General features: G+C 73.3%; 50 protein-coding genes, 1 tRNA gene and 1 pseudogene (2 of these 52 running past the window's edge). 27 read left to right on the plus strand and 25 right to left on the minus strand.

Features of this window, described 5'->3' with window-relative positions; all coding sequences use genetic code 11:
* Window positions 1–259: the start of an MFS transporter gene (locus RM779_RS11720; RefSeq protein ID WP_311617615.1), read on the minus strand. It extends 914 nt beyond the left edge of the window; only the first 259 of its 1,173 coding nucleotides appear in the window; the start codon lies at window positions 257–259; the stop codon falls past the left edge of the window.
* Window positions 260–338: 79 nt separating this feature from the next.
* Here RM779_RS11720 and RM779_RS11725 point away from each other — a divergent pair, with 79 nt between their 5' ends.
* Window positions 339–881, plus strand: a complete 543-nt coding sequence (locus tag RM779_RS11725; RefSeq protein ID WP_311617616.1) for a CGNR zinc finger domain-containing protein — start codon at window positions 339–341, stop codon at window positions 879–881.
* Between the two features lie 103 nt (window positions 882–984).
* Window positions 985–2,691: a SpoIIE family protein phosphatase gene (locus RM779_RS11730; protein ID WP_311617617.1), complete on the plus strand. Its 1,707-nt coding sequence runs from the start codon at window positions 985–987 to the stop codon at window positions 2,689–2,691.
* A 6-nt stretch (window positions 2,692–2,697) separates the two neighbouring features.
* Here RM779_RS11730 and RM779_RS11735 read toward each other — a convergent pair whose 3' ends face one another.
* Together RM779_RS11735 and map are read right to left on the minus strand one after the other, a co-directional pair.
* Window positions 2,698–3,102 carry a VOC family protein gene (locus RM779_RS11735; protein ID WP_394813274.1) on the minus strand — a complete coding sequence of 135 codons (405 nt, stop codon included), beginning with the start codon at window positions 3,100–3,102 and terminating at the stop codon, window positions 2,698–2,700.
* Between the two features lie 85 nt (window positions 3,103–3,187).
* Window positions 3,188–3,955 (minus strand): type I methionyl aminopeptidase, encoded by a 768-nt coding sequence (gene map, locus RM779_RS11740; RefSeq protein WP_311617618.1) that lies wholly within the window; start codon window positions 3,953–3,955, stop codon window positions 3,188–3,190.
* A gap of 92 nt (window positions 3,956–4,047) precedes the next feature.
* Here map and RM779_RS11745 point away from each other — a divergent pair, with 92 nt between their 5' ends.
* On the plus strand, window positions 4,048–4,308 hold the full coding sequence (locus RM779_RS11745; protein WP_311617619.1) for a helix-turn-helix domain-containing protein: 261 nt from the start codon (window positions 4,048–4,050) through the stop codon (window positions 4,306–4,308).
* 49 nt (window positions 4,309–4,357) lie between these two features.
* On the opposite strand, the gene erm is transcribed toward RM779_RS11745, so the two are convergent.
* Together erm and RM779_RS11755 are read right to left on the minus strand one after the other, a co-directional pair.
* On the minus strand, window positions 4,358–5,134 hold the full coding sequence (gene erm / locus RM779_RS11750) for an ErmE/ErmH/ErmO/ErmR family 23S rRNA (adenine(2058)-N(6))-methyltransferase (RefSeq protein ID WP_311617620.1): 777 nt from the start codon (window positions 5,132–5,134) through the stop codon (window positions 4,358–4,360).
* Between the two features lie 157 nt (window positions 5,135–5,291).
* Window positions 5,292–5,420, minus strand: coding sequence for a hypothetical protein (locus RM779_RS11755; RefSeq protein ID WP_290443784.1), 129 nt, complete (start codon window positions 5,418–5,420; stop codon window positions 5,292–5,294).
* Between the two features lie 144 nt (window positions 5,421–5,564).
* On the opposite strand from RM779_RS11755, the gene RM779_RS11760 reads away from it, so the two are divergent.
* Both RM779_RS11760 and RM779_RS11765 read left to right on the plus strand, forming a co-directional pair.
* Window positions 5,565–9,275: an ABC transporter ATP-binding protein gene (locus RM779_RS11760; protein ID WP_311617621.1), complete on the plus strand. Its 3,711-nt coding sequence runs from the start codon at window positions 5,565–5,567 to the stop codon at window positions 9,273–9,275.
* A gap of 44 nt (window positions 9,276–9,319) precedes the next feature.
* Complete coding sequence (locus RM779_RS11765) at window positions 9,320–9,610, plus strand: hypothetical protein (protein ID WP_311617622.1); 291 nt, start codon at window positions 9,320–9,322, stop codon at window positions 9,608–9,610.
* Window positions 9,611–9,659: 49 nt separating this feature from the next.
* Here the strand turns inward: RM779_RS11765 and RM779_RS11770 are convergent, their stop codons facing one another.
* The 4 genes from RM779_RS11770 to RM779_RS11785 all read right to left on the minus strand — a co-directional run bounded on the left by RM779_RS11770 (window position 9,660) and on the right by RM779_RS11785 (window position 13,221).
* Window positions 9,660–9,866: a hypothetical protein gene (locus RM779_RS11770; RefSeq protein WP_311617623.1), complete on the minus strand. Its 207-nt coding sequence runs from the start codon at window positions 9,864–9,866 to the stop codon at window positions 9,660–9,662.
* Between the two features lie 16 nt (window positions 9,867–9,882).
* Window positions 9,883–10,362: an NUDIX domain-containing protein gene (locus tag RM779_RS11775; RefSeq protein ID WP_311617624.1), complete on the minus strand. Its 480-nt coding sequence runs from the start codon at window positions 10,360–10,362 to the stop codon at window positions 9,883–9,885.
* A 50-nt stretch (window positions 10,363–10,412) separates the two neighbouring features.
* Window positions 10,413–12,575: an ATP-binding SpoIIE family protein phosphatase gene (locus RM779_RS11780; protein WP_311617625.1), complete on the minus strand. Its 2,163-nt coding sequence runs from the start codon at window positions 12,573–12,575 to the stop codon at window positions 10,413–10,415.
* Between the two features lie 91 nt (window positions 12,576–12,666).
* Window positions 12,667–13,221, minus strand: a complete 555-nt coding sequence (locus tag RM779_RS11785; RefSeq protein ID WP_311617626.1) for a sugar O-acetyltransferase — start codon at window positions 13,219–13,221, stop codon at window positions 12,667–12,669.
* Between the two features lie 53 nt (window positions 13,222–13,274).
* Between RM779_RS11785 and RM779_RS11790 the strand changes: the two genes are divergently transcribed.
* The gene (locus RM779_RS11790) at window positions 13,275–13,865 is read left to right on the plus strand and encodes a helix-turn-helix domain-containing protein (protein WP_311617627.1); all 591 of its coding nucleotides are present in this window, start codon (window positions 13,275–13,277) and stop codon (window positions 13,863–13,865) included.
* Complete coding sequence (locus RM779_RS11795) at window positions 13,862–14,422, plus strand: GNAT family N-acetyltransferase (RefSeq protein WP_311617628.1); 561 nt, start codon at window positions 13,862–13,864, stop codon at window positions 14,420–14,422. Before RM779_RS11790 ends, RM779_RS11795 begins: the two co-directional genes overlap by 4 nt.
* A 327-nt stretch (window positions 14,423–14,749) precedes the next feature.
* Here RM779_RS11795 and RM779_RS11800 read toward each other — a convergent pair whose 3' ends face one another.
* Entirely contained in the window at window positions 14,750–15,796 is a 1,047-nt protein-coding gene (locus tag RM779_RS11800) for a LacI family DNA-binding transcriptional regulator (RefSeq protein ID WP_311617629.1), read from the minus strand.
* An 89-nt stretch (window positions 15,797–15,885) separates the two neighbouring features.
* On the opposite strand from RM779_RS11800, the gene RM779_RS11805 reads away from it, so the two are divergent.
* From RM779_RS11805 to RM779_RS11815, 3 genes are all read left to right on the plus strand, one after another.
* On the plus strand, window positions 15,886–17,049 hold the full coding sequence (locus RM779_RS11805) for a Gfo/Idh/MocA family protein (protein WP_077059070.1): 1,164 nt from the start codon (window positions 15,886–15,888) through the stop codon (window positions 17,047–17,049).
* A gap of 112 nt (window positions 17,050–17,161) precedes the next feature.
* Window positions 17,162–18,316 (plus strand): dihydrodipicolinate synthase family protein, encoded by a 1,155-nt coding sequence (locus RM779_RS11810; RefSeq protein WP_311617693.1) that lies wholly within the window; start codon window positions 17,162–17,164, stop codon window positions 18,314–18,316.
* A 29-nt stretch (window positions 18,317–18,345) separates the two neighbouring features.
* The gene (locus tag RM779_RS11815) at window positions 18,346–19,155 is read left to right on the plus strand and encodes a sugar phosphate isomerase/epimerase family protein (protein WP_311617694.1); all 810 of its coding nucleotides are present in this window, start codon (window positions 18,346–18,348) and stop codon (window positions 19,153–19,155) included.
* A 427-nt stretch (window positions 19,156–19,582) separates the two neighbouring features.
* Here the strand turns inward: RM779_RS11815 and RM779_RS11820 are convergent, their stop codons facing one another.
* Window positions 19,583–20,833, minus strand: a complete 1,251-nt coding sequence (locus RM779_RS11820) for a HesA/MoeB/ThiF family protein (protein WP_311617630.1) — start codon at window positions 20,831–20,833, stop codon at window positions 19,583–19,585.
* A 210-nt stretch (window positions 20,834–21,043) separates the two neighbouring features.
* Here RM779_RS11820 and RM779_RS11825 point away from each other — a divergent pair, with 210 nt between their 5' ends.
* Window positions 21,044–22,444 carry a M14 family zinc carboxypeptidase gene (locus RM779_RS11825; protein ID WP_311617631.1) on the plus strand — a complete coding sequence of 467 codons (1,401 nt, stop codon included), beginning with the start codon at window positions 21,044–21,046 and terminating at the stop codon, window positions 22,442–22,444.
* Complete coding sequence (locus tag RM779_RS11830) at window positions 22,441–22,950, plus strand: DUF3830 family protein (protein ID WP_311617632.1); 510 nt, start codon at window positions 22,441–22,443, stop codon at window positions 22,948–22,950. The genes RM779_RS11825 and RM779_RS11830 overlap by 4 nt, the downstream gene beginning before the upstream one ends.
* A gap of 52 nt (window positions 22,951–23,002) precedes the next feature.
* Here the strand turns inward: RM779_RS11830 and RM779_RS11835 are convergent, their stop codons facing one another.
* Window positions 23,003–24,502 (minus strand): amidase, encoded by a 1,500-nt coding sequence (locus RM779_RS11835; protein WP_311617633.1) that lies wholly within the window; start codon window positions 24,500–24,502, stop codon window positions 23,003–23,005.
* A complete protein-coding gene (locus RM779_RS11840; RefSeq protein WP_311617634.1) occupies window positions 24,502–25,470 on the minus strand; it encodes a D-2-hydroxyacid dehydrogenase in 969 nt (322 codons plus the stop codon). Before RM779_RS11840 ends, RM779_RS11835 begins: the two co-directional genes overlap by 1 nt.
* A 150-nt stretch (window positions 25,471–25,620) precedes the next feature.
* Between RM779_RS11840 and RM779_RS11845 the strand changes: the two genes are divergently transcribed.
* Both RM779_RS11845 and RM779_RS11850 read left to right on the plus strand, forming a co-directional pair.
* Window positions 25,621–26,451 (plus strand): maleate cis-trans isomerase family protein, encoded by an 831-nt coding sequence (locus tag RM779_RS11845; RefSeq protein ID WP_311617635.1) that lies wholly within the window; start codon window positions 25,621–25,623, stop codon window positions 26,449–26,451.
* A 7-nt stretch (window positions 26,452–26,458) separates the two neighbouring features.
* A complete protein-coding gene (locus tag RM779_RS11850) occupies window positions 26,459–27,190 on the plus strand; it encodes a maleate cis-trans isomerase family protein (RefSeq protein WP_311617636.1) in 732 nt (243 codons plus the stop codon).
* Window positions 27,191–27,349: 159 nt separating this feature from the next.
* Here RM779_RS11850 and RM779_RS11855 read toward each other — a convergent pair whose 3' ends face one another.
* Both RM779_RS11855 and RM779_RS11860 read right to left on the minus strand, forming a co-directional pair.
* Window positions 27,350–27,703, minus strand: coding sequence for a hypothetical protein (locus RM779_RS11855; protein WP_311617637.1), 354 nt, complete (start codon window positions 27,701–27,703; stop codon window positions 27,350–27,352).
* Window positions 27,704–27,783: 80 nt separating this feature from the next.
* Window positions 27,784–29,538, minus strand: a complete 1,755-nt coding sequence (locus tag RM779_RS11860) for a putative bifunctional diguanylate cyclase/phosphodiesterase (RefSeq protein WP_394813275.1) — start codon at window positions 29,536–29,538, stop codon at window positions 27,784–27,786.
* Between the two features lie 328 nt (window positions 29,539–29,866).
* Here RM779_RS11860 and RM779_RS11865 point away from each other — a divergent pair, with 328 nt between their 5' ends.
* Window positions 29,867–31,081 (plus strand): M6 family metalloprotease domain-containing protein, encoded by a 1,215-nt coding sequence (locus RM779_RS11865; protein ID WP_311617638.1) that lies wholly within the window; start codon window positions 29,867–29,869, stop codon window positions 31,079–31,081.
* A 266-nt stretch (window positions 31,082–31,347) separates the two neighbouring features.
* Here RM779_RS11865 and RM779_RS11870 read toward each other — a convergent pair.
* From RM779_RS11870 to RM779_RS11880, 3 genes are all read right to left on the minus strand, one after another.
* Window positions 31,348–31,421, minus strand: a tRNA-Lys gene (locus tag RM779_RS11870).
* Window positions 31,422–31,471: 50 nt separating this feature from the next.
* Window positions 31,472–31,831: a hypothetical protein gene (locus RM779_RS11875; RefSeq protein ID WP_311617639.1), complete on the minus strand. Its 360-nt coding sequence runs from the start codon at window positions 31,829–31,831 to the stop codon at window positions 31,472–31,474.
* A gap of 33 nt (window positions 31,832–31,864) precedes the next feature.
* The gene (locus tag RM779_RS11880) at window positions 31,865–32,776 is read right to left on the minus strand and encodes a phosphatase PAP2 family protein (RefSeq protein ID WP_311617640.1); all 912 of its coding nucleotides are present in this window, start codon (window positions 32,774–32,776) and stop codon (window positions 31,865–31,867) included.
* Between the two features lie 154 nt (window positions 32,777–32,930).
* Here RM779_RS11880 and RM779_RS11885 point away from each other — a divergent pair, with 154 nt between their 5' ends.
* Complete coding sequence (locus tag RM779_RS11885) at window positions 32,931–33,545, plus strand: histidine phosphatase family protein (protein ID WP_311617641.1); 615 nt, start codon at window positions 32,931–32,933, stop codon at window positions 33,543–33,545.
* On the opposite strand, the gene RM779_RS11890 is transcribed toward RM779_RS11885, so the two are convergent.
* A complete protein-coding gene (locus RM779_RS11890; RefSeq protein ID WP_311617642.1) occupies window positions 33,542–34,939 on the minus strand; it encodes an ATP-binding protein in 1,398 nt (465 codons plus the stop codon). The two genes, RM779_RS11885 and RM779_RS11890, sit on opposite strands and share 4 nt — an antisense overlap.
* A gap of 170 nt (window positions 34,940–35,109) precedes the next feature.
* On the opposite strand from RM779_RS11890, the gene RM779_RS11895 reads away from it, so the two are divergent.
* The 3 genes from RM779_RS11895 (at window position 35,110) to RM779_RS11905 (ending at window position 37,914) form a co-directional block, all read left to right on the plus strand.
* Complete coding sequence (locus tag RM779_RS11895) at window positions 35,110–35,469, plus strand: hypothetical protein (protein ID WP_311617696.1); 360 nt, start codon at window positions 35,110–35,112, stop codon at window positions 35,467–35,469.
* A 106-nt stretch (window positions 35,470–35,575) separates the two neighbouring features.
* Complete coding sequence (locus RM779_RS11900; RefSeq protein WP_394813282.1) at window positions 35,576–36,361, plus strand: spermidine synthase; 786 nt, start codon at window positions 35,576–35,578, stop codon at window positions 36,359–36,361.
* 185 nt (window positions 36,362–36,546) lie between these two features.
* Entirely contained in the window at window positions 36,547–37,914 is a 1,368-nt protein-coding gene (locus tag RM779_RS11905) for an erythromycin esterase family protein (protein WP_311617644.1), read from the plus strand.
* Between the two features lie 148 nt (window positions 37,915–38,062).
* Here the strand turns inward: RM779_RS11905 and RM779_RS11910 are convergent, their stop codons facing one another.
* Genes RM779_RS11910 through RM779_RS11925 form a run of 4 tightly spaced genes read right to left on the minus strand, consistent with a single transcriptional unit; the run spans window position 38,063 to window position 42,856 of the window.
* Window positions 38,063–39,478 (minus strand): GH1 family beta-glucosidase, encoded by a 1,416-nt coding sequence (locus RM779_RS11910; RefSeq protein WP_311617645.1) that lies wholly within the window; start codon window positions 39,476–39,478, stop codon window positions 38,063–38,065.
* A gap of 57 nt (window positions 39,479–39,535) precedes the next feature.
* Entirely contained in the window at window positions 39,536–40,459 is a 924-nt protein-coding gene (locus RM779_RS11915) for a carbohydrate ABC transporter permease (protein WP_394813276.1), read from the minus strand.
* Window positions 40,456–41,490 carry a carbohydrate ABC transporter permease gene (locus RM779_RS11920; RefSeq protein WP_311617647.1) on the minus strand — a complete coding sequence of 345 codons (1,035 nt, stop codon included), beginning with the start codon at window positions 41,488–41,490 and terminating at the stop codon, window positions 40,456–40,458. Before RM779_RS11920 ends, RM779_RS11915 begins: the two co-directional genes overlap by 4 nt.
* 13 nt (window positions 41,491–41,503) lie before the next feature.
* Window positions 41,504–42,856, minus strand: a complete 1,353-nt coding sequence (locus RM779_RS11925) for an ABC transporter substrate-binding protein (RefSeq protein WP_311617648.1) — start codon at window positions 42,854–42,856, stop codon at window positions 41,504–41,506.
* A gap of 215 nt (window positions 42,857–43,071) precedes the next feature.
* Between RM779_RS11925 and RM779_RS11930 the strand changes: the two genes are divergently transcribed.
* The 6 genes from RM779_RS11930 (at window position 43,072) to RM779_RS11955 (ending at window position 49,692) form a co-directional block, all read left to right on the plus strand.
* Window positions 43,072–44,109, plus strand: coding sequence for a LacI family DNA-binding transcriptional regulator (locus RM779_RS11930; protein ID WP_311617649.1), 1,038 nt, complete (start codon window positions 43,072–43,074; stop codon window positions 44,107–44,109).
* Between the two features lie 417 nt (window positions 44,110–44,526).
* Entirely contained in the window at window positions 44,527–45,189 is a 663-nt protein-coding gene (locus RM779_RS11935; protein WP_311617650.1) for a DUF6879 family protein, read from the plus strand.
* A gap of 326 nt (window positions 45,190–45,515) precedes the next feature.
* Entirely contained in the window at window positions 45,516–46,544 is a 1,029-nt protein-coding gene (locus tag RM779_RS11940) for a WD40 repeat domain-containing protein (protein WP_311617651.1), read from the plus strand.
* 24 nt (window positions 46,545–46,568) lie between these two features.
* On the plus strand, window positions 46,569–48,989 hold the full coding sequence (locus RM779_RS11945) for a WD40 repeat domain-containing protein (RefSeq protein WP_311617652.1): 2,421 nt from the start codon (window positions 46,569–46,571) through the stop codon (window positions 48,987–48,989).
* A 164-nt stretch (window positions 48,990–49,153) separates the two neighbouring features.
* Window positions 49,154–49,426 (plus strand): type II toxin-antitoxin system Phd/YefM family antitoxin, encoded by a 273-nt coding sequence (locus RM779_RS11950; RefSeq protein WP_311617653.1) that lies wholly within the window; start codon window positions 49,154–49,156, stop codon window positions 49,424–49,426.
* Window positions 49,423–49,692 carry a type II toxin-antitoxin system RelE family toxin gene (locus tag RM779_RS11955; RefSeq protein WP_311617654.1) on the plus strand — a complete coding sequence of 90 codons (270 nt, stop codon included), beginning with the start codon at window positions 49,423–49,425 and terminating at the stop codon, window positions 49,690–49,692. The genes RM779_RS11950 and RM779_RS11955 overlap by 4 nt, the downstream gene beginning before the upstream one ends.
* Before the next feature lie 477 nt (window positions 49,693–50,169).
* On the opposite strand, the gene RM779_RS11960 is transcribed toward RM779_RS11955, so the two are convergent.
* Window positions 50,170–51,555 (minus strand): glycoside hydrolase family 6 protein, encoded by a 1,386-nt coding sequence (locus RM779_RS11960; protein ID WP_311617655.1) that lies wholly within the window; start codon window positions 51,553–51,555, stop codon window positions 50,170–50,172.
* Window positions 51,556–52,229: 674 nt separating this feature from the next.
* On the opposite strand from RM779_RS11960, the pseudogene RM779_RS11965 reads away from it, so the two are divergent.
* A pseudogene (locus tag RM779_RS11965) lies at window positions 52,230–54,173 on the plus strand (glycoside hydrolase family 48 protein); the annotation flags it as partial.
* 82 nt (window positions 54,174–54,255) lie between these two features.
* Here the strand turns inward: RM779_RS11965 and RM779_RS11970 are convergent.
* Complete coding sequence (locus tag RM779_RS11970; protein WP_311617657.1) at window positions 54,256–55,140, minus strand: alpha/beta fold hydrolase; 885 nt, start codon at window positions 55,138–55,140, stop codon at window positions 54,256–54,258.
* A 240-nt stretch (window positions 55,141–55,380) separates the two neighbouring features.
* Between RM779_RS11970 and RM779_RS11975 the strand changes: the two genes are divergently transcribed.
* Window positions 55,381–56,255, plus strand: the 5' portion of a protein-coding gene (locus RM779_RS11975; RefSeq protein ID WP_311617658.1) for a phosphotransferase enzyme family protein. Its footprint extends 52 nt past the window's final position; the window shows 875 of its 927 coding nt (coding positions 1–875); the start codon lies at window positions 55,381–55,383; its stop codon lies off the right edge, out of view.

Raw genomic sequence — 56,255 nt, forward strand, 5'->3', positions numbered from 1 at the left:
CGAGGGCGAGGGCGAGGCCCGCGAGGGCCGCGGCGAAGCAGGCCAGCGCGCCGCAGTAGAACAGGCGCGGCCGGGTGGCGCGCGCGGCGAGGCCGCCGACCAGCGGCGCGGCGAGCACGTGCGGGGCCATCCAGGCGGTGAGGGTGAACGCGCCCTGCGCGGCGGAGTCCGCGCGCTGGAGGGCGAGGAGCACGGCGGCGACGGCCATGCCCTCGTCCGCGAGCCGGGCGAAGAAGGCCGTGATCAGGTAGCGCCGCACCCGCCGCCCCTTCCCTGCGCACGCCCCACCGGGCTGTAACGTGTTGGAGGTGTAACACGTTACAACCTCAGGAGGGCCCATGCCCGAGGCACCGCACGGATTCCGGCCGGCCGAGCGCCTGCTCGACGTGGCCAACGCCGTGCGCCAGGACCCCGAGCTGTCCCGCGCGGCGCTGCGCGCGCTGCTCGTCCGGCACGGGGAGCGGGCGGCGGACCTCTCCGAGGCGGCGGCGGCCGAGCTGCGGGCCGCCGCGGCCCGCATCGCGGGCGTGCTGGCCGAGCGCGACGCCGACCGTGCCGCGCACGCCCTGAACGCGCTGCTCGCCGAGTGCGGCGCCAGGCCGCGGCTCAGCGCCCACGACGGCCACGGCTGGCATCTGCACGTGGACCGCGGGGACGACGCGGGCTGGGGCGAGTGGTTCCTCGCCGCGAGCGCCCTCGCGCTCGCGCAGATCCTCACCGAGTACGGCCGCGTGCCCTGGGGCGAGTGCGCCGCGGACGGCTGCCGCGTTCTCTACCTCGGTACCGGCCCCGGGCCCGCCCGCCGCTACTGTTCGGCGCCCTGCGCCTCCCGTTCCCGCGTCGCCGCACACCGGCGGCGCCTGCGGGAGCGGCGTTCCTGACCGCGCGGGCAGCCGCGTGGCGGTTGCGGAGTCTCCGTGGCTGCCGGTGAATGGAAAGGGGGCAGCAGGGCTACCAGCGGGCCGAGAGAAGGCGGCGACATCCATGGCCGATTCCGTGCCGGTGGAACCCGAGGACCTGTTGACCGCGTTCGACAGCCTCGAAGCCGGGGTGATCCTCACCGACCGGGACGGGCTGATCACGGCCGTCAACCCGCACGCGTTGCAGCTGATCGGTCTCCCGGGCCGCACGGTGGTCGGCAAGGATTTCCACGAGCTGCTGCACCGCAGGGAGGACGGAACGCTCGCCCCGCGCGAGGAGTGCCCGCTGGTGGCCGTGCTGGAGGAGACCCGGATGGTCCTGGTGACGACCGACAGCTTCCTGCGCGGGGACGGCAGCCTGCTGCCGGTCAGCTGGTCCGGCGCGCCGGTCGTCAGGGGCGGCGCGACCACCCAGGTGCTGACGCTGTTCGGCGAGAACGACGAGCAGCGGGAGAAGCGCAACCACCAGGCCGCGCACCTGGCGGCCATGGAGGACCTGGCGGAGCGGCTGTCCCTGGTGCAGGAGATCACGGACGTGCTGACGCAGACGCTGGAGGCCGAGGAGGCGCTGAACCGGCTCGGGCGGCTGGTCGTTCCTCGGCTGGGGGACTGGGTGACCGTGGACCTGCGCGAGGGCGAGGAGGGGGTGCGGCGGGTCGCCGTCGTGGGCCCGCAGGGGCGCGAGGGCGAGGCGGAGACCGGCCGGGACGACACCACCCTCATGCCCGAGTCCGCCAGCGCCGTGCTGTCGCGCGTGCTGCGCAGGAACGAGTCGCTGCTGATGACGCGCGAGGAGATCGAGGCGCCGCCGGAGAGCCCGCGGGCCGTCGTGCACAAGTTCCTGCACCTGCTGGGCGCCACGTCCGCGGCCGTGGTGCCGCTGAGCACGCCCCGGCAGGTCGTGGGCGCGCTGACCATCGCCCGCACCGATCCGGAACGCCCGTTCCGCCCGGACGAGCTGCCGCTGATCCGGGACATCGGGCGGCGGGCCGGCCTGGCCATCGACAACGCGCGCCTCTTCGAGCGGCAGCGGGACGTCGCGGCCATGATGCAGCAGCACCTGCTGCCCGCGCTGCCGGACATCGCCCCGCTGCGGCTGGCCGCCCGCTACCAGCCGGCGCCGCGCGGCTCGCAGGTCGGCGGGGACTGGTACGACGCGCTGGTGCTGCCGGACGGCGCCACCGCGCTCGCCGTCGGGGACGTCGTCGGCCACGACCTGTCGGCCGCGGCGGGCATGGCGCAGCTGCGGAACATGCTGCGGGTGCTGGCCTGGGACCGCGCCGAGCCGCCGAGCCTCATCGTCGGCCGCCTCGACGACGCGATGTCGGACATCACGGACGTGCAGATGGCCACGCTGCTGCTGGCCAGGATCGAGACGGTCGGGGACGTGGGCGGGCCGGGGGCGCGCTGGCGGATGCGCTGGGTGAGCGCGGGCCACCCGCCGCCGCTGCTGGTCACGGACGAGGGCCGGGCGCAGTATCTCGAACAGGGCCAGGACCTGCTGCTCGGTGCGCGGGCCGAGGTGCAGGTGGAACGCGCGGACGCCGTGGAGCCGCTGCCGCCGGGGTCGACCGTGCTGTTGTTCACCGACGGTCTGGTGGAGATGGCGGGCAGCGACCTGGACACCGGCATGAACCGGCTGCGCCGGCACGCCATCGCCCTGGCCGGCCGCCCGCCGGACGACTTCTGCGCGCAGCTCCTCGAACGCATGCCGCCCGGCGGCTCGGACGACATCGCGCTGCTGGCCCTGCGGGTGCCGGACGCGGGCTGACGCGGCTCAGCCGGTGACGAGCACGGAGAGGAAGTTGCCCGCCGGGTCGCGGAACCAGGCGATGGGCGGGCCGCCGTTGCCCCGGTGGACCCCCCGGGCGTCCGCGCCCTCGTAGTGGATGAACTCCACGCCGCGGGAGGCCAGTTCGTCGACGGCGGCCTCGATGTCCGGCACCGGGAAGTTGAGCAGCGTGCAGGTGGAGGGCTCGTGGTTGGGCTTGGGGTAGACCAGGACGTCCCGGTCCCCCGCGAGGTGCAGGATCAGCATGCCGTTCTCCTGGGAGAGGTCCAGGCCGAGCGTCTCGCCGTAGAACTGCGCGGCCCGGTCGGTGTCGTCGACGGAGAAGCCGCTGAACGCCTTGGTGTTCTTGAACATCGGGGTGCCTTCCGCTCGCGGGTGCAGCCGTGTCACCCGTTCCACTCCTGTCGACCCGTCCGCGGGCGGAAAGTCATCGGTGGCGCGGTGGCGCGTGCTCCGGCCGGGTGAGGCGGCCCGTTCACAGCATGGTGAGGATGCGCGGCCCCGCGTCGGTGATGGCGACCGTGTGCTCGAAGTGGGCGGCGCGGCTGCCGTCCTGGGTGCGCAGGGTCCAGCCGTCGGCCGCGCAGTAGTAGCCGTCGTGGCCGCCCGCCGTCAGCATCGGCTCCAGCGCGAGCACCAGGCCGTGCCGGAGGGGGAAGCCGCGGCCGGGCCGCCCCTCGTTGGCCACGTGCGGGTCCTCGTGCATGCGGCGCCCGATGCCGTGGCCGCCGAAGCCCTCGGGGATGCCGTAGCCCGCGGCGCGCCCGGCGCGGCCGATGGCGTGCGAGATGTCCCCGAGCCGCCCGCCCACGACGGCCGCGGCGATACCGGCCTCCAGGGCGCCGCGGGTCGCGGCGATGAGCCGGGCGTCCTCGGGCTCCGCGGCGCCGACGGTGAACGTCTCGGCCGCGTCGCCGGTCCAGCCGTCGAGGGTGGCGCCGCAGTCGATGCCGAGCAGGTCGCCCGCGCGCAGCCGGTAGTCGCCCGGGATGCCGTGGACTATGGCGTCGTTGACCGAGGTGCAGATCACGCCGGGGTAGGGCACGGGCGCGAACGAGGGCAGGTAGTGCAGGAACGGGGCGGTGGCGCCCGCGCTCTCGATGACGTCCCTGGCCGCCTCGTCCAGCTCGCGCAGCCGCACGCCGGGCGCCGCCGCCGCGCGTGCGGCGGCCAGCGCGCGGGCGACGACGCGGCCCGCTTCCCGCATGGCGTCCATCGCCGCGTCCGTCTTGATCTCCACCACGGTCTCTCGCCTCCGAAGGGTCGGCCGACGGCCGGCCCCGGCCGTGGTGGGCCGGGGTCGACCAATTCTTATACCGGTATTAGTATCACGGCATGGTCCGTACTCCACTCACCCCCGAGGAACGTGAACGCGGCTGCCGGCTCGGCGCGTTGCTGCGGCAGGCCCGCGGCGGGCACAGCATGGGCGAGATCGCGGCCCGCGCCGGGATCTCCGTCGAGACGCTGCGCAAGATCGAGACGGGACGCGCGCCCACCCCCGCGTTCTTCACGGTGGCCGCCCTCGCGAGCGCGCTCGGCCTGTCGCTCGACGAGGTGGTGACCGGCTGCGCGGTGAGCGAGCTGCCGGCCGCCTGAGCGCGTGCCCCGCGCCGGGCCCGCGGCGACGGACGCGGCACCTCGCGCCTCATCCGCCGCGCCCCCGGTGCAGCCGCGTGAACACCGACAGCCACTGCCGTGGCGTCACGCGGCCCACCGGCGCGTCGTTCGGTACCCCCGCGGCCCGCAGCGCTTCCCGCACCCGGGACGTGTCGTGGTGCCGCGACAGCGTCGCGCGCAGGGAGCCGCCGACCCCGGTGAAGCCCTCGGCGACCAGCGCGCGGTAGGCGGGCAGGTCGCGCCGGGGCACGAGGGGGGCGGGCCGGCGCACGATGCGCAGCACCGCGGAGTCCGTGCGCGGCACCGGCGTGAAGTGGTGGCGCCGGATGCGCGGGCCCAGGTGCCAGGAGTGTTCTGGCCAGCTCTGCACCGTCAGCAGCGGCCACGTGCCGAAGTCGCCGGTGCGTTTGCGGGCGAACTCCAGCTGGGTGACCAGCGTGGCCGAGGTCAGGCCCCTGGCCGTCAGGCACCACCGCACGATGTCCGTGGTGCGGGAGTACGGAATGTTGCCGACCACGGCGAACGGTGTGCGCGGCGGCTGCGCGCGCAGGAAGTCGCCCGGTACCACCCGGACGTTGCGTTCGGTGCGCAGCCGTCCGGGCAGCCGGGCCGCCAGGGCCGGGTCCAGCTCATAGGCGATGACCTGGCGCGTGGCGCGCGCCAGCGCGCGGGTGAGGGTGCCCTCGCCCGCGCCGGGCTCGACGACCAGGTCGCTCGGCCCCAGCTCGGCGGCGCGGACGATCTGGCCCAGCACGGCGGTGCTGTGCAGGAAATTCTGGGAGAGGGTTTTGCGGCGGGAAGCCACGGGCGTCGTCCTCGGGGCTGAGGACAGGCCGGGCGGCGGTCATCAGGGGAAACAGGGAACGCTGTGAACACTGTGCCGTCGGCCTGTCCGGTCGGGTGGGACCCGGACGGCCCTGGCTGCCGTGAGAAGACGCGAAAGGCTCTGGAGACGTGAAGGCTCAGACGCCGGGCGAGTCCTGGCGGACCAGGGCCGGGCGCCGAACGCGAGGGCGGCGGATGTGGAGCGGGCTCCAGTCGGCGGACCGCGCGTTGGCGCACAGTCCGTCGATGTACAGCGTTCCTGCCATGCGCCAGAGCCTATGCACACCGCCGCTGGACCGCCAAATCATTTAGCGGACAGCCGGAAAGTTCTTCATATTGTTGCGGTGGGATGAAAAACGCAGGCCCGAGGTGTTGAGCACTGCGGTCATCAGGGAACGGGAGGCGCTGCGGTGACGGCACGGGATGGTGGATGGATACGGCGGCTGACCGCCTACTGCTGGCGGTACCGGCGCAATCTCCTGCTCTCGGTCGGCGCCTCGCTCGTCGGCATGGGCGTGATGGCGCTCATGCCGCTGCTCATCAAGGTCGTCATCGACGACGTCGTGATCGGCGAGGAGGGCGGCCTCGCCCTGTGGATCGGACTGCTGGCCGCCTCGGCCGTCGTCGTCTACGCGCTGACGTACGTCCGTCGCTACTACGGCGGCCGGCTCGGCATCGACGTGCAGCACGATCTGCGCACCGAGATGTTCCGCAGCATCACCCGACTGGACGGCCGGCGGCAGGACCAGCTCAGTACGGGGCAGGTCGTCGGCCGCGGTACCAGTGATCTCCAGCTGATCCAGGGCCTGCTGTTCATGATGCCGATGACCATCGGGAACCTGATGCTCTTCGCGGTCTCCCTGGTCGTCATGCTGACCCTCTCGCCGCCCCTGACCCTGATCGCGCTGGCCGTCGCGCCCGCGCTGTGGTTCGTCGCGCGGCGCAGCCGCACCCGGCTGTTCCCCGCCACCTGGGTCGCGCAGAACGAGGCGGGCACGGTCGCCGGCGTCGTCGACGGCGCCATCACGGGCGTGCGGGTCGTCAAGGGCTTCGGGCAGGAGGAGCAGGAGACCGGGAAGCTGCGCGCCGCGGGGCGGAAGCTGTTCGCGGCGCGGCTGCGGACCGTCCGCCTCTCCGCCAGGTACACCCCGCTCCTCCAGGCCGTTCCCTCGCTCGGCCAGGTCGCCATGCTGGCGCTCGGCGGCTGGATGGCGACCGAGGGCCGGATCACGCTGGGCACGTTCGTCGCGTTCTCCACCTACCTGGCCCAGCTCGTCGGGCCGGTGCGGATGCTCACCGTCATCCTCACCATGGGCCAGCAGGCGCGGGCCGGCGTCGAGCGCGTGCTCGAACTGATCGACACAGAACCGGAGATCCGCGAGGCGGAGAACGCGCACGAACTGCCCGCCGACGCGCCCGCGACCGTCGAGTTCGACGCCGTCAGCTTCGGCTACGGCGAGGGGCCGCCGGTGCTGAACAACCTGTCGCTGCGCATCGAACCGGGCGAGACCCTGGCCGTGGTGGGCCCGTCCGGCAGCGGCAAGTCGACGGTGTCGCTGCTGCTGCCGCGGTTCTACGACCCGGACGGCGGCGCCGTGCGGGTCGGCGGCGAGGACGTCCGGGACCTCACCTACGCGTCGCTGCGCGCCGCCATCGGCCTGGTGCCCGAGGACAGCTTCCTCTTCTCCGACACCATCCGCGCCAACCTGGCCTACGGCCACCTGGAGGCGAACGAGGAGCAGATCAGGGCCGCCGCGCGCGCCGCGCAGGCCGACGGCTTCATCTCCGCGCTGCCCGAGGGCTACGACACGGTCGTCGGCGAACAGGGCCTCACGCTCTCCGGCGGCCAGCGGCAGCGCGTCTCGCTGGCCCGCGCGATCCTCACCGACCCCAGACTGCTGATTCTGGACGACGCCACCTCGGCCGTCGACGCCCGCGTCGAGCACGAGATCCACGACGCGCTGCGTTCGGTCATGTCCGGGCGGACGACGCTGCTTATCGCGCACCGGCAGTCCACCCTCCAGCTCGCCGACCGCATCGCCGTGCTGGACCGCGGGCGGCTGGTGGACACCGGCACGCACGAGGAACTGGTGGCCCGCTGCGACCTGTACCGGCGGCTGCTCGCCGACCCGGGCGAGCTCGGCGGCGTCGAACGCGACCCGGCGGGCCTTCAGGAGACCGAACCGGGAGGCGGGCCGGGGGCCGGGCCGGGAGCCGAACCGGCGGCCGACCCGTGGGCGCGGCCCGCGCGGACCGGATTTCAGGACGCGCCGGACGCGCCGGACGCGCAGGGCGCGACGCCCGAACTGCTGGCGCAGGTCGCCGCGCTGCCGCCGGCCGACGGGACCCCGGACATCGACGAGGAACGCGCCACCCGCCCCGAGGCGAGCTACGGGCTGCGCCGGCTGCTGGGCGGTCTCGGCCGGCCGCTGGTGCTGGCGCTGCTGCTCGTCGTCGCGGACGCGGCGGCCTCGCTGCTGCTGCCGGTGCTGATCCGGCACGGCATCGACGAGGGGGTGCAGCGGGCGGCGCTCGGCGCGGTGTGGACGGCTGCCGGGCTCGCGCTCGTCGTCGTCCTCGCCCAGTGGGCCGCGCAGTTCGGCGCCACCCGGGCGGTCGGCCGCACCGGCGAACGCGCCCTGTACTCGTTGCGCGTGAAGATCTTCAGCCACCTCCAGCGGCTCGGCCTCGACTACTACGAGCGGGAGCTGACCGGCCGGCTGATGACCCGGATGACGACGGACGTGGACGCGCTGACCACGTTCCTCCAGACCGGACTGACGCAGGCCCTGGTCGCGGTGCTGACGTTCTTCGGGATCATGGGCGTGCTGATCGTCCTCGACGGTCAGCTGGCGCTGGTGGTGCTGGCCACGCTGGTGCCGCTCGCCATCGGCACGGTCGTCTTCAGGCGGCACAGCGTGCGCGCCTACGAGCTGGCGCGCGAACGGGTCAGCGGCGTCAACGCCGACCTTCAGGAGTCGGTGGCCGGGCTGCGGATGGTGCAGGCGTTCCGGCGCGAACGCGACGGGTACGAACGGTTCACCGCCCGTTCGAATGGCTACCGGCAGGCACGTGTGCACGGGCAGTGGCTGATGTCGGTGTACTTCCCGTTCGTGCAGCTCCTGGCGACGCTCGCCACCGCGGGCGTGCTGATCGTCGGCGCGGGGCGCGTGGCGGACGGCACGCTCTCCGCGGGCGCGCTGGTGGCGTACCTGCTGTACATCGAGCTGTTCTTCGCGCCGGTGCAGCAGCTGTCGCAGGTCTTCGACGGCTACCAGCAGGCGCTGGTCTCGCTGCGCCGCATCCAGGAGCTGCTGCGCGAGCCCACCACGACGCCCGAGGCGGCGCGGCCGCTGCCGGTGGCGTCGCTGCGCGGCGAACTCCGCTTCGACGACGTGCACTTCGCCTACGCGGACGGCAAGGAGGCGCTGGCGGGCATCCGGCTGGCCATTCCGGCCGGGCAGACGGTGGCGTTCGTCGGCGAGACGGGCGCGGGCAAGTCGACGCTGGTCAAGCTCGTGGCCCGGTTCTACGACCCGACGGGCGGCGCGGTCCTGGTGGACGGCACCGACCTGCGGGACCTGGACCTGGCCGGGTACCGGCACCGGCTCGGCGTGGTGCCGCAGGAGCCGTACCTGTTCCAGGGCACGGTCCGGGACGCCATCGCCTACGGCCGCCCCGGCGCGACCGACGCGGAGGTGGAGGCGGCGGCGCGCGCGGTCGGCGCGCACGGCATGATCGCGGCGCTCGTGGGCGGTTACCACTACGAGGTGGGCGAACGCGGGCGGAACCTGTCGGCGGGGCAGCGGCAGTTGATCGCCCTGGCCCGCGCGGAGCTGGTGCGGCCGGACGTACTGCTGCTCGACGAGGCGACCGCCGCCCTCGACCTGGCGACGGAGGCGCTGGTCAACCGGGCGACTGACCGCCTCGCCGGCAGCCGGACCACGCTGGTCGTGGCCCACCGGCTGACGACCGCCGCGCGCGCCGACCGCGTCGTGGTCCTCGACCACGGGCGGGTCGCCGAGGACGGCACCCACGCCGAACTCCTCGCGGCCGGCGGCCGGTACGCGGAGCTGTGGCGCACCTACGCGGGGGAGCCCGCGCGGTCCGCGGGCGTTTGACGGGCGGGCGTTTGACGGGCGGGGCGCGGGCAACTCGACGTGTCATGTCCACTAGAAAAGTGAATCTTGGGCCGACGGCTGCGATCATCGCCGTGGTCGCGGACATCGCCGCGTGCGTCATCGGCCTCTGGGTCCTCATGCACCTGCTGGACGCCAACGAGCAGAACGGCCTGGTGGAGTTCCTGCACGACGCGTCCCGCTGGCTGGCCGCCTGGTCGCACGACCTGTTCACGTTCGACGAGGAATGGGCCCGGGTGGTGTGCGGCTACGGACTCGCCGCCGTGGTGTACCTCGTCGCCGGAAACGTCATCGCCAACCGCGTCCGGCGGTATTAGGCACATTGCCCCGCGGGCCCCTGGGTGTCAGCTGGGTGTCAGCTGGGCGTCAGCGGTTGCGCGGGTGGCTGCGGGCGGTGCGCTCGTTGCCGCGGCGGTAGTTGCCCGTCCACCGGGCCATCACCCGCTGCGGATCGTCCCCGTTCACCTCGGCGAGGAACCGCAGGGTACGCGCGCCGCGCAGCGTGGTGGCCCGGCGGCCGTGGTGCGTGATGTGCACGGAGCCGTCGGGATGCTCGCGGAAATCGAACCCCATCGCGCAACCGTACCGGTCAGGGGCGGACCAGCGCCGCCAGATAAGCGTCGACCGTCTGGAGCCTGCCGTGCGGCATCGGGTCCCGCAGGTTCCACCAGTGGACGCCGGCTATCTCCGGCGTCGGCTCGAACACGGCCCGTTCGTCCGCCTCGGCGTGGAACAGCGCGCCGCGCAGCACCGGCCGGTCCGGCAGCCACGTGCGCGCGAAGCCCGCGAAGTGCAGCCGCTCCGGCGCGACGTGCTGCCCCGACTCCTCGGCCAGCTCCCGCGCCGCGGCCTCGCGCGGCGTCTCGCCCGGGTCCAGCCTGCCGCCCGGCAGCTCCCAGCAGTCCCGGTCGCGCACGTGCACCAGGAGCAGCAGCCCCGCGTGCCACAGCGCCACGAGTCCGTAGCCGACCGGCTCCCGGTCGAACCGGGTGTCCTCCGGCAGGCGGTCGAACGCGAGCAGCCGCATACCCAGCGGTCCGGTGGCGAGCGGCGCGGCGGATTCGGTCATGCCGGAAGCGTAGGCGAAGCGCGGCGCGCCGCGGCCGGCCGGCCGCGGCGTCAGCCGGCGGCGAGCAGCCCTTCGGGCGAGGGCGAGGAGGACAGTTCGGCCCAGATCGTCTTGCCCTCGCGGCCGTGCCTGGTGCCCCAGCGCGCGGTCAGGTGGGCGACGATGAACAGACCCCGGCCGCTCTCGTCGAAGACCCGCGCCCGGCGCAGGTGCGGTGAGGTGCTGCTGTTGTCCGACACTTCGCAGATCAGGGCCGCGGGCTCGCGGATGAGGCGCAGCTGGATGGGTCCGTCCGCGTGCCTGATGGCGTTGGTCACCAGCTCGCTGACGACGAGTTCCATGGTGAACGTCGCCTCCTCGAGTCCCCAGGAGGTCAGCTGGCGTTCGGCCAGCTCGCGGGCGTGGGCGACGGCGGTCGGGTCGTCGGGGATGTGCCAGCTCGCGACGTGCGCGGCGTCCAGCGCGCGGGTGCGGGCGACGAGCAGGGCGATGTCGTCGGTGGGCCCCCCGTCGAGCATGGCCGCCAGGACGGCGTCGCAGGCCGCCTCGGCCGAGTGCGCCGGCTGGGACAGGGCCTGCCGAAGCGTCGCCTGCCCGCGTTCCATGTCGCGGTCGCGCGCGATCAGCCCGTTCGTGTAGAGGGCGAGGTAGCTGCCCTCCGGCAGCAGCACTTCGTGGGCCTCGAACGGCAGCCCGCCGAGCCCGAGCGGCTGGCCCGGCGGCGCGTCGATGAACTCCACGCGCCCGTCCGGCCGGACCAGCGCCGGCGCGGGGTGGCCGGCGCGCGCCATCGAGCAGGTGCGGGAGACCGGGTCGTACACGGCGTACAGGCAGGTGGCGCCGACCGCGCCGGCCGGGTTCTCCTGGGCCTCGCCCTCCTGCTCGCCGCCCTCGGTCTCCGAACGCAGCCGGATGACGACGTCGTCGAGGTGGGTGAGCAGTTCGTCGGGCGCCAGGTCGATGTCGGCGAGGGTGCGCACCGCGGAACGCAGCCGCCCCATGGTCGCCGAGGCGTACAGACCGTGCCCCACCACGTCGCCGACGACCAGCGCCACCCGGGCGCCGGACAGCTGGATGACGTCGAACCAGTCGCCGCCCACCCCGGCGCTCGAGTCCGCGGGCAGGTAACGGGTGGCCACCTCGACGGCCGCGACCTCGGGCAGCCGGCGCGGCAGGAGGCTCTGCTGGAGGGTGAGCGAGGCGCGGTGCTCGTGGGTGTACCGGCGGGCGTTGTCGACGCAGACGGCGGCCTGGGCGCCGATCTCCTCGGCGAGCAGCAGGTCGTCCGCGTCGAACGGGTCGGCCCGCAGGTGCCGGACGAAGACGGCCACGCCGAGGGTGGTGCCGCGGGCGCGCAGCGGCACCGCGATGCCGGAGCGGCCGGTGCCCGCGGTGGCCTGGGCGGCGTACCGCGGGTTCGCCGCCAGCCAGGTGCCGACGTCGGAGTCGTCCAGGATGCGGGCGCGCACGTCGGGGCCCTGGGCCAGGCGGTGGCCCGGGGCGCCGCCCTCGTACGCCTCCTTCCCGTCGGTCCTCTCCTGTTTCTCCTGTTCTGCCTGTTCTTCCTGCTGTTTCTGTTCTTCCTGCTGTCCGTCCGCGCCGTCCCCCGCGCCGTCCCCCGCGCCTTCGCCCGCCGGCTCCTCGTCCGCGACGGAGCGCTGCGCGACGCGGCGCAGCGGGTTGCCGTCCGGGGCGGCCGGCTCCTCGCCGCGCAGCACCGACTCGTACAGGTCCACCGTGACCAGGTCGGCGAAGCCGGGCACGGCGATCTCGGTGACCTCGCGCGCCGTGCGGCGCACGTCGAGCGTGCTGCCGACGTGGCGGCTGGCGACGCGGAGCAGCGTCAGCCGTTCGCGGGCGATCGTCAGCCGGCTGACGCGGGCCTCCCGGTTCAGCCGGATGCGGCAGATCACCAGGCCGAGCACGGTCGAGCAGGCGGCCGAGGAGACGATGACGCCCCGGGTGCCGCTGGAGAGCCCCGGGATGCTGCCGCCGTAGGCGATGATCACGGAGACGATGGTCAGCAGGCCCACCACCAGAGTGGCGCGCATGGTGAGCAGGGCGCTCGCGGCCATCGGCGCGAGTACCGAGTACGCGGACCAGCCGGTGAGGTTGTTGTGCCCCGACCAGATCTGGAGGGCCGTGAGCAGCGCGAGGTAGACGAGCAGCAGGGTGAACGCGCCGCCCTTGCCGCCGCGGCGGAGGGAAGTCACGTGGTGCACCTCCCGGCTTCAGTGGCCCTCCCGACCACCGTAGCCGCGGGGGTGGTCCCCCGCGACCGACGGCCGTACGGTGTGTGCGCGGCTAGACGCCCCGGGTGACGCGGGCGGGGTTGCCGACCGCGACGACGTTCGGCGGCAGATCCTTGGTGACGACGGCACCCGCGCCGACCACGGTGTTCTCGCCGATGGTGACCCCGGGGCAGACGATGACGCCGCCGCCGAGCCACACGTTGTCGCCGATGGTGATGGGGGCCGCGGCCTCCCACTTCTCGCGCCGCGGCTCCGGTTCGACCGGATGGGTCGGGGTGAGCAGCTGGACGTTCGGCCCGATCTGGACGTCCGCGCCGATGGTGATGCGGGCGACGTCGAGGAAGACGGCGCCGAAGTTCACGAACGTGCGCGGGCCGATCGTGATGTGGTGCCCGTAGTCGACGTGGAACGGGGGCCGCACCTCGGTGCCCTCGCCGACCTCCCCGAGCAGCGCGGCCAGCGCCGCCCGCCTGGTCTCGGGATCGGCGGTCGCGGTGGCGTTGAACCGTTCGGAGAGCTGCACGGCGCGCGCGGCGTCGGCCGCGATTTCGGGGTCGTCGGCGATGTACAGCTCACCGGCGAGCATGCGTTCCTTCTGGGTGGCCATGGCCGGACCCTAGACGATCCTCGCTGTCTCTGATGTGGGATAAGCTCCCGGATATGGGAAGCGCAGAGGTGGCGGCCGGTCCGCCGGACGGGTCGGTCGACGCCAGGCTGGCGGCGCGGCTCGGCGAGCTGCGCGGCGAGCGGGGCTGGTCGCTCGAAGAGCTGGCCGAGCGCAGCGGGGTGAGCCGTTCGACGCTCTCGCGCGTGGAGCGTGCCGAGCTGAGCCCCACCGCGGCCATGCTCGGCAAGCTGTGCACCGTCTACGAGCGCACGATGTCGCGCCTGCTCAGCGAGGTCGAGCGGGAGCCGCCCGGCCTGGTGCGCGCCGGTCGGCAGGAGGTGTGGGCCGACACCTCCGCCGGGTTCGTCCGGCGCTCGGTCTCGCCGCCGCACGCGGGGCTGCGCGGCGAGGTGATCGAGGGCGAGCTGCTGCCCGGCGCCGCCATCGCCTACGACGCGCCGCCCGTGCCCGGGCTCGAGCACCACGTGTGGGTGCTCGACGGCGCCGTCGAGATCACGGTGGGGGAGGAGACGCACGGGCTGCGGCGGGGCGACTGCGTGCGGTTCCGGCTCTGGGGCCCCTCGCGCTACCACTGCCCAGGACCGGCGGCCGTCCGGTACGCCGTTGTGGTGGTGCTGCCGTGAGCACCGTGAGCACCGTGATCGTCCGGCTGTCCGCTCCCGAGGAGTTGCTGGCGCACGCGGAGGAGTTCGCCGCCCTGCTGGCCGAGGTGGTCGCGGACGGCGCCTCGCTCGGCTTCGTGCGGCCCTTCGGCCGCGCGGACGCGGCGGCCTGGTGGGCGGCCCGCGCCCCCGCGCTCGCGGACGGCGGCCTGACGGTATGGGCGGCCCGGTCCGGCGGGCGGCTGGTCGGCACGGTCAGCCTGGCCCTCGCCCCCGAGCAGAACGGGCGGCATCGCGGCCACATAGCGAAGCTGATGGTGCACCCCGGGGCGCGCGGCCGGGGCACGGCCGCGGCGCTGCTGGCCACGGCCGAGCGGGCGGCGGCGGCCGCGGGAGTGACGCTGCTGCTCCTCGACACCGAGACGGGCAGCGCCGCGGAGTACCTGTACCGGTCCGCGGGCTGGACCAAGTACGGCGAGGTGCCGGACTACGCGTCCGATCCGGCAGGCACGTTGCAGCCGGCCAGCTTCTTCCACAAATTCCTGAGCCGCGATATCCACGGCACGGAGCCCCCCTGAACGTCGGCATGAGCCGACCGCCTCGCCCGTCCGCCGTCCAACCGTCCCGCCGGGGTCGTTCCCGCGGGGCCGTGGTGGGCGGCGCCCGGGCTGTTCGTCGGGGTCCGTTGCCCGTCGGCCGTGCCCGAGGGTTTCCGGGGCGTGGCCTCGGCCGTTCCGGGTTCGGGCCTGGGCCGTTCACCGGGGCGCGTATCCGGCTGACCGTGCCCGGCCGTGCCCGGCCGTTCTCGGCCGTCCGGCCGTTCGTCGGAAATCCCGTGTCCCGTCCCCACGCCCCCGCCCCGCCCCGCCCGGGCCGGGCTCCGACGGTCCCCGGGGCGTCCCGGTTCAGCGGCGGGGTGGTGCCGTGGAGTCACGGACCATCAGGTCGCCGCGGAACGTGGCGACGCCACCGGGGGGCGCGTCCTCGCGGCCGAGCGCGAGGCGCCCGGCACGGGCGCCGGCGGCGTGCAGCGGGAGGCGGACCGTGGTGAGCGCGGGCATCGCGTCCACCGCGAACGGCAGGTCGTCGAACCCGGTGACGGACACGTCCTGCGGGATGCGCAGGCCGCGGTCGCGCAGCGCCGCGCAGACGCCGAGGGCCACCGTGTCGTTGGCGGCCAGAATGGCCGTCAGGTCCGGGTCGCGGCGCAGCAGTTCCAGCGCGCCGTCGTAGCCGGAGGCGCGGTCGTAGGCGCCGTGCGCCGTCAGCCGTTCGGCGTCGTCGGCCAGGCCGGCGGCCGCCATGGCGGTGCGGTGGCCTTCGAGACGGTGGCGGGTGGTCGTCCTGGCGGCCGGGCCGGCGAGGTAGCCGAGGCGGCGGTGACCGAGGGTCAGCAGGTGGTCGGTCAGGCGCCGGGCGCCGCCCCGGTTGTCGAACGTCACGGTCAGCGGGTGCGGGCCGGCCGCGGCCGCGCCCAGCGGCGGCCGGCCGCACAGCACGACCTGGCTGCCCGCGGCGTCCAACCGCCGCAGCCGCGCGGCGAGCGCTTCCCCGTGCGCCGGGTCCTCCACCGCCCCGCCGGTGAGCACGACGGCCGCCGCCCGCTGCCGCTGGAGGAGCGTGAGGTAGGTCAGCTCGCGCTCCGGGGAGCCGCCGGTATTGCAGACGATGGCCAGCTTGCGCGTGGCGTGCCCGATCTCGGACTGCACCGCGCCGGCCATGATCCCGAAGAACGGGTCGGCGATGTCGTTGACCAGCACGCCGACGAGGTCGGATGTGGCGGCGGCCAGGGCGCTGGCCGGGCCGTTGACCACGTACTCCAGCTCTTCGACGGCCCGCAGCACCCGGTTCCTCGTGGCGCCCGCCACGGGGTAGTTGCCGTTGAGAACGCGGGAAACCGTTGCCGCGGACACCCCCGCGCGGGCGGCAACGTCCGCCAGCGTGACTGACATGCTCTGCTCCCACTTGTCCTAGCCGCTGGGGAGAGGTTAGCTTCTCCACGGGTAGAAAGCGCTTACTGCGTTTTCTAGGAGGGAACGGCATGACGACGAAGAAGACCGTCCGGATCGCCATGAACGGTGTCACCGGACGCATGGGCTACCGCCAGCACCTGGTCCGTTCGATCCTGGCCATCCGGGAACAGGGCGGCGTCGACCTCGGCGACGGCTCGGTGATCTGGCCCGAGCCGGTGCTGGTCGGGCGCCGCGAGCACGCGCTGCGCGAGATCGCGCGGCGGCACGGCCTCGACCCCGAGGCGGCGGTCACCACGGACCTCGACGCGGTGCTGGCCGACGACGGCATCGACATCTACTTCGACTCGCAGATCACTCTGACCCGCGAGGCGGCCATCAAGCAGGCCATCGCGGCGGGCAAGCACATCTACACGGAGAAGCCGACCGCGACCTCCCTGGAGGGCGCGCTGGCGCTGGCCCGGCAGGCCGCGGACGCGGGCGTCAAGCACGGGGTGGTGCAGGACAAGCTGTTCCTGCCGGGGCTCCAGAAGCTCAAGCGGCTGGTGGACGGCGGCTTCTTCGGGCGCATCCTGTCGGTGCGCGGCGAGTTCGGGTACTGGGTCTTCGAGGGGGACTGGCAGCCCGCCCAGCGTCCCTCCTGGAACTACAGGTCCGAGGAGGGCGGCGGCATCGTCGTCGACATGTTCCCGCACTGGGAGTACGTGCTGCACGAGCTGTTCGGGCGCGTGGAGACCGTGCAGGCGCTGGCCGCCACGCACATCCCGCAGCGTTGGAACGAGCAGGGCAAGCCCTACGAGGCCACCGCGGACGACGCCGCGTACGGCATCTTCCAGCTGGCCGGCGGCATCATCGCGCAGATCAACTCGTCCTGGTCGGTGCGGGTCAACCGGGACGAGCTGGTGGAGTTCCAGGTGGACGGCACCGAGGGCTCCGCGGTCGCCGGTCTGCGCAACTGCCGGGCGCAGCACCGTTCGGCCACGCCCAAGCCGGTGTGGAACCCGGACCTGCCGGCCACCGAGGTGTTCCGCGAGCAGTGGCAGGAGGTGCCGGACAACGGCGAGTTCGACAACGGCTTCAAGGCGCAGTGGGAGCTGTTCCTGCGGCACGTGGTGCTCGACGAGCCGTACACCTGGGACCTGCTGGCGGGCGCGCGGGGCGTGCAGCTCGCCGAGCTGGGGCTCGCGTCCTCGGCGGACGGTCGCCGCCTGACCGTTCCCGAGCTGAGCCTGTGATGACCGAGCCTGTGATGACCGAACCCGTGTGGACCGGGCCCGTGATGACCGAGCCCGTGCGTACCGAGCCCGTGATGACCGAGCCCGCGAGGAGGGCCAGAACGTGACCGAAGTGATCCGGCTGCCCGAACCCGGCGGCCAGTTGCGCGAATACCGGCCGCGCGCCGTGCCCGCGAGCCTCGCGCCGGGGGGCGCGCCGCTCACCTCCCGCATCGTCTTCTCGGCGGCGCACGTCGTCGCCGACCCGTTCGCCGACACGACGCCCGAAGGGCCGGCGGCCGTGGACTGGGACACCACCCTGGCGTTCCGCCGGCACCTCTGGGCCCACGGCCTCGGCGTGGCGGAGGCGATGGACACCGCGCAGCGCGGCATGGGCCTCGACTGGGCGGGGGCCGCGGAACTGATCCGCCGTTCCGGCGCGGAGGCGCGCGCGGCGGGCGGGCGCATCGCGTGCGGCGTCGGCACCGACCAGCTGACCGGCCCGGCGGACACCGCCGCGGTGCGCGCCGCGTACGAGGAGCAGCTCGCGGTGGTCGAGGAGACCGGCGCGCAGGCGATCCTCATGGCCTCCCGGGCGCTGGCGGCGGCGGCCCGGGGCCCGGAGGACTACGCGGAGGTGTACGGGCACCTGCTGCGGCAGGCCGCCGAGCCGGTGGTCCTGCACTGGCTCGGGCCGATGTTCGACCCGGCGCTGACGGGTTACTGGGGCAGCGAGGACCTGGACGCGGCGACCGACACGTTCCTCGACATCATCGGGACCCACGCCGACAAGGTGGACGGGGTCAAGGTGTCGCTGCTCGACGCCCAGCGCGAGATCAAACTGCGGCGGCGGCTGCCCTCGGGCGTGCGCTGCTACACGGGCGACGACTTCAACTACCCGGAGCTGATCGCGGGCGACGAGCAGGGCTTCAGTCATGCGCTGCTCGGCATCTTCGACCCGCTCGGCCCGCTGGCCGCCGAGGCCGTGCGGACGCTGGACACCGGCGACGTCGCGGGCTTCCGGGCGCGCCTCGACCCGACGGTGGAGCTGTCCCGGCACCTGTTCCGGGCGCCGACGCGCTTCTACAAGACGGGGGTCGTGCTGCTGGCCTGGCTGGCCGGGCACCAGGACCACTTCACGATGGTGGGCGGGCTTCAGTCGGCCCGTTCGCTGCCGCATCTGGCGCGAGCGTACGAACTGGCGGACGGGCTCGGCCTGTTCCCCGACCCGGCGCTGGCCAGGGAACGGATGGCGCGGCTGCTCGCGGTGCACGGGGTGGCGCGGTGACCGACCTCACCGGGTTCTCCATCAACCAGATGACCGCCAAGCAGCTGCCGTTGCCCGAGCTGGTCAACGGCCTCGTCGGTCTCGGCGTGCCGGGGGTCGGGCTGTGGCGCGAGCCGGTCGCGCGGTACGGGCTCGCGGCGACTGCCGCGCTCGTGGCCGACGCCGGGCTGTCGGTCACCACGCTGTGCCGGGGCGGTTTCCTCACCGCCATCGACCCGGTGGAACGGGCGGCGGCGCTCGCCGACAACCGCGCCGCCGTCGACGAGGCGGCGGCGCTCGGCACCGACACGCTGGTGCTGGTCTCCGGCGGCCTCCCGGCCGGCAGCCGCGACCTGGCGGGCGCGCGGGAACGCATCGCCGACGCGCTGACCGAGCTGGGCCCCTACGCGGCCGAGCGCGGCGTGCGGCTGGCGATCGAGCCGCTGCACCCGATGTACGCCGCCGACCGGTGCGTCGTCTCGACGCTGGAGCAGGCCCTCGACCTGGCGGAACGTTTCCCGGCCGAGCAGGTCGGCATCGTCGTGGACACGTACCACCTGTGGTGGGACGACCGCGTCGCCGCGCAGATCAGCAGGGCCGGGGCGGGCGGGCGTATCCACAGCTTCCAACTGGCCGACTGGGTCACGCCGTTGCCCGCCGGGGTGCTGAACGGGCGCGGGCAGCTCGGGGACGGCGCGGTGGACATGCGGTGGTTCCGGGACGCCGTGGCGGAGGCGGGGTACCGCGGGCCGGTGGAGGTGGAGATCTTCAACGACGGACTGTGGGCACGCGACGGGCAGGAGGTGCTGGCGGAGACGGTGACCCGCTACCGGGAGTGCGTTGTCGGTGACTCGGCGTAGGGTTGTTGTCATCGGCTCGCTCGCCGGGGAGCGGGCGAGCCGATGAGACCGCTGTGCACGACCGATGGGGGGCACCTCGATGCTGCGCTCACGCTTCAGGGCCGCGGCCGCATCCGGCCGCGGAGGTGTCCGTCGTGCGGTGGTGCTGCGGCGCGCTCGGTCGCTCGTCCGGTCGCTCGTCCGGCTGTTCCGGGGCCGCCGGGCGCTGCCGGACGCGGCGGGCGCCGGCCCGGCAAACGGCGCGGTTCTCCGCTGCGCCCGCTGGACCCGCCGCGCTCGCTGGACCCGCCGCCTGACCCGGGCTCAAGTCGGTGACGGCGGCGGCTGCTCGGCCCCGGCCGTGTCCCGGATCGGAGCCGGACGTCTCCGGCCCGACCACGTCCGGCTGCTGCGGTTCGCCAGGTTCAGGGAGATACCGCCCGGCTCCTCACCTTCCGACGCCGCCGGCGGCCCGGCCGGCCCGGCCGGCCCGGTCGTGAGCCTTGGGGAGACGCTGTTCCGGCTCCTCCCCGTCCCGCCCGCGCCCTTGGCCGGTGCCGGTGCCGCAGGCCGGGCAGTCGGGGCGGGCCGGGTCACGCGTATAGGTGGCGTCGTCGAGCGCCATCAGGTTGACGCCGAAGCGGAAGCCGGGCTCGGTCGGCGGGATGCCGGTGAGCAGCGTCAGCACCGCGTGGGCCATCAGGCTGCCCGCGACGCCCGCCGTCACGGCGTTCACCGGGTTCCACGCCATGCGCGGGGCGGCCCGCGACTCGTCCTGTCCCGGGGCGAGCCGCAGGTCCCGCCTGGCGTATTCGGCGGTCCGCAGGCATTCGTAGCAGCCGCCCCGGCCCGGCCGGTACACGCCGACGGTGATGAGCGGCCCGCGATAGCCGCCGTCCACCCACGGCACCCCCGCGGCCAGGCAGGTCAGGTTGGTCCAGCGCCTGATGTCCGAGGGCTGGTCGGCGCACAGCAGGAGCGCGTCCCACGCCCCCGCCCCGGCGGGCGGCCGGGACAGCAGCGCCGCCAGCTCGCCGGGCGTTCCGACGCGGGCCTCCTGGCCGGTGACCCGCACATCGGAGTTCAGCGCCTGCAAGTGGGCCACCCCGGCGGCGACCTTGCCGCTGCCGAGGTCCGCTTCGCGGTAGAGAGTCTGCCGGTTGAGGTTGGACAGTTCGACGCGGTCGGAGTCCACGCAGTGCAGGCGCCCGACGCCCGAGGCCACCAGTGCCTGCGCCGCCATGCCGCCGACGCCGCCGAGGCCGATCAGCAGGACGGCGGACTCCTTCAGCCGCGCCTGCGCCTCCCAGGCGTTGCGGCGCGGGGAGAGGTCCATCCAGCGCAGCAGCGGTACGCCGCGGCTGTAGCGCTCGGCCTCCCGTTCGGACAGGGCGGCGGGCCGTTCGGCGGCGGCGTCCTCGACGAAGCCGGCCTCGTTCAACTGCCGCAGCGCGTCGCCGACCTCGTCCTCCGTCAGCTCAGGAAGCTCGGGATGGCCCGCGAGCACGTGTCCGATCAGCGCCTTTTCCGTGCGGGTGCCGTCCGCTCCCGATGCCAGCGTCCACAGCCAGCCGGCGGGGTCCTTGATCTCGGCACCGATTCCGAAGATGACACTGCCGATACGGATGTTCCCTTCGGTGGTGCGATAAGCGGCATGCTCCGGCTTGATCCGCGGCTTCCATAACGCCTCAACAGCCATGTGTTCCCGTCCAATTGGCGAGTCCAACCCTTGACACTCTGCCCCGCCGGGCGAACACTGGCAAGACGTCAGGCCATTGGAAGGGGGCGGCATGACCCGTATCGAGATACGACCGCTGGACAAGAAGGAGACGACGGGGGAGAGCAACTCCATCGGTACGTAACCACGTCCGGCGCCGCGCCGCCCCAGAGACTTGGATTCAGGGTGTCGTTGAACAGCATCATGGGGTACCCATCGGTCGATGACCTGGTTCATGTCGCTCACGGGATGGCGCGGCGCCATCCGAAGGCCATTCGATTAAGGCGCCTGGGCAGCTCCCGCGCGGGCGACCCGTTGCTTCTGCTCACCGTGGGCCACGGTGCGCGCAATGTACTCCTGGTGGCCGGAGCCCATGCCAACGAGCCTGTGGGAGGGGCGACTTCGCTGCGGCTCGTGGAGCTGCTCCTGGGTGGCTCCGGCGGTGCCACCGGGACGGCCGCGGGGGGCGGACTTCTTGAGGACTCCGACTGCTCCTGGCATTTCCTGCTCTGTCTCGACCCGGACGGTTCCCGACTCAACGAGGATTGGCTGCACGGCCTGTCGGGCGTCCGGGAATACTTTCACGGCTTCTACCGGCCACTTTTCGCAAGCCAGCCCGAATTCCTTCCCGCGCCCGGCGGCAATCGCCGTCCGCTGCCGGAATCGGAAATTCTGCTTGCGCTGCTGGATGAGCTGCGCCCGGAGTTCCAATTCACCCTGCACGGAAGTGAAATGGGCGGCGCATTCGTCCAGACCACCCGCGCCGTTCCCGGTCTCGTCGACGCCGTGCGGGAGGTTTCCGCCGCCTTGTCGATTCCCGTCGACCTGCGCCCTTTCGATGGAATCGACTGGCACGTGTCGGGCCCCGGCGTTCTGGTGCTCCCCGAGCCGGACACCGTGCGCGAGCGTGATCCCTCGGGGCTGATCACCGGCACGACGTGGCTGTACCCGGCGCGGTACGGCACGGTCACGGTGATCCTGGAGGCGCCGGCCTGGGCGGTCGAGGCCGTCGCCGACCCCGCGCCCTACCCCGACCCGGAGAAGGCCATTGCCGAGGCCGGCGAGAATCTGCTTCAGCGCATCGGCCAGGTCGCCGGTCTGCTGGCCCTCGCCGACGAGTGGAACGGCGCCGTGCACGACCCGTTCCTGCCCGCCGTCCGCGAACTCGTCGCCGTTTCGCCCGGCGTGGTCGAGACCTGGCTGAAGCCGGGCTTCCGGTACGCCGACGGCACCCGCCCCGCCGCCACCCGCGGCAGCGCCGCCGCCCTGCTGATCGCCGCCCGCCGCATCGCGCTGCGCGCCGCGGCGATGCTGGACCGTTCGCTGCGCGCCGCGCCGGGCCCCGGCGCCGCGAAGGCGCGCCTCGGGCTCGACGATCTCCTGACGGAGTGGTGCCGGGAGTTCGAGGCGGAGTTCGCGCCGTGTGCCGTTCCGGTCCGTGACCAGGCCGAGCTCCAGGCACGCCTGGCGCTGCACTGCGTCGCGCGGGTGCTCGGCCCGCCGCCCGCGGGCCGCCAGGAGCCGTCCCGCCGCCGGCCGGCGGCGTGGCATCGTGGGCATCCGGCCCGCCCACCACAGGAGGGAACCTCATGACGAACGCCGACGACCGGTTCATCACCGTCTCGCTCGACAAGCGCGGGGTCAGCTGTACGGCCCGGCTGCTGAGCGACCGAGCGCCGATCACCTGCGACGCCGTGTGGAACGCGCTGCCGCTCGGCGGCGACGTGTACCACGCGAAGTACGCGCGCAACGAGATCTACGCCCTGGTCCCGCCCTTCGCGCCCCAGGAGCCGCCCCTGGAGAACCCGACGATCACCCCGATCCCCGGCGACCTGTGCTACTTCACGTTCTCCCAGACCCAGTTGGGCACCAGTTCCTACGGCTACGAGACCGACGCCAAGCACCAGGGCCGGACGACCGTCGTGGACCTGGCGCTGTTCTACGAGCGGAACAACCTGCTGATCAACGGCGATGCGGGCTGGGTCCCCGGCATCGTCTGGGGCGCGGTGGTCGACGGTCTCGACGGGATGGCCGACGCCTGCCAGGACCTGTGGCGGGCCGGGGCCCTCGGCGAAACGCTCTCCTTCCGCCGGGCGTAGGGCCCCCGGCCCTCCGGGCCGCTGAAGGCTGAACGCGGGCCGCTGAACGCGCTCAGCGCCCGCGCCCGGGCGCCCCGGTCGCGAGATCCCCGGGCGCGAGATCCCCGGGCGCGAGATCCCCGGGCGCGGGCGCCCCGAGCGCGGGCGCGGGAATTCCGGCCACGCCCGCCGCGTACAGGGCGTGCGCGGCGCGCAGCACCAGCGCGTCCGCATGCCGCGCGCCCACGAGTTGGAGGCCGACCGGCAGCCCGTCCGCGCCGGTCCCGCAGGGCACGGAAGCCGCGGGCTGCTGGGTCATGTTGAACGGGTAGGTGAACGGCGTCCACTCCGTCCACCTCTCCAGCCCCGAGCCCTCGGGCACCTCCGTCCCGGCGCCGAACGCCGTGATCGGCAGGGTCGGCGTGAGCAGCAGGTCGTACTCCTCGTGGAACGCGCCCATCAGGCGGCCCATCGCCATCCGCACGTCGACCGCCGCCAGGTAGTCCAGCGCCCCGTACCCGGCGCCCTGCGCCACGATCTCCCGCAGGCCCGGGTCCATCGCCGCCCGCTGCGCCTCGTCGAAGTGCTGGGTGACACGCGCCGCGCCGCTGAACCACAGGGTGTGGAACGCGGCGAGCACCTCGGGCAGCGGCGGCAGCGGCGGGTCGGTCTCCGTCACCTCGGCGCCGAGCCCGGCCAGGCGCTCCACCGCCCCGCGCACGGCGGCGGCCACGTCCGGCGCCACGACCACTCCGCCGAGCGTGGGCGACCAGGCGACGCGCAGCCCGGCGAGACCGCCCTCGCCGGCCGTCAGCGCCTCGCGGAACGGACGGGCGGGCGGCGCCAGTTGGGACCAGTCCCGCGGATCGGGCCGGGCGATGACGTCGAGCAGCAGCGCCGCGTCCGCCGCGTCCGAGGTCATCGGGCCGACGTGGGCCAGCGTGCCGAACGCGCTCGCCGGGTACAGCGGCACCCGGCCGTAGGTGGGCTTCAGCGCGAAGATCCCGCAGAACGAGGCCGGAATCCGGACCGACCCGCCGCCGTCCGTGCCCAGGCTCAGCGGCCCCGCGCCCAGCGCGACCGCCGCGGCGCTCCCGCCGCTCGAACCGCCGGCAGTGCGCTCCGGCGCGTACGGGTTGCCGGTCGCGCCGGAGAGCGGCGCGTCCGTGACTCCTTTCCAGCCGAATTCCGGCGTGGTGGTCTTTCCGAGGAACACCGCACCCGACTCGCGCAGCCGCGCGACCGCGGGCGCGTCCTCCGCCCACGGGCCCGCGCCCGCGGGCAGGGCGGCGGAGCCGCGCCGCGTGGGGTGGCCACGCTGGAGCAGGATGTCCTTGACGGTCACGGGCACACCGTCCACGGGGCCCGCGGGCGCGCCGCGCGCCCAGCGTTCCTCGGCGGCCGCCGCCTGCGCCAGGGCGCCCTCCGCGTCGGTGAACACGAAGGCGTTGACGGCCGGCTGCACGGCCTCGGCTCTCGCCAGCGCGGCCTTCGTCACGGCCACCGGGGAGAGGTCCCCGGACGCGTACCGGGCGGTCAGTTCGACGGCGGTCAGGGAACAGAGATCGGTCATCAGCCCTCCGCGGGCACGTAGCCAAGGCGCTTGTCCACAACGTTGGCCAGCGGTTCACCCGCAAGCCAGCGGTCGAAGTTGTCCTGGAACTGGTCGGCGAGGTCGTCACGCCAGCCATGAGTGTCGCCGGACATGTGCGGCGACACGATCAGTTCCGGAAGATCCCACAACGGGCTGTCCGCGGGCAGCGGCTCCTCGGCGAACACGTCCAGCGCGGCCCCCGCGAGCCGCCCGGCGCGCAGCGCCGCGACGAGGTCGTCCTCGACGACGTGCCCGCCGCGCCCGACGTTCAGGAACCGGGCCGTGGGCTTCATGAGCGCGAAGGCCGCCGCGTCGAACATGCCTTCGGTCTGCGGGGTCAGCGGAGCCGCGCAGACCACCCAGTCCGCCGTCGGCAGCAGCGCGGGCAGGTCCCCGCCCGCGTGGACGCGGCCGAAGTCCGCGTCGGCCTCGCGGGCGGTGCGTCCGACCAGGTCCACCGTCACGCCGAGTGCCCGCAACGTGGTGCCGATGCGCCGCCCGATCGGTCCCGAGCCGACGACGACGGCCCTGCTGCCGAACACCTTTTCGGTCTCGCGGTGCTGCCAGCGGCGCTCGCGCTGGACGTTCCAGCTGTGCCGGAAATCCTTGGCCATGGCCAGCACGAGCCCCGCCACGTACTCGGCGATCGGCCGGTCGAACACCCCGCGGGCGTTCGTCAGCACCGTGTCGGACGCCAGCAGCTCGGGGAACAGCAGCCGGTCGACCCCCGCGCTCGCGGTGTGAACCCAGCGCGGCCGGGCACCCGGCCCGGGCCACGCCTCGCGCACGGCGTCCGAGGTGAAGTCCCACACGAGCAGCACGTCGGCGTCGGGCAGCAGGCGGGCCAGCGACTGCTCGTCGCTGTGCCGCACCACGGCGCGGCCCGTCAGCCGTTCGAGGCGGGGCAGGGGGTCGGCGTCGAGGACGAGAACGCGGGCTTCGGACATGGCAGGGAAACCGCTCCGCAACGAGGGGGTGTTTGGCTGGAAGTCAAGGATTGACCACGGTAGGAACCCGTCTCTACCTTCGTCAACGAAGGCATCTGCTTTTTCAAGTCTCTTCCCGGTATTCCCGGCCCGTATGAAGCGGGGTTCGACATGGATGTCTCCTTTCTGGGTGGCCCGCTCCCGCAGCGGGGCATCGGAGTCGTCGCACCATTCGATTTCGCGCTCGACCGTGAGCTCTGGCGGTGGGTGCCCGATGACGTCTCGTTGCACCTGACACGGACGCCGTTCGTCCCGGTGGAGGTCAGCCTCCACCTGGCGCGGCTGGTCAGCGAGCACGAGACGCTGCGCGAAGCGGTCCGCGCGCTGTCGGCGGTCAGTCCCGAGGTGGTGGCCTACGCCTGCACCTCGGGGAGTTTCGTCGGCGGTGTCGCCGGCGAACGGGCCATGAGCGCCGCCATGCGGCAGGCCGGCGAGCTGCCGGCGCTGACCACGTCGGGCGCACTGCTCGCCGCGCTCGACGAGCTGGGCGCGCGGCGGATCGCCGTGGTCACGCCGTACACCAGGTCCGTGACCGACTCGCTGGAGGAGTATCTCCGCGAGGCGGGCGTCGAGGTCAGCGGACGCAGTTATCTGGGGCTGACCAGGGAGATCTGGCGGGTGCCGTACCGGGACGTGGTCGACATGGCGCGGGACGCCGTGGCGGACGCACCGGACGCCCTGTTCATCAGCTGCACCAACCTGCCCACCTACGACGTCATCCCGCAACTGGAGGCGGAGCTGCGGATGCCGGTCGTCTCGGCGAACCAGGTCACCATGTGGTCCGCGCTACGGTCCATAGGCAAGGCGGCCGTCGGCCCGTACCAGGCCCTGCTCGACCCGGTGGCCAGACGCGGCCCCGCGTCCATGGCACCGGACGTGGGCAGCCCAGAGGTGGCGCTCGCCGCCGAGCCGCCGCCGGTGTTCCCCGACGAGGAAGTGTGAGATCCGTATGGCCGCGACGGTTGGTTTCCTTTACCCGGGCTTCTCCGCGGAGGACGACTTCCCCCGCATGGAGGCGCTGCTGAACGACGCGGGGGCGGACGTCCGGCTCCCGCTCGTGCACACCGATATCGGCACGGACGCCCACCGGGTGGACGCGCTGCTCGAGATGGGCTCGGTCGACCGGCTGACGGCAAAGCTGGACGAGATCACCGCGCACGGCGCCGAGGCCGTGGTGTGGGCCTGCACCAGCGCCAGTTTCGTCTTCGGACCCGACGGCGCGGCGGAGCAGGTGCGCCGCCTGGCCGCGCACGCCGGGCGGCCGGCGTCCAGCACGTCGTTCGCCTTCGCCCGCGCCGCACAGGCCATCGGCGTGGAACGGGTGGCCGTCGCGGCGACCTATCCGGACGACGTGGCGGCGCTGTTCGCGGACTTCCTGAAGGCCGCGGGCATCGAGGTCGTCGGCGTGCGGGGCAGCGGCATCATCACGGCCGCCGAGGTGGGCACGTGGGGCCGGGAGGAGGTGCTGCGGCTGCTGCGCGAGGGCGACGACCCGGCGGCGGACGCGGTGCTGCTGCCGGACACGGCGCTCCACACGGCGGCCTGGCTGCCCGATCTGGAGGCCGCGGCGGGCAAGCCGGTGCTGACGGCCAACCAGGTGACCGCCTGGGAGGGTCTGCGCCTGCTGGGCCGCACCGCGGCCTGCCCGGCGCTAGGCGGCCTCTTCACGCGCGCCGCGTAGCCCGTTCCTGCGCGCCCCTGCGCGCGCCGCGTACCACCGCGCACACCCCGCGGGCCCCGGCTCTCCGGCCGGGGCCCGCGGCGTGCGTGGACCCGGCCCCGCGCGCCCCGGCCGCCGGGGCAGCGCCGGGCCGACAGGGTCAGCGCCCCGCCGCCGGGGTCAGCGTCGGCCGCGGTGCCGCCTGCCGCTGGTGCGGATGGCATGGATGGCCACGCCGCCGGCCTGCGCCGCGCGCACCGCCTCGGCCCAGGAAAGAGCCCTCGGGCCCACCGCGAACAGCGGCCCCGAGGTGCGGTCGCCGGCCAGCCGGCCCAGCAGCGCGGCGGCCGGCCCGCCGAGGTCGCCGCCGGCCGGGGGTCTTATGCGGGGCTCCGCCGATACGTCGAGCGCGAGCAGATCGAGCACCCGCACGTCGCTTTCCCACAGCAGCGCCCACAGGGCGCGGTGCACCACGGGAACGGACTCGTCGGCGAGGAGCCGCAGGAAGCGGTCGAGGGGGATGAATTCAGCCATGATCGCCATGGCTCGGGAGTATTCCTGCGCCGCCTCCCCCCGTACAGGTCCGCGGCACGCCGACCGCGGTGCGCTCCGCCTCAGTCGCGGCCCGCGAGCAGCGTGGCGAGGTGGTCGGGCGGCATGGGCCGCGCGTAGTGCCAGCCCTGGCCGGTGTCGCAGCCGATGCGGCGCAGCCGTTCGGCCTGGGCGGGACCCTCGACGCACTCGGCGGTGACGGTCAGGCCGAGCTTGTGGGCGAGCTGGACCAGGGAGCTGACGATGGTCTCGTCGGCCGGGTTGAGGTGGCGGGCGGTGCGGAAGCCGCGGACGAACATGCCGTCCAGCTTCAGCGCGCGCACCGGGAGGCGGCTGAGGTAGGCCAGGTTGGAGTACCCGGTCCCGAAGTCGTCGATCGCGATGCGCACGCCCATGTCGGACAGCGCCTGGAGGGCCTGCAGGGGGCGGCCCGCGGAGCCCATGACGGCGGACTCGGTCAGCTCCAGCTGGAGCAGCCCGGACGGCAGGCCCGATACGCGCAGCGCCTCCGCGACATCGCTGACCAGGTCGGAGTCCCAGACCTGGCGGACCGCCACGTTGACGCTGACGAACAGCGGCGGGCCCGGGTGCTCGACCTGCCAGCGGCGGGCCTGGCGGCACGCCTCGCCGAGCACCCAGCGGCCGAGCGGCACGATCGCCCCGTTCTCCTCGGCGAGGCCGATGAACCGGTCGGGGCCGAGCGTGCCGAACTGCGGGTGGCGCCAGCGCACCAGCGCCTCCGCGCCGCGCACGATGTCGTCGGCCAGCCCGACGATCGGCTGGTACTCCAGGGTGAACTCGCCGCGGTCCACCCCCCGCCGCAGCGTGGAGGACAGCGACTGGCGGGTCATGCGGTGCGCGTTGCGCTCGGGGTCGAACAGCGTCCAGCGGGCCTTGCCGTCGGCCTTGGCCCAGTACAGCGTGGTGCTCGCGGCCTGCATCAGCCCCGTGGCCGTCGTGGTCGCCGACTCCCGCTCGACGACGCCGATGCTGGCCGAGACGGCGAGCCGCTGCCCGGCCAGGTCGAACGGGCGCTGGAGCGCGGTGAGCATGGTCTCGGCCAGGTCCGTCAGCTGCTTCGTGCCGCTCGACCCCTCGACCAGGACGGCGAACTCGTCGCCGCCGAGCCGCGCCACCAGGTGGCCGCCTGCGCCGGTGGCGCATTCGGCGAGGCGCTGGGCGGCGGCGCCGAGCAGCTCGTCCCCGACGCGGTACCCGAGCGTGTCGTTGACGGCCTTGAAGCCGTCGAGGTCCAGGAAGCACAGCCCGATCCGGCCGGTCGCGGAGTCGGACACGGCGGTGGCCAGCCGTTCGAAGAAGAGGGCACGGTTCGGCAGGAGGGTGACGGGGTCGTGCATCTGAATGTGCCGCAGCCGCTCCTGCAGCTCGCGGCGTTCGCTGATGTCGAGCACGGTCAGCAGCGCGGCGGAGTCCTCGGTGGGGGTGGGCAGGACGGTGACCTCGGCCCACAGGCTGTGCCCGTCGGCGTGCTTCAGGCGCCGGGTGCAGCGCAGGCGGTCGCTGTGGCCGCGCAGCACCGCGTGGTAGGAGCCGCGGGTGCGCCCGTCGAGGCCGAGGCCGGCGACGGCGTCGGCGCGTACGCCCGCCAGGCGCTCCGGCTCGACGCCGAGCAGCAGCCCCAACGCGGCGTTGGCGGCGAGGATCTGGCCGGCGGCGCCGACCAGCGCCATGGGGAACTGGGCGATCTGGAACGCGGCCCGGTAGTCCCGCAGGATGTCACTTTCCGTAAGGGCTGATGGGTTCGCTTCGTGGGGCCTTCCGGGGTCGTGGCCCGGTGCTGTGTGGGGTCCGTTCACCGATCGCTCCCGATGGTGCTGTCGGGCGCTCCCCGGCTGCCCGCTTGGCGTATCCGCGCTGGAAATGTGGCGATCATAGAGGCTGGGGCGCGGATGGAGCCAGTGCCCGCAGTGGCTGTTTCGCAACCCGAAACCTGTGCTTCCGACAAGCTTTCGACTAGCTGATCGTTTCTGCTCGACGGGTGTGCCCTCCGGATCGTTCCCGACTGAAGTGCACGCAGGGTAATCGTATCTCCGTGACCCGGGCGGGCTATCGAAACAGGGCAAAACATGGGAAATCTGAACAAAGTGGTGGCGGTGTTCCCATAAGGCCCGATCGGAGGTCGTCGTGCGCCGTGCTCACCGACGTCCCGCGGCCGTGCTCGCCGCGCTGACCGCCCTCCTGGGGACGACGCTGACCGCGGGCCCTGGCACCGCGGCCATGGCCGACGAGCCGTGCAGCCTGCCGCGTTCGGCCATCCACCACTCCGAGGGCGTCGACACCTGGAACGACGCCTACCCCCGCCCCCTGGGCACGCTGAAGGCCGTCATGCTCTTCCTCGCGTTCCCCGACGCCACCCCGCGGCTGCGCCCCGACCGCATCGCCGAGGACTACTTCCCGGCCACCAGCGACTACTTCCGCACCGCCTCCTACGGGAAGCTGGACCTGGAGACCGAAGTGGTGGACGACTGGCTGCCGATGCCCGAGGCCTCGGCGGACTACGGCATACAGCGCGACTGGGCGCCCGCCGGGCGCTCCGCGTACATCGAGGACGCGATCGAGGTGGTCTCCGGGCGCGTCGACCTCGCCGCCTACGACATCGTCTACCTGGTCGCCGATCCGGACGCGCCCGGCGTGGACCCGGACGCCACCAAGGTCGTCAACTTCGACAAGCCCGTCACCGTCGGCGACGCGGAGATCCGCCGGCTCGTCACGGTGTTCGAACAGCGCCGCCCGGACCGCAATGTCCTCGCCCACGAGACCGGGCACGTCTTCGACCTGCCCGACCTCTACAACCGGCCGGAGAACGGTTTCGGCGACTGGGACACCCACGTCGGCGACTGGGACCTCATGGGCAGCCAGTTCGGCCTGGCCCCCGAACTCTTCGGCTGGCACAAGTGGAAACTCGGGTGGCTCGGCCCGGGGCACGTCGACTGCGTGCGCGGGGCCGGCACCACGCTGCACACCCTCCAGCCCCTCGGTGCGCCCCTGGAGAAGGGCAACCCCGAATCGGACACCCGGCTCGCCGTGGTCCGCACCGGACCGCAGGAGGCGCTCGTGGCCGAGGCGCGCGCCCCCGTGGGCAACGACACCACCACGTGCACGCGGGGCGTACTGCTCTACCGGGTGCGCAGTGACGTCGCCTCGGCCGAAGGGCCGGTTCAGGTGCTCGACGGCCACCCCGACACCAGCGCCTGCCACGCCGCGTCCGTCCACCCGCGGCTGGCCGACGCGCCGCTCGAAACCGGCGAGAGCTACTACGACGCATCCGCGGGCGTACGGGTCGAGGTCGGCGAACGGACCGTCACCGGCGGCTGGAACGTGAAGGTCGTCCGCGAGTGACGGCACGGAACGATCAAGCCGTTCCGACCGGGCAGCCCGCACGGCACCAGCAGCCACCGCCGGCGACCATGTCGTAGACCGGGAGGGAGGCCGCGTCGACCGGATCGAGGCCGTCCGGCAGCGGGGGCGGCCGACCCCGGCACGACGGTCTCCTCGGCTCATGATCGTTAACGGTTCGACCGAGCCGGCGATCTTGGAACACCGTTTCGGGCGCACGAAGAAGCCCCCACCCGCCGAAACCGGCTGGTGGGGGCTTCCCCTGTCGGTGCGCCGCCAGGGACTCGAACCCCGGACCCGCTGATTAAGAGTCAGCTGCTCTAACCAACTGAGCTAGCGGCGCCTGCTGACGTCGTAGACATTAGCACCCTTCGGGGAGGGAGCAAAAATCGGTTAGGAGGGGCCCCGCAGCAGCTCACGGCCGTACTCGATCATCTTGACCGCGTAGTCCTCGGTCCATCCCGCCCGCTCGGCGACCGCCGCGGCGGGCAGTGCGTCGAAGCGCTTCGGATCGGCCAGCTGCGCCGCCGCGAGCGCCTGGAATTCCATGGAACGGTCCGCCGCCGCCTGGAACGCCACCGCCAGCTCCGTGGCGCGGTCGAGCAGCTCCCGCGGGTCGGTGATGGTCTCCAGTGCGAAGAAGTGCTCCTGCTCCTGCTGACCGGCGGGCGGCTCGAAGAACAGCGCCGCCGGCCTGCGGTGGCGCGGCGGCCCGCCGCGGGGCGGCTCGGGTGCCTGGCCGGTATCAGCCATCGGGTGATCAGCCTCCCTGGTCGGCGGTTCGCGTCACGACGGCGGTGCCAGCTGCTCGTGCTGCGCCGCCGCTCCATTGTGCCGGGCCGCCTGCCCCGCCGGGTCGTCCTCCACGGCCCGGCGCTGCCGCGGGCGGAAGCGCCGCGGCGCCGCCTCGTCCGGCGTGATGCTGTCGTGCTCGGTACCCGGTACGGGACCGCCCACGCCCATCCGCTCCTTCACGCGCCCCGCGAGGCGCAGCAGCGGACGGGCCGCGAGCAGGCCGGCCACCATGACGGCGGCGCCGGCGAGCGCGTCGAGGAAGTAATGGTTGCCCGTGCCCATCACGACGATGATGGTTATGAGCGGATACCCCACGGCCAGGGCGCGGATCAGCGGCGTGCGCGACCCGTAGTGCCACAGCGCGACCCCGCACCAGATCGACCAGCCGACGTGCAGGCTCGGCATCGCCGCGTACTGGTTGGTGAAGTCGCCCATGCCGCTGGGCGCGGACGCGTCGTCCGTCCACCAGCCGTAGTCGGCGTACTGCGCGAGGCTGTCGACGAAGCCGTAGTCGACCGGCAGCAGCCGCGGCGGGCTCGTCGGCATCAGCGTGAACCCGATCAGGCCGAGCACAGTCGAGGTCAGCAGCCAGGTGCGCATCAACCGGTAGTGCAGCGGACGCCGCCGGAACAGCCACACCAGCACTATGGGCGTCACCACGTAGTGCAGCGAGGCATACGCGAACGACGAGGGCACCCCGAGCCACTTCTCCTGCGTGAACAGCTCGTTGAGCGGGTCCTCCGCGTGCAGCCACAGCGAGCTTTCGAGCCGCAGGATGGCCAGCCCGTTGTCCACCGCCGTGCCCACGTCGCCGCGCGCCAGGAGACGGGCCCCCGAATAGGCCCCGTAGACGACCACGATCAGCAGCAGCTCGGTCCACCAGCGTGGCCGGTCTCTGGACATCGGACAAGACTCCATATTCGCGTCGTCATCGGCTGGGAGCCGGCAAGTGGTCGTTCCACCGTACGGCGAAGTGCAGGAGAACAGACGCCCGGGGAGCCCCATTCGGTTGCGTCAGGGATGATGAGTGACGCATGGGACGGAAGAAGGGACCTTCATGGCTGCGCGCATCCTGCTGATCCGGCACGGACGGACTGCCTGGTCGGTCACCGGGCGTCACACCGGACGCACGGATGTGCCGCTTCTCGACGAGGGCAGAGCGCAGGCCGCGGCCCTCGGCGAGCGGCTGCGGCAGGCGCCGTGGGAGGGGCTGCCGGACGCCGAGGTCCGCACCAGCCCGCTGTCCCGGGCGCGGGAGACGTGCGAGCTGGCCGGCTTCGGCGAGCGCGCCACCGGCTGGGACGCGCTGCAGGAGTGGGACTACGGACAGGCGGAGGGCCTGACCACCGAGCAGATCGCCGGGCGTCACGGCGGCGACTGGGTCATCTGGCGCGACGGCGTGGTCGGCGGCGAGAGCCTGGACCAACTGTCGGCGCGCGCCGACGAGGTGGTGGCGGGGGCCCGCGCCACGCTCGGCGGGGGTCGCGACGTCGTCCTCTTCGCGCACGGGCACATTCTGCGTGCGGTGGCCGCCCGTTGGCTCGGCCAGGACGTCTCCTTCGCGGCCCGCCTGCGGCTGGACGCCGCGGCGGTCTGTGTTCTCGGCCTGGCCTACGGCAGCCCCGCGGTCGAGCGCTGGAACGATACCGCTCACCTGGACCCCGTCGGCTAGGCGACGCGGTCGAGGAACGTGGCGACCGTGCTGTCCCCGCGTGCGGGCGCCAGCCGGTCCGCGGTCCGCGCCAGTGACCGGGTGATCCGCGTGGAACGCACGTCGGTCAGCAGGTCGAGCGATCTGTGGCCGAAGGCCGCGGCCTCCTCCGGCTCGCCGCCCTCCGCCAGGTAACCGGCCAACTGCGCCGAGTAGAGCGCGAGGTTCCGGGCGAAGTGCGGGTCCTGGAGCGCGGCGCTCACCGCGCGCCTGCCGCAGTCGCCGGCGCGCGCCCAGTCACCGAGCGCCGCCCAGCACTTGGCCTCCAGGCAGGCGAACTCCGCCTCGCCGTAGAACGTCATCCACTCCGGGTCCGCGGGGGCCGGGCCGCGCTCGTGCCGCGTGAGCGCCCGCGCGAGCGACGCCTCCGTGCCGCCGCGGTCGGCCAGCCGCGCCCAGCCGCCGGCCTCGCGCAGCGACAGCAGGGACAGCAGCCGGTCGGACCCGAGCTGCCGCGCCGCGTGCTGGCCGGCCTGGGCGGCGCGCACGGCCTCCCTGGGGCGCCCGGTCGCCCCGGCGAGGGAGGCGGTGTTGCAGAAGGCGTGCGCCTCCAGCGCATCGTTCCCGTGCACGCGCGCGGTCGCCAGCGCCTCGGCGTAGTAGGACCTGGCGTCGGACAGCCGCCCGGAGTCGTGGGCGAGCCAGCCGACGGAGATCGCCAGCTCGCCCGCGCCCGCGTGCAGTTCCTCGTCGACCGACTGGCGCCCGGCGCCCCTGTCCAGCAGCTGGTGGGCGGACCGCAGCGCCTCCCCGGCCGGCCGGTACAGGCGTTCCGCGCCGTGCCGGTCGTCGAGCAGGCGGATGTCGCGGACCGTCTGCCGCACGGCCGCGGCGTCCGCCGCGCCCGGGCGCCCGGCGCCGGGCGCCCCGCGGGACTCGGCGGCGGCCGGGGACGCGCCCAGGGCCGTCAGGGACGCAACGGCGGCGGGTCCGCCGGTCATGAACACGCGACGCAGCACGTCGCCCTCCTCCGTGTTGTCGATGTCTGTGCTCTCCGCCGCCGAGCGGTTCGGAAGGGGGGGAAGGGTCGGGGGGTGCGGGGTCGGCGGAGACGTGTCGGCGCCGGACCGCGGAGCGCGCCGGCGGACGACCTGCCGGGGCTCGAATCCCAACTCCGTGAGGGAACGCCCCGGGAACATATGAAGGAATACCCGCTCGTACGCGTAGTTAGGGCAACGAATCTCGCCTGCCTCGACGCGGCCGATGTACCGCGCGTCGCAGGAGACCCGTTCGCCGATCTCCCGCGCGGCCCGCCGCACCGCCGCGGCGAACTCCCCTTGCGACTGGGTGCCCCGCAGCGTGCGGAAGACGGAATTGGGGCCGCCGGAGCGGGGGGCGGGGGGTGACGTCGCCATGGGCGGACGGTACCGGCTGTGGCGTTCCAACTACCATGCGTTTGCGGGCAAAAGGTGCATTGCCCCCGTGATCTGCCATGAACTGCCACCCATTGCGGCGGAACCGGGCCGTAGCCCTTGACGATGGTCGCGCGTTGAACAACACATCCGACAGCGTGGAGGAGGACCCCATGGCGGACACCGGCGAAACGGAGCCCTGCGATCTGGTCACCGTGCCGGCCAGGGAAGGACTGGAAGCCGTCGACATCCTGCGCCTGCGGCACGGCGTGGGCCCCGTGCTGCACGACCGGGAGTGCGACACCCTGGGGTTCATCGTGCCGGCCGGCACCGCCGAGCGCTGGGACCTGCCCGGCAGCGCCTGCACCCAGACCTACGGCGGGAGCCGCTGCGGCGCACAGCCGCCGGTCACCGGCAGCGGCTGGCTCGTCCCACCGGAGGGCGCCGTCATCAAGGCCACCGAGCCGGAGCGGCTGCGCGCCGCGCTGAACGAGGCGGTGTCGATGCTCCGAGTGGTGGACCGTTCCACGTGACCCGCCGCGGAAGGTCACACTGGATGATGTGGCGAAAAGACGACTGCGGCGCGGTGACGCCGGCAAGGCCCTGACCGAAGCGGTGGGCGGCGGCCTGGCCCAGCTGATGCCCGATCCCGACCGGACCGGCAGCTGGGAGCTGCTGATCGACGGTGCCCCGCAGTCCCACGTGGATCTTGCCGACCCCACGCGCCTCCGCTTCGAGTACCAGCGCAGACTCGGCCACGTCGCCGACCTCGCCGCGCCGCCCGGCCGCCCGCTCGCCGTCCTGCACCTCGGCGGCGGCGCCCTGACCGTGGCCCGCTACATCGCCGCCACCCGCCCCCGTTCCGTTCAGCAGGTGGCCGAGCCCGACAGCGGCCTCACCGCCTTCGTCCGCCGCGAGCTTCCGCTGCCCGACGGCGCCCGCATCCGCGTCCGCCCGGCCGACGCCAGGGACCTGCTCGGGCGGCTGCCGGACGGCTGGGCCGACCTCGTCATCACGGACGTGTTCGCCGACGCGCGCACCCCCGCGCACTGCACCAGCGCCGAGTTCCTCGACGAGGTGCGCCGCGTCCTGCGTCCCGGCGGCTGGTACGCGGCCAACGTCACCGACGGCCCGCCGCTGGCCCACCTGCGCGCCCAGGTGGCCACCGCCGCCGGCCGCTTCGCCGAGGTCTGCCTGGCCGCCGAGCCGCCCGTGCTCCGCGGCCGCCGCTTCGGGAACGGCATCGTCTGCGCCGCCGACGGCCCGCTGCCCACCGTGGAACTGGCCGGCCGCTGCGCCCGCGACCCGGCGCCCGCCCGGCTGCTCGCCGGCCGCGAACTGGCCGATTTCACCGCGGGCGCGCCCGTCGTGACGGACGCCACCGCCGTACCGTCCCCGCCGCCGCCGGACGGCACCTTCGGCTGAGGCGGCCGGGGGCCGGGGGCCGGTGGCCGGTGGCCGGTGGCAGTGGCCGGGGGGCCGTGGTGGGGGCCGCCCCAGGAACGGAACGGGGGATGGCGGGATATCGCCGCCCCCGCGCTCCGGCGGAGCCTTGAGCGGACAGACGCCGGCGCCGGGCCGGTGTCTCGTTCCCGGGGAGGGACCACCACATGCCATCCGTTTCCCGCCGTGCGTTGCTCGGCGCGCTGCCCGTCACCGCCGCGGGGCTCGCCGCGGCGGCCGGCCCGGCCACCGCGGCCCGCCCCGGCGAGCGGCGCGGCGACGCCGTCGCCGCGCTGGCCCGCGCCGCCAGGCCGCTGCGCACCACCGAGCCGCACGGCCCCCACGACGACCTGGCGCCGCTCGGCGCGGCGATCGGCGAGGTGCCGGTCGTCGGGCTCGGCGAGGTCGTGCACGGGGCGCATGAGCTGTACACGCTCAAGCACCGCGCCTTCCGCTATCTGGTGGCCGAAAAGGGCTTCCGCACCTTCGCCCTGGAGGTGGGCTGGGGCGCCGGGCTGCGGATCGACTCCTACGTCAGGAACGGCACCGGCGACCTGCGCACGATCCTGGACGAGGAGTTCGGCAACGGGGCCTGGCCGTGGCACGTCGAGGAGTACCTGGACCTGATCGCGTGGATGCGCGCGCACAACGCCCGCCACCGCGGGGCCCCGCTGCGGTTCATGGGCAACGACCTGGCGTTCCCGCGTATCGCCGACACGATCTTCGACGGCGTCACCGGCTGGGCCGACCGGTACGCGCCGGGCCTGCGGCCCGAACTGGACGCCTGCTACCTGGAGTTGCGCGAACACGCCGCCGCGGCCGACTTCCAGGCCCTGCCCGACGCGGAACGGCAGCGGATCGCGGGGCTCGCCCGGCGGGCCGCCGACCGGGTCGCGGCCCTCGACCCGGCGCCCGGCGGCGCCGCGCACGCCTGGGCGGCGCAGCACGCGCGGGTGCTGGCGCAGACCGCGACGCTGCTCGCGTTCCGGCTGAACGATCCGGCGGAACAGCCGGCGGCCATGCGTTACCGGGATGAGCTGATGGCGGTCAACACCGCCTGGTGGCACCGGCAGACGGGACACAAGGTGCTGCTGTCGGCGCACAACGGGCACACGGCGTACGAGACGTACGACCCCGTGCACTACCCCGTCACCCAGGGGGCCTATCTGCGGGATCTGCTCGGCGCGTCCTACCTCTCGGTGGGCACGACCTTCGGCCGCGGCAGCTGGACCGTGCCGGACGGCAGCGGGGAGTGGCAGACCGCGTCCGAGGGTCCGCCGCGCGCCGGCAGCTCCGAGAAGATCCTCGAACGGGCGGGGCGGCTGGCGGGCCACCGGGACTTCCTGCTGGACGTGCGGACGGCCCCGGCCGCGGCCCGCGCCTGGCTGAGCGAGGAGCGGCCCACGCGGGACATCGGGCCGCCCGGCGACCCGTACCGGCCGTTCATCCTCGCCGCGGGGCACGACGCGCTGATCCACCTCCACGCGTTCGGCCCCGCCAGGCGGCTGCCGGAAGGGAACGGGCGCGGGGAATGACCCGGCCCCCGGCCAGGTGCCGCGGTGCGCGGTCCTGGCCGGGGGCCGACCCCCTTGCCCCCCTTTCCGGGAGGGAGCCGGAAAGGCTTCCGGGTGGACACGGGGGAGTCCGGTGGGCGCGCCGCGGTGCCCGCGCCGCGCCCGTGGCTCAGGTGGCGGGCAGCCGTCCCGAGCCCACCACGCCGGCGTACCAGCGGGCGCTCGCCTTCGGCGTGCGCCGGAGCGTGTCGAAGTCCACGTGCACCACGCCGAAGCGCTTGCTGTACCCGTAGGCCCATTCGAAGTTGTCCAGCAGCGACCACAGGAAGTAGCCGCGGATGTCGACGCCCTGTTCGATCGAACGGTGGACGGCGTCGAGGTGGCCGTGCAGATAGGAGATCCGCTCCGGGTCGTGCACGACGCCCGCCGCGTCCATCTTGTCGTCGAACGCGGCGCCGTTCTCGGTGATGTAGAGCGGCAGGTTCGGCAGTTCGCTGTGGAAGCGCTGGAGCAGCTCGTACAGGCCGGTCGGGTCGACGACCCAGCCCATGTCCGTGCGCTCGCCGGGCGCGAGGTGGAACTCCACGTCCTCGGAGCCCACCCACGGGGAGTGCGTGCCCGAGCCGTGGCCGTCGTTGCGCTTGGCCTGCGAGCCGCCCGTCGGCGCGGAGACGACCGACGGCTGGTAGTAGTTCAGGCCGAGGAAGTCCAGCGGCTGGTGGATCGCCGCCTCGTCGCCCGCGCGCAGGAACGACCAGTCGCTGACGCGCGCGGTGTCCTGCCGCAGGTCCTCGGGGTAGCTGCCGTGCAGCAGCGGGCCGGAGAAGATGCGGGTCTGCAGCGCGTCGATGCGGCGCGCCGCGTCCACGTCCGCCGGTGCGTCGGTGCGCGGCCGGGCGACCACCGGGTTGAGCGTGACGCCGATCTCGGCGTTGCGCGGCAGGGCGGCGCGAAGCGCCTGGACGCCGAGGCCGTGCGCGAGGTTCAGGTGGTGCGCCGCCTTGAGCACACTCTCCGGCTCAGTGCGCCCCGGGGCGTGCACGCCGGAGCCGTAGCCGAGGAACGCGCTGCAGAACGGCTCGTTCAGCGTCGTCCACATGGCCACCCGGTCGCCCAGCGCCTCGCCGACGATCTGCGCGTACTCCGCGAACCGTTCGGCGGTCTCCCGCTCCGGCCACCCGCCCGAGTCCTCCAGGTCCTGCGGCAGGTCCCAGTGGTACAGGGTGATCGCCGGCGTGATCCCGCGCTCCAGCAGGCCGTCGGCGAGGGCGCGGTAGAAGTCGAGCCCGCGCTGTACCGCGGGGCCGCGTCCGGTGGGCTGGACGCGTGACCACGACACCGAGAACCGGTAGGCGGCGAGGCCGAGTTCGGCCATGAGGCCGACGTCCTCCTGCCAGCGGTGGTAGTGGTCGCAGGCCACGTCCCCCGTGTCCCCTGCGTGCACCTTCCCGGGGGTCCGGCTGAAGGTGTCCCAGATCGAGGGGGTGCGGCCGTCCTCACGGGCCGCACCTTCGATCTGGTAGCTCGCGGTGGCCGAGCCCCACAGGAAGTCGGGTGGGAAGACCCGGGGTTGTTTTTCAGTCATGGAAGCGCTCCCATTCTTGCTCGTAGAGAGGGTACCGAACCGCGCGCGACGGGGTGCTCAGCCCTTGAGTGCGCCGTGCATGATGCCGCCCACGATCTGCTTGCCGAACAGCACGAACGCGATGAGCAGGGGGAGCGTGCCGAGCAGTGCGCCGGCCATGATCACCCCTTGGTCGGGGACATAGCCCTGTCCCAGGCCCGTGAGCGCGACCTGCACGGTCGGGTTCTGCTGGGTGAGCGCGATCATTGGCCAGAAGAACTCGTTCCAGGCCAGCACGAAGGTGAGCATGCCGAGCACCGCCATGGCCGGGCGGGCGGCGGGGAAGACGACGTGCCACACGACGCGCAGGCTGTTGGAGCCGTCGACTCTGGCGGCCTCGATCAGCTCGGTCGGCAGGGCCTGCACGAGGTACTGCCGCATGAAGAAGACGCCGAAGGCGCTCACCATCATCGGCAGGATCACGGCCTGGAGGTGGTTGCTCCACTCCAACTCCGCGACGGCCATGAACATCGGTACCACCGTGAGCTGCGGCGGCACCATCATCGTGCCGATGACCAGCAGCATCAGGACGTTCTTCGCGCGGAACCTGAGCTTGGCGAAGGCGAAGCCGGCCAGCGTCGCGAACAGCACGGTCGAGACGGTGATGGTGCCCGCGACGAAGATCGTGTTGATCATCGCCTTGCCGAGATTGGCGTCGTCCCAGGCCCTCTCCAGGTTGGTGAACAGCCGGCCGCCGAACCAGAAGGGCGGCGTGGCCTCCGACAGCCGGGCCTTGCTGTGCGAGGCGGCGATGGCGGAGTACACCAGCGGGACGATGGACCCGAGGGCGAAGACCGCCAGGATGGTGTACGTGAGCCAGCCGCCGTGCAGATGCCCGCCCGCGGTGCCCGCCTTGGCCCGGCGTGCCCTGCGGCCCCGTTCGGGACCGTCCGCCGTGGCCGCGTCCTGCGGAGCCGGCTGGGTGTTGACAACGGCCATCATTCCTCCTCGCCGTTGCTGCGGCCAACCCATCGGGTGATCACCCAGTAGATGATTCCGATGATGATGAGCAGCAGGAACATCGTCCAGGCGATGGCCGCCGCCCGGCCGAGATGCCTGTTGATCCAGCCCATCTCGTACATGTAGAGGCCGAGCGTCTGGTACTGGTTCTGCGTGCCGCCGGACGGGTCGCCCGCGAACAGCAGCGGCTCGCCGAACAGCTGGGTGGCGCCGATCGTGGACACGACGATGGTGAACAGGATCGTCGGCCGTAGCGAAGGCAGCGTGATGTGGATGAACTGCTTCCACCGGGACGCCCCGTCGAGGGCGGCCGACTCGTAGAGGTCGTTCGGAACGGCCTGCATCGCGGCGAGGTAGATCAGCGTGTTGTAGCCGGTCCAGCGCCAGATGACGATGGTCGACACGGCGAACTGGGAGGACCAGGTGCCCGCCTGCCAGTCCACGCGGTCAATGCCGATCAGATCCAGAGCCCAGTTGATCACGCCGTAGTCGCGGCCGTAGAGCATCGCGAACACGAGCGTCGCGGCGGCGATCGAGGTGGCGTACGGCGTGAGGATCGCGACGCGGAAGAACATGCTGCCGCGCAGCCGGTAGTTGAGCAGGTGGGCGAGGCCGAGCGCCATCAGCAGCTGCGGCACCGTGGAGATGATGCCGATGGTGAAGGTGTTGCGCAGGGCCTTCCAGAAGAACTCGTCCTCCCACAGCCGCGTGAAGTTCTCGAAGCCCACCCACTCCATCTCGTTGGGGGTCAGCATCGACGCGCTGTGCAGCGCGGACCAGCCCGTGTAGAGGAGCGGGAAGAGGCCGAAGGCGGCGAAGAAGAGGAAGAACGGCGAGACGAACGCGTACGGGCTGTACTTCAGATCCCAGCGGTAGCGCCGGGAGCGGCGCTCCGCGCGCCGCTGTTCCTTGGGGCCTGGTGCGGGGTGCGCCGTGCCGGACGCCGGTGGTTTCGGGCGCGGGGCCGCGCCCCCCTTCGCGGGGGGCGCGGCCTCTCGGTGTTCAGTGGTCATCGGCGAGTCCTGGTCATTCCGCTAGTGCGTTGTCCAGCGCGCTCACGACGTCTTCCCAGGCGCTGTCCGGGTCGTTGCCCTGCTGCTCGACCGTGACCAGACCGTTGGTGATCGATTCCTGGATGATCTGGTCGTTGGGGCCGATCGGCGTGGACGGGATCTCGGCGGCGGCCGTGGAGAGGATCTGGCCGATCTGGACGCCGGGAAAGTACTCGTTCGTAGCGTTCTGGACGTCTTCCGTCTCCTGCGCCGTGGCGGAGCTGGGGAAGTTGCCCGCGTTGGCGAAGATCTTGGCCTGCTGCTCGGGGGCGGTCAGCCACTCGGCGAGGGCGACGGCCTCCTCCTTGTGCTCCGAAGCGTCCGTCACGCCGATGAACGAGCCGCCCCAGTTGGACGGTTCGGGCGAACGGGCCATGCTCCACAAACCGGCGCCCGCGTCACCCGCGTGCGACTGAATGGTCGTCAGCATCCAGGCGGGGCAGGCCGGCAGCGTCGCGAAGGCACCGTTGGCCAGGGCCCGCTCCCACTCGGGGGAGAACTGCTGCTGCTGGTCGGTCAGTCCGGCGTCGGCGACCTGGAGGGAGAGGTCCCAGGCGGTCTGAACGCCCTCGCTCTCCTGGTAGATGACCTCGCCCGCCTCGTTGGTGTAGCGCTCCTCGAAGGCGGAGACGACCGCGTTGAACATGCCGCCCGCCGAGTCGAGGTAGGCGACGTCGTCGGGCGCGTTCGCCGCGAAGTCCTCGCCGACCGCGATGTAGTCCTCCCAGCCGCCGGCGAACAGTTCGCTGACCGCCTCGCTCTCGGTCGGCAGCCCGGCCTGCTCGAAGTAGTCCGTGCGGTAGCAGATGCCGGTGGGGCCGATGTCGGTGCCAAGACCGATGACCCGCCCGTCGGCGTCCGTCGCCTGGTCGACCTTCCACGGCACGAAGTGGCTGGTGTCCACGTCATACTCGTTGAAGTCGACCCAGCGCGGGCTCAGTTCGCTGGTCATCTCGGCGATGTTGCCGACCTCGATGGCCTGGATGTCGGCGAGGCCGCTGTTCTGGCCGAGGCGCGTGCGGAGCTGGGCGATGTAGTCGGCGTTCTCGGTGGTGGAGTCCTGCTCGATCGTGATGTTCGGGTTGGCCTCCATGTATTCGTCGTACAGCCCGGCTTCTTGGTAACCGAACTGCCCGAACACACCGACTCTCAAAGTGATGTTCTCGTCATCACCGCCGCCGCCGTCGTCGTCGCTCGAACAGGCGCCGAGCAGCGCGGTCGCGAGGGTCGCGGTCAGACCGACTGCGACGGCTCTGGCCGCTCGGCGTCGCGGCCGGTTCGTGATACGGGTGGTGTTGCGCATGACGTCGTCGTCCTCCTGGCGCACTGACGTTGCCTTCCCAGCCGGGTGGTTTCGACACGTGGGGGATAGGGGGCCTGGGCTCGGAACGTACGGTTCTATAGGGTTCCAGGAGCGTGGGAGCGCTCCCAGTTGTGATGGGTTGAAGGGTGTCCGAGTGCTCGCCGGGTGTCAAGGCGTAAAGCGGTCCGTCTCGGATTCCGTGATGTAGTTGGACCCTGGGGCGGAAACGGGAGGAAGCGATGGCGATGGCAAGGCGCGGCGCGGGCCGCGATGGAAGACCGACACTTGAACAAGTCGCGGCACGGGCGGGGGTGGGCCGTGGCACGGTGTCCCGCGTCATCAACGGATCACCAAGGGTAAGTGACAGGACGCGGGCCGCGGTCGAGCAGGCCATCGCCGATCTGGGGTACGTACCGCACCGGGCGGCCAGGGCGCTGGCCGCCAACAGGTCGGACGCCATTGCCCTGGTGGTGCCCGAGGCGGAGACGCGGCTGTTCGCCGAGCCGTTCTTCTCCGGCATTCTCCGCGGGGTCTCGGCGGAGCTGGCGGACACCGACATCCAGCTGCTGCTGACGCTGATCAGGACCCCGAAGGAGCGCACCAGGTTCGCCCAGTACGCCGCGAGCCACCGCGTCGACGGCGTGCTGCTGGTGTCCGTGCACGGCGACGATCCGCTGCCCGACCAGCTGGCGGACATGGGCCTGCCCGTGGTGATGACCGGCCGCAGGTCGGCCGACGAGCCGGTGCCGCACGTCGACTGCGACAACGTCGGCGGGGCCCAGCTCGCCGTGGAGCACCTGCTGGGCCGCGGGCGCAGCCGCGTCGCGACGATCACCGGGCCCGCCGACATGTACGTCGCCAGGTGCCGGCTCGACGGCTACCAGGAGGCACTGCGCGCCGCCGGCCGCGAGCCGGCGGTGGAGCTGGTGGGGCGCGGGGACTTCACCGAGGAGAGCGGACACGCGGCCATGCGCGAGCTGGTGGCGCGGCGCCCCGACCTGGACGCGGTGTTCTGCGCCTCCGACCTCATGGCGATCGGCGCCCGGCGCGCGCTGCGCGAGCTGGGGCGTTCCGTGCCCGACGACGTGGCGCTCGTCGGCTTCGACGACTCCGCGCTCGCCCGCCACCTGGACCCGCCGCTGACCAGCGTCCGGCAGCCCATGGAGGGCATGGGCCGGGCGATGACGCGGGCCCTGCTGGCCGAGATCTCCGACGGGGGAACCGACCGCCCCCGCCTGGTGCTCCCGACCGAGCTGGTGCGCCGCTCCTCGTCGTAGCCGCCCGGCCCGCCGGGCCCGGCGGGCGGCGGTGGGCCCCAGCCCCCGGCGGTCGGCCCCGGCGGTCGGCGGTCGGCGGTGGGCCGGTGCGGCGCCCGGGCCTGGCCCGTCTCGCGGTGCGCGCGCGGTAGGCGGACGGACAACGGGCAGGACCGGCGGGGAAACGGGCGGGGCGACGCCGGGGCGCGGGGCAGGGGGTCGCCGGGACGGCGGCGCGGAGGCGCGGCGCTGATCAGCGCTTTTTCCCCGGCGCTCCGCGCGGCCGCGGCCGGGGGGACCCGTGGGTCCCGAGGAGCCGGCGGGTGGGCCCCGCCCGCCGGTGGCCGGATGGGGCGCGCGGCTGTCCGGTAACGCGCCGCTGACAGATCATCACCGAATGGTCATGCTGGTCCGGGCAGCGACGGAAGGAGCGCGCGCATGGGCAGGCGGCTGAGCTTCGCGGACACCGACTTCGGTGTCCAGGGCGTGGAGACGGAGCACGTCCTGGCGCGGCTCCGGGAGACGTGCTGGGCCGACGGGGCCGCGCAGGTGCAGGACTGGGCGGCCTGCGACGAGTTCGCAGGCGTGTTCGGGACGTCGGAGACGTTCGAGCACACGGCGTGGCGACTGGAGTCGCGCTGCCGGTATCAGGCGGCCGAGCAGAGCGCCGCCTACCAGCGGTTCGTCACCGGGCAGCGGGCGGGCCCTGGGCCCGCGCCCGAGGAGCCGCGCGGCGCGGGCCGCAGGCGGCAGCCGGCGCTGGGCAGGCGGGTGGAGCGGGTGCGCGTCGTGGACGATCCGCCGACGCTGGGGCAGCTGTATCTGCTCGACGCCGCGCGGCGGAACGCGAGGGCGGGCGAGGACGTGCGCAACCTGTGGCGGGCGGACGCGGAGTGGCTGAAGCTGCCGGGCGAGGACTTCTGGCTGTTCGACTCCCGGGTGCTCGCGGTGCTGCGCTTCGACGACGCCGACCGGCTGACCGGCATCGAGGTGGTCACCGAGCCCCAGGAGGTGCTGCGCGCCTGCCAGGTGCGCGATGCGGCCTGGCATCACGCCGTGCCCTTCGAGGAGTTCGGCGCCCGGGTCCGCGCCTCGGACTGACGGCGCCGGAACGCCCGCGGCGGGTGCGGGCCGACGCCGTCAACGCTGTCGAGGCCGTCAGCTCCGTCAGCTCCGTCAACTCCGTGCGATGCGGCCGGAATTCATTCGTGTGAGTGACGCTCCGGAGTGGCTCGTATATATCTCCCGGGTGTCGAGCCGGAGCATGGTTGACCCGTGCCGAAGCCCGGAGCGGGCCGGAGAACGGGCGTCCGGCGGCCTATTCGACGCCCGTATCCGTTTGGTCACGCACGATGTAGTCGAATTGTGGCTCAGCTGGTTTCGCAACCCGGCCCCCCGAGCCCGTCCGGCGGTCTAGGGTCCGTGTCATGGTTGTTCGGCACCTGTGCGAACCGGGGGACTTGGACATCACCCGGCCGTTGCCCGGGCGGCCGGCCGTGGCGCAGCGCGTGACGGCCGTCGCCGTTTCGGAAGGGGTGGAGCGGGTCGCGGTCGCCACGGCCGCGCCCTGGTTCCCCGCGTTCGGTGAGCTGCTGGTGATACAGCCGGGCGTGGAACGGCGGCCCGTTCGGCTCGGCGTGGCCAGACGCGCGCCCGGCGCGGTCGTGCGCGACCTGGTGTTCGGGCCCGGCGGGGCCGCGCTGACGGCCTCGCTCGGCGGGACCGAGGAGCACCACGTCGGGCAGGTCGCGCACTGGCGCCTGGCCGCCACCGCGGAACGGTGGCGCCGCGCCATCAGCCGCCCGGTGTACGCCGGTTACGGCGATTTCGGCGGCGTGAGGCTCGCGGTCAGCGGCGACGGCGAGACGATCGCGGGCTGCGACCAGAGCAGCCGCAGCGTGGTGGCCTGGGCCGCGCCCGACGGGCGGCAGCTCGCCGACCCGGTCGGGATCGGGGGCAGCGAGGCGGTCGCGGTGGACGCGGACGGCTCGCGCGTGGCGTTCCGGCTGTGCCGCCCGTACGAGCGGGCGCCGGGCGGCGGCATCGCGGTCCTCGATCTGCGCGACGGCGGCATCACGACGTTCCGGACGGGCGTGAGCTGGTGTTCCGGTCTCGTCTTCGCGCCGGACGGGCGCTCGCTCGCCGTGGTGGGGGCGGCGGACGGCACGGCGCTCGCCGTGCGCGTCGCGCTGGACGAGGGGGAGGTGGTCCGGCGGGCGCTGGCCGAACTCCCGGGCGAGGCCAGGCAGCAGATAGTGCGGCCGGTATGGGGTGCCGACGGCCCGCGGGCCGCGATTCGCGCCGGCCGCACGGTGACGGTGTGGGATCTCGCCGACGGCAGATCGCTGCTCTCCGTCCCCGACCTGGGCCGTTCGACGGCCTGGGCGCTCAGCCCTGACGGCCGCGCGCTGGTCGTCGCAACCCCCGTCGAGGTGCGCGCGTACGACCTCGGCTGACGTGCGGAAGCAAGGAACGACGCGATGACAACGTTGCAAGTCCTGCTCGACGCCCGCCCGAGCCGGGCGGGCTGGCTGGAGATCTGCCACCTGCTCGAACAACTCGACGAGCGGCAGCTGGGCGAGGTCGCCCCGCGCGTGCTGCGCTGGCCGGCGGGGCAGCGCCCGATGCCGGACGCGTGGTGGGCCCAGTGGGTCGCGGGCGACGTCCGCCCGTGTCACGCGCTGGCCGGCACCCGCAGACTCGGCCGTCTCGACAGCGTCGAGACGGGCACGGTGCCGGTGCCGGTGGAGGACGACCGGGAGGACGGGGACAGCAGTCAGGGCGCGTACTTCTACAGCGGCGCGAGCGCCGTGGCCGCGGCCCCCGGGCTGCGCTGGCTCGCGCTCGCCGCCGCCGCGGAGTGGCACCACAACGGCGGGGACGTCGTGCGCTGGGACACCACGCGGGACGCGCCGCTGGTCTGGTTCCTCGGTGGCGGGGAGTACTACGACGAGGCGTACGACCTGGCCGTCAGCCCGGACGGCGGCACCGTGGTGACGGCCGTCGAGGGCGTGTGGCGGGCCTGGTCCGCGGCGGGCGAGCCGTTGTGGGAGGTGCGGCCGCATGTGGGCGCGGAGGACGCGCCCTGCTTCAGCCGCGACGACCTGGTCAGGTTCGCCTTCTCCGCGAACGGGGAACGGCTGGCCGTCGGCACCGGCAGCACCGATGTGGTCGCCGTGGTCGAGACCGGCACCGGCAAGGTGCTGCTGCATGTGCCCGAGGGGCAGGACGCGTTCGGCCCCGTCGCGCTGGACGCGGCCGGGCGGCTGCTGTTCCACGCGGGTCCGGCCGGCCGGGTGGTGGCACGCGACGTGGCCACGGGTCTGGTGCTGGCCACCGCGGAGACCGGGCTGACCGCCGTGGGCGCGCTGGCCGCGGCGCCGGACGGCGGCGCGGTGTTCGCGGTGGGCGGCGCCGTCGGCGGCGCCCCTGACCAGGCCGGGCTCGCCACCTCCGCGCGCCCCGCCGCGCGGCTGCTCACGCTGCGCGCGCGGGCGGACGGCGCCGACTTCGCGCCGGGGGAGCTGCTGCGCCCGGACGGCTTCGCCGGGGAGCTCGACGCGGACTCGCCGGCCGCGGCCCTCACCACCCGTGCGGTGTGGACGGGCGCCGGGCCCTTCGCGTTCATCGGCGCGGACTTCGGCTCGCTGCTTTTCGACGGCCGCGGCCGGACGCTGTGGGCCGATCCCGCGGGCGCCACCGCCGCGTTCACGCCGGACGGCAGCGCGCTCGTGGTGGTGCAGGAGGAGATCGACGCCTGGTTCCTGGCCGGGCTCGCGCCGCCGGGTGCGGTGGTGCCGCGGCCGCCGGAGCCGGGCCCGGGGCAGGTGCTGCTCACCGGCCTGCCGGCCACGCTCGTCGGCCGGCCCGCGTCCGATGCCGAGCCCGAACTGCCGCTGTCCCACTGGTCGGTGCCGCTGGCCGCGGTCGCCGACGACGCCCGCGCGCTCGCGTTCTGCGCCAAGCTCGACCGCGACTCCGCCGACCGCCCGCAGGTGCTGTGCCGCTGGCCCGAGGGCAGCGGCGGGCCGCCCGCGGTCAGCCTCCTGCCCGCCGTCGCGGACGCCGCCTACCTGACCGACCTGGCGTTCGGGCCGCGCGGCGACGTTCTGGTGCGGGCGCTGCTCGGCGAGGAGTCCTGCGTCGTGCTGAACGACGTGGCCACCGGCGAGACCCGCTGGCGGTACCCGCTGCCGCCCGCGGCGCCGCACGGCGAGGAGCGGCTGCGCCTCGCCTTCGGCGCGGACGGCGCCCGGCTCGCGCTGGCGCTGCACGGTCTCGGCCGCATCGTCGTGCTCGACGCGGCGACCGGCGATACCGTGCTCACCGTCACCGAGCCGGCCAGGTACGCCGAGCACTGGCGGCGGCTGCGGGTGGAGGCGGTGGCGCTTGACGCGGCGGGGCGGCGGGTCGCGTTCGGCGTGCGGGACGCGAGCAGCCGCGTCGTGGTGTGCGATGTCGGGACGGGCGAGGTGCTGGGCCGCGCGGAGCCGGACGGGCTGCGGCAGATCACGGGCCTGGCCTTCGCCCCGGACGGCTCGGCGCTTGCCGTGGCCGGCGCCACGGACCGCGGCCACGCCGCGCTGTGGCAGCTGCCGCCCGACGCGTCGGCGTCGGCCGGGCCCGCGCCGCGGACGGCGGTTCCTGACCTGCCGATGCACGACCAGCCGGACGGCAGCCTGGTCTGGCCGGCGGGCCGCGGGCCGCTCGCGTACTTCCCCGGGAGCCACGGCTGGGGCGCCGTGTGGGACGCGGACAGCGGCACGGTACTCGCGGAGCTGCCGTTCGGCCGCGCGGACGGTGGCGTCGCGCTGTCGCCCGACGGCGAAACCCTCGTCACCGTCACGCAGTTCGGGGTGCGCCGCTGGCCCCTGCGGGCCGCCGTGACCGCACCGGCCTGACGGCCGCCGGCGCCCCGCGGCGTGTGCCGCGGGGCCCCGGCCGACGTGACCGCATGGATTCCTGACCCGTCCTCCCCCGTTCGCGGCCTTCGTCCGGCGGGCCGTCCTTCCCCGCCGGGATCGCTACCGGTATGCGTGTACACTAAAATGTGTACACTTGCCGCATGGTCGAGAACACCGCGACAGTACGAGAAGCCCGCGCGCATCTCGCGGAGCGAATCAACCGGGCCGAGGAAGGCATTCCGACGGTCATCACACGCAACGGCGCCCCGGTGGCGGCCGTGGTTCCGATCGCGGACTTCGAAGCACTGGAGGAAGCGGCCGACCTGATGCTGGCGCGCGAAGCGGAAGCGGTCCTGGCCGAGGGCGGCCACACCGTGACGATGGCGGAACTTCTGGCGGATCTGTTCACCGAGCGGGACGACGAGGCGGAGTGAAGTACGCCTTCCGGTTCACCACGGCGGCGCAGCGGCAGCTCCGGGCTATCAGCCGACCCGACGCCATGCGCGTTCTGGCCGCGCTGACCGCGCTCGGCGACGACCCGTACCGCCAGGACGCCGATGTCAAGAAGCTCACCGGTCCGTCGGGGCTCTACCGGCTCCGGATCGGGAGCTACCGGGTCGCGTACCAGATCAACGATGGTGAGCTCGTCATCCTGGTCGTCAAGGTGGGCGACAGGCGGGACGCCTACCGCAACCTGTGATGCCCCGCCCGACGCCACCACCGCCGCCGTCCGCGGCAGGAGGTGCCGGACCTGCCTGCCGGTATCAGGCGAGCGCCACCGACCAGCGCCACCGACCAGCGGCTCGACCAGCGGCTCGACCAGCGGCTCCGGCGGGCACCGGCCCTCGACGTGCCCAGGTCGCCGCGTAATGAGCGATGCCGTCCGGGATCGCGCGCCGACTCGGTCCGTGCCCCTTTCCGTTCCTCTTTCTCTTCTTCTCTTCTTTGCTTCTCTCTGAGGCCGCCGCCCGGCCGCCGGCCGCGCGCGGTGCGTTCGTTTCCCGAACGGATGACGCACCGCGCCCCCGGTGCCGGCAGCGGCATCGGGGGCGGGTGCGTGGGGGGACCACCGGCGGGTGCCGGTCATGCGGTTGCGGGTCCGGGTGCCGGGTCCGCTCCCGCGGGTGCGGGAACGGACCCGGTCCCGTTCAGGGTGAATCCGGTCGGTGTGCCCGGATCACAGGGGCGGGTGGGCGTTCGCCATCAGCTCCTCGAACTGGGCCTGGAACCAGTGGCCCGAGATCGGAGCGTCCGGCAGCGCGCCCGACATGTTGTTCTGGTTGCGCGGGTTGCCCTCGTAGGTGGGGTCGCACATCCGGTCGAAGCCCTTGCCCTCGTCGTTCGGGATCTCCTCGCTGGAGCCGTCCGACTCCCCCGGGGGCTTGATCCACGCGTAGGCGTCGATGTTCGGCGCCGGGGACGCGGTCGGGCGCTCGCCGAGGCCCGCACCACTCTGGTTGCACCAGTTGCCGAGGTGGATGCGGCGGTCGTAGCGGCCACCGTCGACGTACTCGTCGGCGCTGGTCTCAGGACCGGGGCCGGTGGGACGGTCCGCGCCGCCCCAGCCGTTGCGCGAGGTGTCGATGATGACACCGAGGCCGTCGGGGAAGCCCGCCGCGGGGGCCGCCACCGTGGCGAAGTCCTGGGCGAAGGACTGCTCGTCGACGTAGTTGTTCCAGTCGATCCAGGAGCTTTCCCCGCGGATCGGCTGGCCGCCGATCGTGTCGCCGATGGCGAAGTTGTCCTCCACCGTCGCGCTGTAGTTCGCCGTGTTGGCGGCGAAACCGGCCACGTCCTCGGGGGTGGCGCCCTCGGCGTTGGCGGCCTCGAACAGCAGGTCCGCGCTCGCCTGGAAGTTGTCCTCCCAGCCGATCCAGCCGTGGTGGCCGATGTCGATGTAGTTGTAGACGTTCTCGTTGTCGCCCAGGGTGGCGATGTTGTAGCCGACACCCTTGACGTAGTTGCCGTTGGCCAGCATCTCGTCGCACTCGGGCGTCGCGGTCTCGCGGCTGCCGACGTTGGTGACCAGGTTCGGCAGCGAGTCGATCTCCACGATGTTGATGATGCGGAGGTCGGCGTACGCCGGGTCCGACACGATCTCGTTGATCGGGTCGATGAACTCGGTCTTGTAGACGTCGATCTCTTCCGGGCCCAGCTCGCCGTTGGAGGCGAGCGCGGCGCAGTCACGGCCCGGCAGGTTGTAGGTGACGATCTGGATGGCGTCATAGCCACCGGCCACCGCGTTGTCCAGGTGCTCGCGCAGCCCGGTGCTGTTGCCGGCCGAGCCGCCCGTGATCGCGGCCCTGCTGTCGAGCCAGACGGCGGTCGGCGTGTCGGCGATGGCCGAGCCGCCACCCTCGGTGGCCGCGGCGGACCAGTCCGGGTTCACGTAGAGCGACGCGCCCTCGTAGGGGTTGTCGACCCGGGCCAGCGTGTCTGCGTCCTCGCCCGCCGTGGCGGTGCTCAGGGTGCTCACCGTCAGAGCGGCGGCCCCGACCAGGGCACCCGCGATGGTGACGGATCGCCGGCGCAGCCGGCGATGTGGGGGGTTGGTGCGGCTCATCAGTTCTGATCCTCCGGATGGTTGCGTACGGCCGATGCCGAACGGCGTTGGCTGCCCGAGCGGCGGATGAACGACCGCTGTGGCGACCGCGGGCCGCCGCCGAGGCATCTCACGACCCGTCGCACACCCACACGTGCCCGTTCCCCGCACGTGGCGGGGGCGGGGAGACGGCGAGAAGGGGGGCTCGCCGGCCGGGGCGCCGAACCGGCCCCGGCTGTGGGCACATGGGAACTCACCGTTGATCGTTCGCAGGGGATCGACCGGGAGGTTGTGGGGGTGGTGGTGGGGGTTGTGGGGGTGTTCATGCTCGGAGCGGCTCCGCTTCGTCACGACGCGCCGTCCTCGGCGCCGGACAGTTTGGGACCGCTCCCACTGGTTGAAGGGACCGTAGGCCACAAGTCCCCTTCTCGCCAAGGGGTCGTTCGAGAAATTACCGCTGACCTGCCGTGCAACAGCCGAATTAGTCCGGGGGGTTGACGTGTGCAGTCCATTGCTCAAAGCTTGGGAGCGCTCCCACTGGTCTCAGCTCCTCAACCCCCACGAGCCGCGAGGAGGATGCCATGCCGATCCGTCGTGGATCAGACATCGGTAGCCCGGCCAGAACCAGATCCCGAAAGAAGTCCCGGCGTCTCTGGACCGCCGGGGCCATCGCTCTGTCCCTGCCGCTGGGACTGACGGCAGCCGCGCAGGGCAACGCCAGCTCGCCGTTCGGAGACGAGCCGGAACTGCTCCAGTACGAGGAGCAGTTCCTCACCCTCTACGAAACGATCAAGGACCCGGCCAACGGGTACTTCTCGGACGAGGGCATCCCTTACCACTCCGTCGAGACGCTGATCGTCGAGGCGCCGGACCACGGCCACCAGACGACCTCCGAGGCGTACTCGTACCTCATCTGGCTGGAGGCACAGTACGGCCAGGTCACCGGCGACTGGCAGCCGTTCAACGACTCGTGGGCGCTGATGGAGGAGTGGATGATCCCCTCCGCCGACGAGCAGCCGAGCAACAGCTTCTACGATCCGTCCTCGCCCGCGACCTACGCGCCCGAGTCCACCGACCCGGCCGACTACCCGGCCCAGATGGACCCCGACGTGCCCGTCGGCGAGGACCCGCTGGCCGACGAACTCTCGTCCACGTACGGCACGGACGAGATCTACGGCATGCACTGGCTCCAGGACGTCGACGACACCTACGGCTACGGCTCCGCGTGCGGCGGAACGGCCGGGGACCCGACGTTCATCAACACCTTCCAGCGCGGGCCGCAGGAATCCACCTGGGAGACCGTCACCCACCCCTCCTGTGACGACTTCTCCTTCGGCGGCGAGAACGGCTACCTCGACCTGTTCACCGGGGACGCCTCCTACGCGCAGCAGTGGCGCTACACCAACGCGCCGGACGCGGACGCCCGTGCCGTGCAGGCCGCCTACTGGGCCAACCAGTGGGCGTCGGAGCAGGGCAACGCGGCCGCGGTGGCCGGTACGGTCGAGAAGGCCGCGCAGATGGGCGACTACCTGCGCTACTCGATGTACGACAAGTACTTCAAGGAGATCGGCGACTGCGTCGGCCCGTCCGAGTGCGCCGCCGGCTCCGGCAAGAGCAGCAACCACCAGCTGATGTCCTGGTACTACGCCTGGGGCGGCGCGCTCGACACCTCCGCGGGCTGGGCCTGGCGCATCGGCGCAAGCTACGCGCACTTCGGCTACCAGAACCCGATGGCCGCGTACGTGCTGTCGACCGACGAGGCCCTGATCCCGCAGTCGCCCAGCGCGGGCGAGGACTGGGGCAACAGCCTCGACCGGATGATCGAGTTCTACACCTGGCTCCAGTCGGCCGAGGGCGGCATCGCCGGCGGCGCGACCAACAGCTGGGAAGGCGACTACGGCACGCCGCCGGCCGGCACCCCGACGTTCTACGGCATGTACTACGACGAGAAGCCCGTTTACCACGACCCGCCGTCGAACCGCTGGTTCGGCATGCAGGCCTGGTCCATGCAGCGGCTCGCCGAGTACTACTACGTCAGCGGGGACGAGCGCGTCGGCCCGGTGCTCGACAAGTGGGCCGACTGGGTCGTCGGCGAGGTCACCATCGGCGAGGGCGGGGACTTCCAGATCCCGGCCGAGCTGGAGTGGAGCGGCGCCCCCGACACGTGGGACCCGGCGAACCCGGGCGACAACGCCGGCCTGCACGTCGAGGTGACCGCCCACAGCCAGGACGTCGGCGTCACCGGCTCGCTCGCCAACGCCCTGTCCTTCTACGCCGCCGCCAGCGGCGACACCGCGGCGCAGGAGACGGCGTCCGGCCTGCTGGACGCGCTGCTCGCCAACCAGGACGCGCAGGGCATCGCGGTGCCCGAGACCCGCGGCGACTACAGCCGCTTCGGGGACGAGGTCTACATCCCCGAGGGCTGGAGCGGCACGATGCCCAACGGCGACGTGATCGAGCCCGGTTCGACCTTCTCCTCCATCCGTTCCTTCTACCAGGAGGACGAGAACTGGCCGCAGGTCGAGGCGTACCTCAACGGCGGCGACGCGCCGACGTTCGAATACCACCGGTTCTGGGCACAGGCGGACATCGCCATCGCCCTGGCCACCTACACCCAGCTCTTCGGCGCTGAGGAGTAGGCACGCGGCGGAAGGGCGTTGAGGTCCGCCCCGCCCGCCACCCACCGAGGGCCCCGGTTCCACCGCCTGCCGGGGCCCTCGGTCATGCCCGCGACCGGAACGGGCCGTTGCCGGGCCGCTGGAGGAACGCGGCGAGCACGGCCGTGAGTTCCGCGGGCGCGTCCTCAGAGACGAGGTGGCCCGCACCGGCGATCGTTTCGAGTCGCGCGCCCGGGATGCGGGCGGCCAGCTCCCGCCCCTTCGCCGCGGGAATCCAGGTGTCGTCCTGGCCCCAGCACACCAAGGCCGGAACGGCGATCTCGCCGTACCGGTCCTGCACCTCGTCGGTGTGGAGCTGATCGGCCTGCGCGATCTGCCGGTAGAAGGCCGCCTGGCCCAGGTCCCCGAGCCAGGGCCGGACAAGCTGGTCGAGGACGGCGGGGTGCAGGCCGGGGCTGCTGGCCGAGCTCACGTACTCGCGCACCAGCGCACGGTGCAGCGCGGGCGGCAGTTGCTCGAAGACCTCCGCGTGCTCGCCGACGAGCCGGAAGAACGGGGAGCCCCACGGCGCCAGCGCGACCGGGTCGACCAGGGCGAGCGCGCGGTAGCGGGCGCCGTGGAGCAGGTGTGCCCGCAGGGCGACGGCCCCGCCGAAGTCGTGGGCGACGACCAGCGGTTCCGCCAGGTCCCAGTGCGCCAGGAGTTCGGTGAAGACCCGGCCCTGGGCGGCCAGGGAAACGTCCTGCCCGGCCGACTTCGCCGATGCCCCGTAACCGGGCATGTCCCACACGTACACCTGGTGGCGCCGGGCGAGTGCGCGGGCGACGGCGCGCCAGACGTAGGAGGAGAAGGGCGTGCCGTGCAGGAGGACGACCGGGTCCTGTCCCGGTGGTCCGAGGCTGTCCCAGCGCACGGCGCCGGAGGTGCTGCGGAAGGTCCGGGTCAGCTGCCACTCATTCGTCTCGCTCGTCTCGCTCGTCTCGCTCATCGGGCCGGTTCCTCTCGGTCGGTCGGGCCCGGCGCCGGGGCGGCCACCGGGCGGGTGGTTCCGGCCCGCATCGTAGGTTCACCCGGCGCCCGGTATCCGGCCGGGCGCTTCGGCGACACGCCGTAGGATCGGCGGCGTGAGGTGACCTCCCGGCGGCGCGTGCGGCGCCGCAGCACGAGGCCGACGCCGCCGCCGTCCATCGGCCGCGGCTCCCTGTCGATCCCGGGAGCACCCTCAGCCATGACCTCATCGCCCCTTCCCCTTCCCGGCTGCCGCGACATCGCCGCCGCCCTCCTGACCCACTGGCGCCTGAACGGTGCCGAGGTGACGCCGCTGCCCGGCGGCATGAACTCCGTTACCTGGGACGTTCGTTGCGGAACGGTCCGCCGGGTGGCCAAGGCGGTGCCGTGCGGCGGCGCGGCCGAGGAACAGTTCCGCCGCGGGCTGCGCCTGGCCGCCCGCGTCGAGGCCGCGGGCATTCCGGCCGGCGCGCCCCTGCCGACCGCACGCGGGCGGCTGACCGCGGTGACCGGCGGCCACGTGCTGGCACTGCTGAGCCGCGTCGAGGGCAGGGAACTGGACGGCGCCGACGGATGCGACACCGTGCGCCTGGGCACCACGCTCGCCCGCGTCCACCGCGTCCTCGGCACCGGCCCGGTCGAACCGGCCACGGCCCGCGCCTCGTTCGACCTCTCGGCCGACGGCTGGGACGCCGCGTTCGCCGCGCGCCCGTGGGTTCTGCCGGCGGTCACGGAGGTCGCCGAACGGCTGCGCCGGCTGCGGCCGGAGACGCTGACGTGGGGCCCGTCCCACGGGGACCCCGCGCCGGAACACTTCCGGCTCGATCCGGCCACCGGCCGGTGCGGCCTGATCGACTGGGGCGCCGCGGGCTTCCGGCCCCGGCTGTACGACGTGGCCACGGCCGTGCTGGACGCCGGCGGCCCCGAACGCGCCCGCCCCCTGCTGCGCGCCTACCTGCACCACGACGCGCTGCCCCCGGGCGAGGCCGAACGGGCGCTGCTGCCGCTGCTGGACTTCCGCTATGCGATCAACGCCGTGTACTACGCCGACCGCATCGCACGCGGCGACACCACGGGCACCGCCGACGTGGCGCA

Origin of the sequence: Streptomyces johnsoniae, assembly GCF_031845565.1 — a bacterium.
Lineage (GTDB): Bacteria > Actinomycetota > Actinomycetes > Streptomycetales > Streptomycetaceae > Streptomyces > Streptomyces johnsoniae.

Bases quoted from the DNA above. Each gene is read 5' to 3' on its own strand.
- RM779_RS11920 (WP_311617647.1), bottom strand. From the start codon at position 41,490: ATGACCACTGAACACCGAGAGGCCGCGCCCCCCGCGAAGGGGGGCGCG.
- RM779_RS11890 (WP_311617642.1), bottom strand. From the start codon at position 34,939: ATGGCGACGTCACCCCCCGCCCCCCGCTCCGGCGGCCCCAATTCCGTC.
- RM779_RS11875 (WP_311617639.1), bottom strand. From the start codon at position 31,831: ATGGCTGATACCGGCCAGGCACCCGAGCCGCCCCGCGGCGGGCCGCCG.
- RM779_RS11775 (WP_311617624.1), bottom strand. From the start codon at position 10,362: ATGACCGAATCCGCCGCGCCGCTCGCCACCGGACCGCTGGGTATGCGG.
- RM779_RS11930 (WP_311617649.1), top strand. From the start codon at position 43,072: ATGGCGATGGCAAGGCGCGGCGCGGGCCGCGATGGAAGACCGACACTT.
- RM779_RS11800 (WP_311617629.1), bottom strand. From the start codon at position 15,796: ATGTCAGTCACGCTGGCGGACGTTGCCGCCCGCGCGGGGGTGTCCGCG.
- RM779_RS11805 (WP_077059070.1), top strand. From the start codon at position 15,886: ATGACGACGAAGAAGACCGTCCGGATCGCCATGAACGGTGTCACCGGA.
- RM779_RS11730 (WP_311617617.1), top strand. From the start codon at position 985: ATGGCCGATTCCGTGCCGGTGGAACCCGAGGACCTGTTGACCGCGTTC.
- RM779_RS11940 (WP_311617651.1), top strand. From the start codon at position 45,516: ATGGTTGTTCGGCACCTGTGCGAACCGGGGGACTTGGACATCACCCGG.
- RM779_RS11950 (WP_311617653.1), top strand. From the start codon at position 49,154: ATGGTCGAGAACACCGCGACAGTACGAGAAGCCCGCGCGCATCTCGCG.
- RM779_RS11840 (WP_311617634.1), bottom strand. From the start codon at position 25,470: ATGTCCGAAGCCCGCGTTCTCGTCCTCGACGCCGACCCCCTGCCCCGC.
- RM779_RS11785 (WP_311617626.1), bottom strand. From the start codon at position 13,221: ATGGCCACCCAGAAGGAACGCATGCTCGCCGGTGAGCTGTACATCGCC.
- RM779_RS11905 (WP_311617644.1), top strand. From the start codon at position 36,547: ATGCCATCCGTTTCCCGCCGTGCGTTGCTCGGCGCGCTGCCCGTCACC.
- RM779_RS11725 (WP_311617616.1), top strand. From the start codon at position 339: ATGCCCGAGGCACCGCACGGATTCCGGCCGGCCGAGCGCCTGCTCGAC.
- RM779_RS11935 (WP_311617650.1), top strand. From the start codon at position 44,527: ATGGGCAGGCGGCTGAGCTTCGCGGACACCGACTTCGGTGTCCAGGGC.
- RM779_RS11790 (WP_311617627.1), top strand. From the start codon at position 13,275: ATGGGAAGCGCAGAGGTGGCGGCCGGTCCGCCGGACGGGTCGGTCGAC.
- RM779_RS11830 (WP_311617632.1), top strand. From the start codon at position 22,441: ATGACGAACGCCGACGACCGGTTCATCACCGTCTCGCTCGACAAGCGC.
- RM779_RS11845 (WP_311617635.1), top strand. From the start codon at position 25,621: ATGGATGTCTCCTTTCTGGGTGGCCCGCTCCCGCAGCGGGGCATCGGA.
- RM779_RS11835 (WP_311617633.1), bottom strand. From the start codon at position 24,502: ATGACCGATCTCTGTTCCCTGACCGCCGTCGAACTGACCGCCCGGTAC.
- RM779_RS11745 (WP_311617619.1), top strand. From the start codon at position 4,048: ATGGTCCGTACTCCACTCACCCCCGAGGAACGTGAACGCGGCTGCCGG.
- RM779_RS11945 (WP_311617652.1), top strand. From the start codon at position 46,569: ATGACAACGTTGCAAGTCCTGCTCGACGCCCGCCCGAGCCGGGCGGGC.
- RM779_RS11855 (WP_311617637.1), bottom strand. From the start codon at position 27,703: ATGGCTGAATTCATCCCCCTCGACCGCTTCCTGCGGCTCCTCGCCGAC.
- RM779_RS11765 (WP_311617622.1), top strand. From the start codon at position 9,320: ATGTCCACTAGAAAAGTGAATCTTGGGCCGACGGCTGCGATCATCGCC.
- RM779_RS11885 (WP_311617641.1), top strand. From the start codon at position 32,931: ATGGCTGCGCGCATCCTGCTGATCCGGCACGGACGGACTGCCTGGTCG.
- RM779_RS11895 (WP_311617696.1), top strand. From the start codon at position 35,110: ATGGCGGACACCGGCGAAACGGAGCCCTGCGATCTGGTCACCGTGCCG.
- RM779_RS11815 (WP_311617694.1), top strand. From the start codon at position 18,346: ATGACCGCCAAGCAGCTGCCGTTGCCCGAGCTGGTCAACGGCCTCGTC.
- RM779_RS11900 (WP_394813282.1), top strand. From the start codon at position 35,576: ATGCCCGATCCCGACCGGACCGGCAGCTGGGAGCTGCTGATCGACGGT.
- RM779_RS11915 (WP_394813276.1), bottom strand. From the start codon at position 40,459: ATGATGGCCGTTGTCAACACCCAGCCGGCTCCGCAGGACGCGGCCACG.
- RM779_RS11880 (WP_311617640.1), bottom strand. From the start codon at position 32,776: ATGTCCAGAGACCGGCCACGCTGGTGGACCGAGCTGCTGCTGATCGTG.
- RM779_RS11820 (WP_311617630.1), bottom strand. From the start codon at position 20,833: ATGGCTGTTGAGGCGTTATGGAAGCCGCGGATCAAGCCGGAGCATGCC.
- RM779_RS11970 (WP_311617657.1), bottom strand. From the start codon at position 55,140: ATGAGCGAGACGAGCGAGACGAGCGAGACGAATGAGTGGCAGCTGACC.
- RM779_RS11755 (WP_290443784.1), bottom strand. From the start codon at position 5,420: ATGGCAGGAACGCTGTACATCGACGGACTGTGCGCCAACGCGCGGTCC.
- RM779_RS11910 (WP_311617645.1), bottom strand. From the start codon at position 39,478: ATGACTGAAAAACAACCCCGGGTCTTCCCACCCGACTTCCTGTGGGGC.
- RM779_RS11770 (WP_311617623.1), bottom strand. From the start codon at position 9,866: ATGGGGTTCGATTTCCGCGAGCATCCCGACGGCTCCGTGCACATCACG.
- RM779_RS11850 (WP_311617636.1), top strand. From the start codon at position 26,459: ATGGCCGCGACGGTTGGTTTCCTTTACCCGGGCTTCTCCGCGGAGGAC.
- RM779_RS11960 (WP_311617655.1), bottom strand. From the start codon at position 51,555: ATGAGCCGCACCAACCCCCCACATCGCCGGCTGCGCCGGCGATCCGTC.